This window comes from Lysobacter sp. F6437, assembly GCF_052547215.1.
The window spans coordinates 230,687-288,173 of sequence record NZ_JBQWRB010000001.1 but is presented as its reverse complement, the minus strand read 5'-3'; the positions used below and the strand labels follow the sequence as shown (position 1 = coordinate 288,173).

General features: G+C 66.9%; 50 protein-coding genes, 2 tRNA genes and 1 pseudogene (2 of these 53 cut by a window edge). 13 read left to right on the top strand and 40 right to left on the bottom strand.

The window, feature by feature from the left end; all coding sequences use genetic code 11:
* The 4 genes and pseudogenes from imuA to ACT9F5_RS01225 form a co-directional block, all read left to right on the top strand.
* A pseudogene (gene imuA / locus ACT9F5_RS01240) lies at positions 1–262 on the top strand (translesion DNA synthesis-associated protein ImuA); its annotated part reaches 338 nt to the left of the window's first position; the annotation flags it as partial.
* A 327-nt stretch (positions 263–589) separates the two neighbouring features.
* Positions 590–2,014 (top strand): Y-family DNA polymerase, encoded by a 1,425-nt coding sequence (locus ACT9F5_RS01235; RefSeq protein ID WP_445118133.1) that lies wholly within the window; start codon positions 590–592, stop codon positions 2,012–2,014.
* A 4-nt stretch (positions 2,015–2,018) separates the two neighbouring features.
* On the top strand, positions 2,019–5,285 hold the full coding sequence (locus ACT9F5_RS01230; protein WP_445118132.1) for an error-prone DNA polymerase: 3,267 nt from the start codon (positions 2,019–2,021) through the stop codon (positions 5,283–5,285).
* A 188-nt stretch (positions 5,286–5,473) separates the two neighbouring features.
* Positions 5,474–6,220: a DUF4336 domain-containing protein gene (locus ACT9F5_RS01225; RefSeq protein ID WP_445118131.1), complete on the top strand. Its 747-nt coding sequence runs from the start codon at positions 5,474–5,476 to the stop codon at positions 6,218–6,220.
* 24 nt (positions 6,221–6,244) lie between these two features.
* On the opposite strand, the gene ACT9F5_RS01220 is transcribed toward ACT9F5_RS01225, so the two are convergent.
* The 26 genes from ACT9F5_RS01220 to tpiA all read right to left on the bottom strand — a co-directional run bounded on the left by ACT9F5_RS01220 (position 6,245) and on the right by tpiA (position 33,237).
* The gene (locus ACT9F5_RS01220) at positions 6,245–7,417 is read right to left on the bottom strand and encodes a hypothetical protein (RefSeq protein ID WP_445118130.1); all 1,173 of its coding nucleotides are present in this window, start codon (positions 7,415–7,417) and stop codon (positions 6,245–6,247) included.
* 135 nt (positions 7,418–7,552) lie between these two features.
* The gene (gene pnp / locus ACT9F5_RS01215; protein WP_445118129.1) at positions 7,553–9,661 is read right to left on the bottom strand and encodes a polyribonucleotide nucleotidyltransferase; all 2,109 of its coding nucleotides are present in this window, start codon (positions 9,659–9,661) and stop codon (positions 7,553–7,555) included.
* 149 nt (positions 9,662–9,810) lie between these two features.
* Complete coding sequence (gene rpsO, locus ACT9F5_RS01210) at positions 9,811–10,071, bottom strand: 30S ribosomal protein S15 (protein ID WP_445100214.1); 261 nt, start codon at positions 10,069–10,071, stop codon at positions 9,811–9,813.
* A gap of 189 nt (positions 10,072–10,260) precedes the next feature.
* Complete coding sequence (truB, locus tag ACT9F5_RS01205) at positions 10,261–11,196, bottom strand: tRNA pseudouridine(55) synthase TruB (protein WP_445118128.1); 936 nt, start codon at positions 11,194–11,196, stop codon at positions 10,261–10,263.
* Positions 11,197–11,335: 139 nt separating this feature from the next.
* A complete protein-coding gene (rbfA, locus tag ACT9F5_RS01200) occupies positions 11,336–11,707 on the bottom strand; it encodes a 30S ribosome-binding factor RbfA (RefSeq protein WP_445118127.1) in 372 nt (123 codons plus the stop codon).
* A 6-nt stretch (positions 11,708–11,713) separates the two neighbouring features.
* Positions 11,714–14,308: a translation initiation factor IF-2 gene (gene infB / locus ACT9F5_RS01195; RefSeq protein WP_445118126.1), complete on the bottom strand. Its 2,595-nt coding sequence runs from the start codon at positions 14,306–14,308 to the stop codon at positions 11,714–11,716.
* A 107-nt stretch (positions 14,309–14,415) separates the two neighbouring features.
* The gene (gene nusA, locus ACT9F5_RS01190) at positions 14,416–15,903 is read right to left on the bottom strand and encodes a transcription termination factor NusA (RefSeq protein WP_445118125.1); all 1,488 of its coding nucleotides are present in this window, start codon (positions 15,901–15,903) and stop codon (positions 14,416–14,418) included.
* Between the two features lie 4 nt (positions 15,904–15,907).
* A complete protein-coding gene (gene rimP, locus ACT9F5_RS01185) occupies positions 15,908–16,528 on the bottom strand; it encodes a ribosome maturation factor RimP (RefSeq protein ID WP_445118124.1) in 621 nt (206 codons plus the stop codon).
* Positions 16,529–16,725: 197 nt separating this feature from the next.
* Positions 16,726–16,802, bottom strand: a tRNA-Met gene (locus tag ACT9F5_RS01180).
* A gap of 59 nt (positions 16,803–16,861) precedes the next feature.
* Positions 16,862–18,310, bottom strand: a complete 1,449-nt coding sequence (gene nuoN, locus ACT9F5_RS01175; protein ID WP_445118123.1) for an NADH-quinone oxidoreductase subunit NuoN — start codon at positions 18,308–18,310, stop codon at positions 16,862–16,864.
* Between the two features lie 36 nt (positions 18,311–18,346).
* Positions 18,347–19,846 (bottom strand): NADH-quinone oxidoreductase subunit M, encoded by a 1,500-nt coding sequence (locus ACT9F5_RS01170; protein ID WP_445119462.1) that lies wholly within the window; start codon positions 19,844–19,846, stop codon positions 18,347–18,349.
* A 40-nt stretch (positions 19,847–19,886) separates the two neighbouring features.
* Complete coding sequence (nuoL, locus tag ACT9F5_RS01165) at positions 19,887–21,959, bottom strand: NADH-quinone oxidoreductase subunit L (protein ID WP_445118122.1); 2,073 nt, start codon at positions 21,957–21,959, stop codon at positions 19,887–19,889.
* Between the two features lie 19 nt (positions 21,960–21,978).
* Positions 21,979–22,302, bottom strand: a complete 324-nt coding sequence (nuoK, locus tag ACT9F5_RS01160; RefSeq protein ID WP_445118121.1) for an NADH-quinone oxidoreductase subunit NuoK — start codon at positions 22,300–22,302, stop codon at positions 21,979–21,981.
* Positions 22,299–22,952, bottom strand: a complete 654-nt coding sequence (locus ACT9F5_RS01155) for an NADH-quinone oxidoreductase subunit J (protein WP_445118120.1) — start codon at positions 22,950–22,952, stop codon at positions 22,299–22,301. The genes nuoK and ACT9F5_RS01155 overlap by 4 nt, the downstream gene beginning before the upstream one ends.
* Before the next feature lie 9 nt (positions 22,953–22,961).
* Positions 22,962–23,450, bottom strand: coding sequence for an NADH-quinone oxidoreductase subunit NuoI (gene nuoI, locus ACT9F5_RS01150; RefSeq protein ID WP_445100199.1), 489 nt, complete (start codon positions 23,448–23,450; stop codon positions 22,962–22,964).
* A 7-nt stretch (positions 23,451–23,457) separates the two neighbouring features.
* Positions 23,458–24,507 carry an NADH-quinone oxidoreductase subunit NuoH gene (gene nuoH / locus ACT9F5_RS01145; RefSeq protein WP_445119461.1) on the bottom strand — a complete coding sequence of 350 codons (1,050 nt, stop codon included), beginning with the start codon at positions 24,505–24,507 and terminating at the stop codon, positions 23,458–23,460.
* 2 nt (positions 24,508–24,509) lie between these two features.
* Positions 24,510–26,741 carry an NADH-quinone oxidoreductase subunit NuoG gene (nuoG, locus tag ACT9F5_RS01140; protein WP_445118119.1) on the bottom strand — a complete coding sequence of 744 codons (2,232 nt, stop codon included), beginning with the start codon at positions 26,739–26,741 and terminating at the stop codon, positions 24,510–24,512.
* On the bottom strand, positions 26,738–28,090 hold the full coding sequence (nuoF, locus tag ACT9F5_RS01135; protein WP_445118118.1) for an NADH-quinone oxidoreductase subunit NuoF: 1,353 nt from the start codon (positions 28,088–28,090) through the stop codon (positions 26,738–26,740). The genes nuoG and nuoF overlap by 4 nt, the downstream gene beginning before the upstream one ends.
* Positions 28,090–28,617: an NADH-quinone oxidoreductase subunit NuoE gene (gene nuoE / locus ACT9F5_RS01130; RefSeq protein WP_445118117.1), complete on the bottom strand. Its 528-nt coding sequence runs from the start codon at positions 28,615–28,617 to the stop codon at positions 28,090–28,092. The genes nuoF and nuoE overlap by 1 nt, the downstream gene beginning before the upstream one ends.
* A gap of 38 nt (positions 28,618–28,655) precedes the next feature.
* Positions 28,656–29,954 (bottom strand): NADH-quinone oxidoreductase subunit D, encoded by a 1,299-nt coding sequence (locus tag ACT9F5_RS01125; protein WP_445119460.1) that lies wholly within the window; start codon positions 29,952–29,954, stop codon positions 28,656–28,658.
* Positions 29,955–29,971: 17 nt separating this feature from the next.
* On the bottom strand, positions 29,972–30,715 hold the full coding sequence (locus ACT9F5_RS01120) for an NADH-quinone oxidoreductase subunit C (protein WP_445118116.1): 744 nt from the start codon (positions 30,713–30,715) through the stop codon (positions 29,972–29,974).
* Positions 30,715–31,257 (bottom strand): NADH-quinone oxidoreductase subunit NuoB, encoded by a 543-nt coding sequence (locus ACT9F5_RS01115; protein ID WP_445100363.1) that lies wholly within the window; start codon positions 31,255–31,257, stop codon positions 30,715–30,717. Before ACT9F5_RS01115 ends, ACT9F5_RS01120 begins: the two co-directional genes overlap by 1 nt.
* A gap of 38 nt (positions 31,258–31,295) precedes the next feature.
* The gene (locus ACT9F5_RS01110) at positions 31,296–31,652 is read right to left on the bottom strand and encodes an NADH-quinone oxidoreductase subunit A (protein WP_445118115.1); all 357 of its coding nucleotides are present in this window, start codon (positions 31,650–31,652) and stop codon (positions 31,296–31,298) included.
* Between the two features lie 113 nt (positions 31,653–31,765).
* A tRNA-Leu gene (locus ACT9F5_RS01105) sits at positions 31,766–31,850 on the bottom strand.
* Between the two features lie 151 nt (positions 31,851–32,001).
* The gene (secG, locus tag ACT9F5_RS01100) at positions 32,002–32,439 is read right to left on the bottom strand and encodes a preprotein translocase subunit SecG (protein ID WP_445118114.1); all 438 of its coding nucleotides are present in this window, start codon (positions 32,437–32,439) and stop codon (positions 32,002–32,004) included.
* A 45-nt stretch (positions 32,440–32,484) separates the two neighbouring features.
* On the bottom strand, positions 32,485–33,237 hold the full coding sequence (gene tpiA, locus ACT9F5_RS01095) for a triose-phosphate isomerase (RefSeq protein WP_445118113.1): 753 nt from the start codon (positions 33,235–33,237) through the stop codon (positions 32,485–32,487).
* A gap of 92 nt (positions 33,238–33,329) precedes the next feature.
* Here tpiA and ACT9F5_RS01090 point away from each other — a divergent pair, with 92 nt between their 5' ends.
* On the top strand, positions 33,330–33,854 hold the full coding sequence (locus ACT9F5_RS01090; protein ID WP_445118112.1) for a DNA-deoxyinosine glycosylase: 525 nt from the start codon (positions 33,330–33,332) through the stop codon (positions 33,852–33,854).
* 12 nt (positions 33,855–33,866) lie between these two features.
* Here the strand turns inward: ACT9F5_RS01090 and ACT9F5_RS01085 are convergent, their stop codons facing one another.
* From ACT9F5_RS01085 to prmB, 11 genes are all read right to left on the bottom strand, one after another.
* A complete protein-coding gene (locus ACT9F5_RS01085; RefSeq protein WP_445118111.1) occupies positions 33,867–34,808 on the bottom strand; it encodes a 2-oxoglutarate and iron-dependent oxygenase domain-containing protein in 942 nt (313 codons plus the stop codon).
* Positions 34,809–34,855: 47 nt separating this feature from the next.
* On the bottom strand, positions 34,856–36,199 hold the full coding sequence (gene glmM / locus ACT9F5_RS01080; RefSeq protein WP_445118110.1) for a phosphoglucosamine mutase: 1,344 nt from the start codon (positions 36,197–36,199) through the stop codon (positions 34,856–34,858).
* A complete protein-coding gene (gene accD / locus ACT9F5_RS01075; RefSeq protein WP_445118109.1) occupies positions 36,196–37,104 on the bottom strand; it encodes an acetyl-CoA carboxylase, carboxyltransferase subunit beta in 909 nt (302 codons plus the stop codon). The genes glmM and accD overlap by 4 nt, the downstream gene beginning before the upstream one ends.
* An 89-nt stretch (positions 37,105–37,193) precedes the next feature.
* Positions 37,194–38,006, bottom strand: coding sequence for a tryptophan synthase subunit alpha (gene trpA, locus ACT9F5_RS01070; RefSeq protein ID WP_445118108.1), 813 nt, complete (start codon positions 38,004–38,006; stop codon positions 37,194–37,196).
* Positions 38,003–39,223, bottom strand: a complete 1,221-nt coding sequence (trpB, locus tag ACT9F5_RS01065) for a tryptophan synthase subunit beta (RefSeq protein ID WP_445118107.1) — start codon at positions 39,221–39,223, stop codon at positions 38,003–38,005. The genes trpA and trpB overlap by 4 nt, the downstream gene beginning before the upstream one ends.
* Positions 39,224–39,237: 14 nt before the next feature.
* The gene (locus tag ACT9F5_RS01060) at positions 39,238–39,897 is read right to left on the bottom strand and encodes a phosphoribosylanthranilate isomerase (protein WP_445118106.1); all 660 of its coding nucleotides are present in this window, start codon (positions 39,895–39,897) and stop codon (positions 39,238–39,240) included.
* Positions 39,894–40,754: a tRNA pseudouridine(38-40) synthase TruA gene (truA, locus tag ACT9F5_RS01055; RefSeq protein ID WP_445119459.1), complete on the bottom strand. Its 861-nt coding sequence runs from the start codon at positions 40,752–40,754 to the stop codon at positions 39,894–39,896. The genes ACT9F5_RS01060 and truA overlap by 4 nt, the downstream gene beginning before the upstream one ends.
* A gap of 34 nt (positions 40,755–40,788) precedes the next feature.
* The gene (locus ACT9F5_RS01050; RefSeq protein ID WP_445118105.1) at positions 40,789–42,615 is read right to left on the bottom strand and encodes a FimV/HubP family polar landmark protein; all 1,827 of its coding nucleotides are present in this window, start codon (positions 42,613–42,615) and stop codon (positions 40,789–40,791) included.
* Positions 42,616–42,693: 78 nt separating this feature from the next.
* Positions 42,694–43,719 (bottom strand): aspartate-semialdehyde dehydrogenase, encoded by a 1,026-nt coding sequence (locus ACT9F5_RS01045; protein ID WP_445118104.1) that lies wholly within the window; start codon positions 43,717–43,719, stop codon positions 42,694–42,696.
* A 95-nt stretch (positions 43,720–43,814) separates the two neighbouring features.
* A complete protein-coding gene (gene aroC / locus ACT9F5_RS01040) occupies positions 43,815–44,915 on the bottom strand; it encodes a chorismate synthase (protein WP_445118103.1) in 1,101 nt (366 codons plus the stop codon).
* Between the two features lie 141 nt (positions 44,916–45,056).
* Positions 45,057–46,019: a 50S ribosomal protein L3 N(5)-glutamine methyltransferase gene (gene prmB / locus ACT9F5_RS01035; RefSeq protein ID WP_445118102.1), complete on the bottom strand. Its 963-nt coding sequence runs from the start codon at positions 46,017–46,019 to the stop codon at positions 45,057–45,059.
* A gap of 108 nt (positions 46,020–46,127) precedes the next feature.
* On the opposite strand from prmB, the gene ACT9F5_RS01030 reads away from it, so the two are divergent.
* Positions 46,128–46,775 carry an SCO family protein gene (locus ACT9F5_RS01030; protein WP_445118101.1) on the top strand — a complete coding sequence of 216 codons (648 nt, stop codon included), beginning with the start codon at positions 46,128–46,130 and terminating at the stop codon, positions 46,773–46,775.
* Between the two features lie 10 nt (positions 46,776–46,785).
* Positions 46,786–47,631, top strand: coding sequence for an archaetidylserine decarboxylase (gene asd, locus ACT9F5_RS01025; RefSeq protein WP_445118100.1), 846 nt, complete (start codon positions 46,786–46,788; stop codon positions 47,629–47,631).
* 11 nt (positions 47,632–47,642) lie between these two features.
* Here the strand turns inward: asd and ACT9F5_RS01020 are convergent, their stop codons facing one another.
* Entirely contained in the window at positions 47,643–49,193 is a 1,551-nt protein-coding gene (locus tag ACT9F5_RS01020; RefSeq protein ID WP_445118099.1) for a transglycosylase SLT domain-containing protein, read from the bottom strand.
* Between the two features lie 131 nt (positions 49,194–49,324).
* Between ACT9F5_RS01020 and ACT9F5_RS01015 the strand changes: the two genes are divergently transcribed.
* The 3 genes from ACT9F5_RS01015 to greB are packed head-to-tail and all read left to right on the top strand — an operon-like array spanning position 49,325 to position 51,938.
* Positions 49,325–50,839, top strand: coding sequence for a helicase HerA-like domain-containing protein (locus ACT9F5_RS01015; RefSeq protein ID WP_445118098.1), 1,515 nt, complete (start codon positions 49,325–49,327; stop codon positions 50,837–50,839).
* Between the two features lie 59 nt (positions 50,840–50,898).
* The gene (locus ACT9F5_RS01010) at positions 50,899–51,393 is read left to right on the top strand and encodes a copper resistance protein NlpE N-terminal domain-containing protein (protein ID WP_445118097.1); all 495 of its coding nucleotides are present in this window, start codon (positions 50,899–50,901) and stop codon (positions 51,391–51,393) included.
* A 38-nt stretch (positions 51,394–51,431) separates the two neighbouring features.
* On the top strand, positions 51,432–51,938 hold the full coding sequence (greB, locus tag ACT9F5_RS01005) for a transcription elongation factor GreB (protein ID WP_445118096.1): 507 nt from the start codon (positions 51,432–51,434) through the stop codon (positions 51,936–51,938).
* A gap of 9 nt (positions 51,939–51,947) precedes the next feature.
* Here the strand turns inward: greB and ACT9F5_RS01000 are convergent, their stop codons facing one another.
* On the bottom strand, positions 51,948–52,634 hold the full coding sequence (locus tag ACT9F5_RS01000; protein ID WP_445118095.1) for a hypothetical protein: 687 nt from the start codon (positions 52,632–52,634) through the stop codon (positions 51,948–51,950).
* Positions 52,635–52,772: 138 nt separating this feature from the next.
* Positions 52,773–54,173, bottom strand: a complete 1,401-nt coding sequence (gene rimO, locus ACT9F5_RS00995; RefSeq protein ID WP_445118094.1) for a 30S ribosomal protein S12 methylthiotransferase RimO — start codon at positions 54,171–54,173, stop codon at positions 52,773–52,775.
* A gap of 179 nt (positions 54,174–54,352) precedes the next feature.
* Here rimO and ACT9F5_RS00990 point away from each other — a divergent pair, with 179 nt between their 5' ends.
* The 3 genes from ACT9F5_RS00990 to ACT9F5_RS00980 all read left to right on the top strand — a co-directional run.
* Positions 54,353–54,775, top strand: a complete 423-nt coding sequence (locus ACT9F5_RS00990; protein WP_445118093.1) for an HIT domain-containing protein — start codon at positions 54,353–54,355, stop codon at positions 54,773–54,775.
* 117 nt (positions 54,776–54,892) lie between these two features.
* Positions 54,893–56,923, top strand: a complete 2,031-nt coding sequence (locus ACT9F5_RS00985) for a prolyl oligopeptidase family serine peptidase (protein WP_445118092.1) — start codon at positions 54,893–54,895, stop codon at positions 56,921–56,923.
* Between the two features lie 122 nt (positions 56,924–57,045).
* Positions 57,046–57,487 carry the beginning of a TonB-dependent receptor domain-containing protein gene (locus ACT9F5_RS00980; protein WP_445118091.1) on the top strand. 2,489 nt of this gene lie beyond the right edge of the window, so 442 of the gene's 2,931 nt are visible here — the first part of the coding sequence; its start codon is at positions 57,046–57,048; its stop codon lies off the right edge, out of view.

The following is a 57,487-nucleotide window of genomic DNA, read 5'->3' as shown; positions in this document are numbered from 1 at the left end:
CGCCCTGTGGGCAGCCGAACAATGCCTGCGCTCGGCCGCCTGCTCGGCCGTGCTGTGCTGGCCCCACCAGGCCAACGACCGTGCCCTCCGCCGCCTGCAGGTCGCCGCCGAAACCGGCCAATGCCTCGGCTTCGCAATGCGGCCAATGAAAGCTTCCGCGAACCCCTCGCCGGCCGCCCTGCGAATCGCCATCGACGCCGACCCCACCCAACTGCGCGTACTCAAGTGCCGCGGCGGCAACCCACCGACACGCCCCATCCCGTTTCCCTCCGTCGCAGCCTCATCCCCCCAGTCACCGACAAACACCGCTCTTCGTACCCGGTCGCCAACGACAGTCGGACAGCGGGTGGACGGTGGGGACGGTGCGCAGAAGCCGGCCATGGATGGCCGGCGGCCCGCCTCAGGGCAGGAAGCCCTGATGAAGGGCCGGAGCACTGTCCCCACCGGCCGCCCGCTGCGCGACAAAGCCGCACCTTCCGCCGGCAACTTCCCGCACGACCAGCCAGCCCCAGCCCCCATGCTCCCGGCACCAGCCACGATTCCCTTCCGCCCTCGCCTCCTGTCCACGCAGGCGCAGTGAGCCAGCCCCATGCTCTGGGCCTGCATCCTCCTGCCGCAACTGGCGCTCGACGGCGTCCTGCGACGCCACCCCGACCCCGACGCGCCGCTGGCCCTCGTGACCGGCCCGGCGCAACGCCGCGTGCTGCGCGCAGTCAACCCCTCCGCGAAAACCGCCGGCCTCCGCCCCGGCCAATCCCTCGGTGCCGCCCAGGCCATCTGCAGCCGCTTCGTCGCGATCGAACACGACCCCACCGAAGTCGAACGCTGGCACGACTTCCTCGCAGCCTGGGCCTATTGCTACAGCTCCCTCGTCAACCGCAGCATGCCGTCGGCCCTGCTGCTGGAAGTCGAAGCCAGCTTCAAACTGTTCGGCCCATGGCCACGATTCGAAGCGCAACTGCGCGCCGACCTCACCGAACTCGGCTTCCGCCACCGCATCACCCTCGCCCCCAACCCCTACGCCGCCCGCGCACTGGCGAACACGCATGACGGCCTGGCGATCACCGACGAGATTCCGCTGCACAACGCCCTCGGCCAACTGCCGGTCGAGCGCAGCGGACTCGCGCCCGAAGTCGCCACCAGCCTCAACCGCATGGGCCTGCGCAAGTTGCGACAGGTCTTCGCCCTGCCCCGTGCCGCCCTCGGCAAGCGGATCGGCAAGGACGCGCTCGCCCACCTCGACTGCCTGACCGGCGCCCTCCCAACCCCACTGCGCTACTACCAGCCGCCGGACTCGTTCGCCTCGAAGATCGAACTCAACTACGACGTCGAATCCAGCCAGGCCCTGCTGTTCCCGCTGCGCCGCCTGACCGCCGACCTCGCCGCCTACCTCGCCGGTCGCGACGGCGGCGTGCAGCGTTTCAGCCTGGTGCTGGAGCACGAACGCTGCGCCGACAGCGAACTCGTCATCGGCCTGCTCGCCCCCGAACGCAGCCCCACGATGCTGTTCGAACTGGCCCGCGGCCGGCTCGAACAGATGCGCGTCCCGGCACCGGTGCGCGCGGTACAACTGCTCGCGCGCGAACTGCCGCCGTTTGTCCCGGCCGGTCGCGACCTGTTCGATGTCCGTCCGCAGCAAGCGGTTCCGTGGGAACAACTGCGCGAACGCCTGCGCGCGCGACTCGGCGACGACGCCGTACACGGCTTGGCCATCCGCGCCGACCACCGCCCCGAACGCGCCTGGCAGGACGAACCCCTCCGCGACGTCGTGGTTCCACCCGTTCCGCGCCCCGGCTGGCTGCTGCCCCATCCCGCGCCCTTGCGCGACCATCGCCCTCGCATCCTCGCAGGCCCCGAACGGATCGAAACCGGCTGGTGGGACGGCGACGTGCGCCGCGACTACTACCTCGTCGAAACCAGCCTCGGCCAGCGTGCCTGGGCCTTCCGCACCGCCGGCGATCCCGTCCACGACGGCCGCGCCGACGGCTTCATGCTGCACGGCTGGTTCGGGTGATTCGATGAGCATCATCTCGCTCTTCCCCCGTCCGCCCTGCGACAGCAAGGACTCGGAGACGTCCCCGGACAGGCTCCCCGCCTACGCCGAACTGCACTGCCTGTCGGCCTTCAGCTTCCAGCGCGGCGCCTCGGTCGCGCCGGAGCTGTTCGAACGCGCCAAACATCTCGGCTACACCGCGCTGGCAATCACCGACGAGTGCTCGCTGGCCGGCATCGTGCGTGCGCTGGAAGCCTCCGAACGCTTCGACGTGAAGCTGATCGTCGGCAGCGAGATGCAGGTCGAGGACGGCCCTAAACTCGTGCTGCTGGTCGAAGACGCCATCGGCTACACCGCGCTGTGCAGCCTGATCACCCGCGCTCGCCGTCGCGCGCGCAAGGGCGAGTACCGGCTGCTGCGCGAGGACTTCACCGCCACCGACGGCCTGCTCGCGTTGTGGGTGCCTGGCGAGCAACCCGACGGCACCCACGCCGACTGGGTAACCACGACCTTCCCCGACCGCGCCTGGCTCGCGGTAGAACTGCACCGCGGCCCCGACGACGATGCGCGCGTGGCACAACTGCGCGAGGCCGGTGCCCGTCTCAACCTGCCACTGGCCGCCGCCGGCGACGTCCACATGCACGTGCGCGGCCGCCGCGCGTTGCAGGACACGATGACCGCGATCCGCCACCACGTCACCATCGCCGAGGCCGGCCACCGCCTGTTCCCGAATGGCGAACGCCACCTGCGGAGCCGCCGCGCGCTGGCCGCGATCTACGGATCCGACGGCCAAGTCGACCTGCTGGCCGAAACCATACGGATCGCCAACCGCTGCCGTTTCGACATGCGCGCTGACCTGAAATACCAGTACCCGCACGAGCTGGTCCCGGCCGGCCACGATGCCGGCAGTTGGCTGCGCCAGCTGGTCGAGGAAGGTGCCCGCTGGCGCTGGCCCGACGGCGTGAGCGAAAAAGCCCGCGGGCTGATCGAGAAGGAACTCGCACTCGTCGCCAGGAAACGTTACGAGTCCTACTTCCTGACCGTGCACGACATCGTCCGCTACGCCCGTTCGCAAAGCATTCTTTGCCAGGGCCGCGGCTCGGCCGCCAACTCGGTGATCTGCTACACGCTGGGCGTGACCGAGATCGACCCGGCGCTGATGAACATGCTGTTCGAGCGCTTCCTGTCGGAAGAACGCGACGAACCGCCGGACATCGACATCGACTTCGAGCACGAGCGCCGCGAGGAAGTGCTGCAGTACGTGTTCAACCGCTACGGCCGCGAGCGCGCCGCGCTGACCGCGGTGGCGACGCAATACCGAGGTCGCGGTGCGGTGCGTGATGTCGGTCGCGCCCTCGGCCTGCCGACCGACGTGGTCGGCGAACTGGCATCGACGCTGGAGCGCTGGGGCGGCCACGCACCGATCGCCGAACACCTGCGCGAGCGTGGTTTCGACCCCGGCTCGCCGGTGCTGCGACAGGTCATCGCCCTGACCACCGAATTGATCGGCATGCCCCGCCACCTGTCGCAGCACCCCGGCGGCTTCGTGATCTCCGAGCATCCATTGCACACGTTGGTGCCAGTGGAGAACGCGGCGATGGACGACCGCACCGTGATCCAGTGGGACAAGGACGACCTCGACGAAGTCGGGTTGATGAAGGTCGACTGCCTCGCGCTCGGCATGCTGACCGCGGTGCGCAAGACGCTCGACCTGCTGCGCGACAGCGGCCGGCGTGACATGACCGTCGGCGACATCCCAAAGGAAGACACAGAGACCTACGAGATGATCAGCCGCGCCGACACCATCGGCGTGTTCCAGATCGAGTCGCGCGCACAGATGGCGATGCTGCCGCGGCTGCGGCCGAAGACGTTCTACGACCTGGTGATCCAGGTGGCGATCGTCCGCCCCGGTCCGATCCAGGGCGACATGGTCAATCCCTACCTGTTGCGGCGCACCGGCAAGGAGCCGATCGAGTATCCATCTGAAGAGCTCAAGGACGTGCTCAAGCGCACCCTCGGCGTGCCGCTGTTCCAGGAGCAGGTGATGCAGCTGGCGATCGTCGCCGCCGACTATTCCGGCGGCGAGGCCGACCAGTTGCGTCGCTCGATGGCGGCCTGGAAACGTCGCGGCGGACTGGAACCGCATCGACAGAAGCTGACCGAAGGCATGTTGCGCAATGGCTACAGCCGCGAATACGCCAATCGCATCTTCGAGCAGATCAAGGGCTTCGGCGATTACGGATTCCCCGAGTCGCACGCCGCCAGCTTCGCGCTGGTCGCCTATACCAGCAGTTGGCTCAAGCGCCACGAACCCGCGGCGTTCGCCTGCGCGCTGATCAACTCTTGGCCGATGGGCTTCTACTCGCCCGACCAGTTGCTGCAGGACGCGCGCCGGCACGGCATCCGCACCTTGCCGGTCGACGTGCGTTACAGCGACTGGGATTGCAGCCTCGATGGCGGCGCGCCGATATCGCCCACGCTTCCTGTAGGAGCGGCTTCAGCCGCGATCGGAGAATCGGTCGCTCATACCGGTTCCAGATCGCGGCTGAAGCCGCTCCTACAACAGCCGGGCGCACAACAGCCTGCAATCCGCCTCGGCCTGCGCATGATCCGCGGCTTCCCGCCGGACGCCGCCGAACGGATCGAGGCCGCGCGCAAGCAACGTCCGTTCACCGACGTCGCCGACCTCTGCGCCCGCGCCGCGCTCGACCGCCGCGCGCAATCGCTGCTCGCTGATGCCGGCGCCCTGCGCGCGCTTTCCGGCCACCGCCACCGCGCCCGCTGGGCGATCACCGGAGTCGAACCGCAGCTGCCGCTGTTCGCCGACATCCCGGCAGTACGGGAAAGCGAGCCGATCGTGTTGCCGCTGCCCAGCGCCGACGCGGACATGCGCGCCGACTACGCGATGACCGGGACCACCCTCGGCCGCCACCCGCTGGCGATGATCCGCAAACAACTGTCGGCGCGTCGCTACCGGCGCTCCGGTGAGATCGCGATGATGCCGCACGGCCGCCACGTGCGTGTCGCCGGCCTGGTCACCCTGCGCCAGCGCCCGCAGACCGCCAGCGGCGTGATCTTCATGACCCTGGAGGACGAGGACGGCATGACCAACGTGGTGGTCTGGCGCGACCTCGCCGAGCGCCAGCGGCGCGAGTTGCTGGAATCGCGCCTGCTCGCGGTCGAAGGCCGGCTGGAACACAAGGACGGCGTCCGCCACCTGGTCGCCAAACGACTGCAGAACCTGAGCGGCTTGCTCGGCGACCTCGACACCCGCTCGCGCGATTTCCATTGACCCGCCAACGGATCCACACCCCGTTGGAACCCCCTTCGACAATTTCCGGGCTCTTGTAGGAGCGGCTTCAGCCGCGATCTGGAGTTGGCGCGGGCGACCGATTTCGGATCGCGGCTAAAGCCGCTCCTACAAAAAGCCGTCCACTGCGCTGTGCATAATCAAGCCAGGCATCAAGGAGAAATACCCGGATGACCCGCGAACCTGCAGCCACCTACCCACCGCTCAATACCCTCAAGCCGGTCGCCGACGACGTCTGGATCGTCGACGGCCCGACCATCGAATTCGGCATGCCGTGGCCGAAGATGCCGTTCCCGACCCGGATGACGGTGATACGACTCGGCAACGACCTCTTCATCCATTCACCGACACCACTGACCCGCGACCTGATGACCGAGGTCGAAACGATCGGCACCCCGCGCTGGATCATCGGCCCCAACCGCATCCACTACTGGTGGATCCCGGAATGGCGGGAAGTATTTCCCGACACGCGCGTTTACCTCGCCCCGCGCATCCGTGAACAGGCCGACGGCCGCATCGACTTCTCGACCGCCGAACTCGAACGCGACAGCGGCTATCCGTGGGACGCCGCCATCGCCACCCTGCCGGTTACCGGCAACTTCATGACCGAGGTCGAATTCTTCCACCATGCCAGCCGCACGCTGGTGCTGACCGACTTCATCGAGAATTTCGAGCCCGGCAAGCTCGACGCCTGGTGGATGCGCTGGCTTACGAAGTTTGGCGGCGTGCAGGACCCGGACGGCCAGATGCCACGCGACATGCGGCTGACCTACTCGAAACAGAAACCACAACTCAAGGCCGCGGTCGAGCGGATGATCGCGTGGAATCCCGAGCGCGTGATCCTTGCGCATGGCCGCTGGTACCCCACTGACGGCACCACCGAGCTGCGCCGTGCGTTTCGCTGGCTGCTGGACTGATGGATCGACGACCCGCGTCCGGCCTCAGCCATGCACCGCCAGGAAGTACAGCATCAGCCCGAACAGCGCCAGCATGATCGTGGTTTCCAGCTTGTTGACCGCACCGTCATCGGTGATCGATTTCCACAGGATCAGCAGGGCCGGGAAGCCGAACAGGATCACCGAGACCGTCTCCAGGTCGATCGCGAGGATGCCACCCTCGGGTAAAAGCGGTACCACGCCGATGCCCGACAGCAGCGCCGCGAACAACAGCACCGCCGGCAGGATCACGAACGGCACCTGCACGATCGCGCCGAACACATTCGACAGCGCCAGCTGGGTCTTGCCCTTCAGGTGCGCGCTGGTGACCAGGATGTAGGCCGGCATGCCGGCGAGGAAAGCGACCACGATCGCGCCGATCATCTCCGAGTAGCCCTCGCCGCGCAGGAAGCCGACCAGGTTGTCGGCGAAGTCGCCGACCGCGTGGCCCCCGATCAAAGCGCCAATGCTGCCCAGTCCGCCGTAGAGCGCGATCATGCCCCACGAAGCCGACGCCCTGGTGGTGCCACCCTCGGCCTGCTCCGCACCGGCTTCGGACGAGGTACCGGAGAAGCGCCGCACCAGGCTGCGCAGGTACACCACCATCACCGCCAGCAATGCAGCCGCGATCATCACCAGGTCCCACAGCCCGAGCCCTTCGCCGGCATGGCCGCCAGCGTCGAACGAGGACATCGCGATCATCAGGAATCCCATCGCGATCATCAGGCCGGCGGCGCACGCCAGCATGTCGGTGCCGAGCACGCTGATCGCCTTCGGCAGCGACGCATGCCCACGCTCGTCGCGCGGCATCAACACGCAGAAGATCGAGAACACCAGCGCGTTGATGTGCAGCGTAAGCAGGGTCACGACGAATGCGATGCGCACGTCGGCGGCGACCACGAAGGCGAGCATCGCGATCTCCGGCAGGTTCGACGCGAGCCCGGCGATCACGCCGGCGACGTACTCGTTCCAGCGCAGCTTGCCGGCCAGGCCGACCGCCGCGAGGATCATCACCTCGCAGGAACCGGCGATCGTCAGCAGCCCACCAAGCGCGAGCATCGCATTGACCAGCAACGGCCAGTGCAGCACGAAATGTTCCATCGCCACCGCCGCGGCCACGATGCCGATGCCCGCCGGCAATCCCCACTTCCACCACGTCCCGCCGCTGCCGCCCGCCATCGCCGACTCCATCCGTGCCTGTTGACGGCCACGCTAACGCAAACCGGCATGAGGGATGAACAAGCTGGCGGATTCCGGGCAAAGAAAAAGCGGGCCGAAGCCCGCTTCTTCCGTATCCGGCAATGACGCCCGCGCTTACGCGGTCGGCGCGCCCTCGCCTTCCTCGATGGCCTTCATCGACAGGCGGATGCGGCCCTGCTTGTCGACTTCCAACACCTTGACCTTGACCACGTCGCCTTCCTTGAGCACGTCGCTGACCTTCTCGACGCGATCGTTGGAGATCTGCGAGACGTGCACCAGGCCGTCCTTTCCGGGCGAGATGGTGACGAACGCGCCGAAGTCCATGATCTTGGCGACCTTGCCCTCGTAGATGCGGCCCGGCTCGACGTCGGAGGTGATCTGCTCGATGCGGTCCTTGGCGGCCTGGCCGGCGATCGCGTTGACGGAGGCGATGGTGATGGTGCCGTCGTCCTGGATGTCGATCTGGGTGCCGGTCTCCTTGGTGATCGCCTGGATCACCGAACCGCCCTTGCCGATCACTTCGCGGATCTTGTCGGGGTGGATCTTGATCGTGATCAGGCGCGGCGCGAACTCGGACAGCTCGCCACGCGGCGCGGTCAGGGCGCTGCCCATCTCGCCGAGGATGTGCAGGCGACCCTGCTTGGCCTGGGCCAGCGCGACCTTCATGATCTCTTCGGTGATGCCCTGGATCTTGATGTCCATCTGCAGGGCGGAGATGCCCTCGCTGGTGCCGGCCACCTTGAAGTCCATGTCGCCGAGGTGGTCCTCGTCACCGAGGATGTCGGACAGCACGACGAAGTCGTTGCCTTCCTTGACCAGGCCCATCGCGATGCCCGCGACCGGTGCCTTGATCGGCACGCCCGCGTCCATCAGGGCGAGCGACGAACCACAGACCGACGCCATCGACGACGAGCCGTTCGACTCGGTGATCTCCGAGACCACGCGGATGGTGTACGGGAACGCTTCCATCGTCGGCATGACGGCGAGCACGCCGCGCTTGGCAAGGCGACCGTGGCCGATCTCGCGACGCTTCGGGCCCATCATGCGGCCGGCTTCGCCCACCGAGTAGGGAGGGAAGTTGTAGTGGAACAGGAAGTGTTCCTTGTACTCGCCGGAGACGGCATCGATGATCTGGCCGTCGCGCGCGGTGCCGAGGGTGACCGCGACGATCGCCTGGGTCTCGCCACGGGTGAACAGCGACGAGCCGTGGACGCGCGGCAGGATGCCGACCTTCGACGCGATCGGACGCACGGTGTCGAGCGCGCGGCCGTCAATGCGGACCTTGGTGCCCAGCACGGCGCCACGCATGGTCTCGTACTCGAGCTCGCTGAACTGCTTGGAGACCTCGGACGGGTTCCATCCGTTGCTCTCGATCTGTGGCGCCAGCGAGGCCAGCACGTCCTTCTTCAACGCCGAGATGGCGTCCTTGCGCTGCAGCTTGTCGCGCACCGAGAAGGCTGCGGTCAGGCGGTCGCCAATGGCGGCCTTGATCGCGCCCACCATGTTCTGGTCGGCGGCCGGCGCGGACCACTCCCACTTCGGCTTGCCGGCTTCGGCAACCAGCTCGTTGATCGCGTTGATCGCGACCTGCATTTCCTTGTGGCCGAACATCACCGCGCCGAGCATCACGTCTTCCGACAGCACGTCGGCTTCGGACTCGACCATCAGCACGGCGGCCTGGGTGCCGGCGACGACCAGTTCCAGCTTGGAATCTTCCAGCTCGGTCTTGCTCGGGTTGAGCAGGTACTGGCCGTCCTTGTAGCCGACCTTGGCGGCGCCGATCGGGCCGTCGAACGGGGCACCCGACAGCGCCAGCGAGGCGGACGCGCCCAGCAGCGCCGGGATGTCGCCGTCGATCTCCGGGTTCATCGACATCACGGTGGCGATGATCTGGACTTCGTTGCGGAAGCCGTCCGGGAACAGCGGGCGGATCGGGCGATCGATCAGGCGCGAGATCAGGGTCTCTTTCTCGGTCTGGCGGCCTTCACGCTTGAAGAAGCCACCCGGGATGCGGCCGCCGGCGTAGAACTTCTCCTGGTAGTCGACGGTCAGGGGGAAGAAGTCCTGGCCTTCGCGCGCGGTCTTGTTGGCGACGGCGCTGACCAGCAGCACGGTGTCCTCGATGCGGACGATGACGGCGCCGCCGGCCTGGCGGGCGATCTCACCGGTTTCCAGGGTGACCTGGTGCTTGCCGTACTGGAAGGTCTTGGTAATTTTTGCCACGTTGGTTTCCTATCGGTGCTGTGCGATCCGGGCCCAGCCCTTGCCCTGCCCGGTCGGTCGCCGGCTCGCGACCTTGTTTCATGGAACGCACGGTCTTTCGACCGCAAAAACGAACCGCGGCGCATGAGAGCGCCGCGGTGGGAGTCTGTTTAGCGACGCAGGCCGAGCTTCGTGATCAGGGCCTTGTAACGGGTCGCGTCTTTACGGTGCAGGTAGTCCAGCAGGCTGCGACGACGGTTGACCATCATCAGCAGGCCGCGACGGCTGTGGTGATCCTGCTTGTGCTCCTTGAAGTGACCCTGGAGCTGCTCGATGCGTGCGGTGAGCAGGGCGACCTGGACTTCCGGCGAACCGGTGTCGTTGTCGCCGCGCTTGTTTTCTTCAATGACCTTGCTGGTATCGATCGACATTTCTTGTTGCCTCTGTGATGCGCGACCTGCAGAAATTCACCGACGCTGGAAATACCGACGCCGGCGCACCGCATGGTCCGCCGCTTGCTGGAAAGTAAAAAACTGCGTGTTGGCTTGAAAAAGCCCGAGAATTGTAGCCCTCCGGCCGAACCGGGACAAGGCGCTTCAACGCGGACAGCGGTACGACCATCATGGGGCGTGCGGCGTGGCCCAGATGAACAGCCGGCGGGGGTGCAGCCGCCCATCCGCGTCGATTCGCCCCAGGCCCAGCACGCGCCCGGAAGCATCGTGGATGGCCAAGGTGTCGGCCTCCGAAGCGGCGGCCAGTTGGACTGGCTGGCCGTGGCCGAGGGTTTCGGCGTCGGCGGGGGCCAAGGTAACGGCGGGGAAGCCGGCCAGTCCGGCCTGGATCGGCAGCAGGCAGGCGTCCAGCGCGGCGTCGCCCTGTTCAGCCAGCGCCTCCAACTGGTCCAGCGTGTACATCACCGGTTCCGTGAACGGCTCGACCCAGACCCGGCGCAGCACTTCGACGTGGGCGCCGCAGCCAAGCGCTTCGCCGAGGTCGCGGACCAGGCTGCGGACATAGGTTCCGGAGCCGCATTCGACATGGAGTTGCAGGCGCGGGCCGTCGCGATCGAGCAATTCCAGGGCATGGACGACGACCTCCCGTTCCGGTGCATCGATCGCCTCGCCGCGGCGGGCCTTGGCGTACAGCGGCTCCCCGCCCTGCTTGAGCGCGGAGTAGATCGGCGCGCGCTGGATGATCGGGCCGCGCAGGGGCGCCAGCGCGGCCTCGATCGCGGCACCGTCGAGCAACGGAATCGGCCGCTGCTGCAGCGGCTGGCCGTCGGCGTCGTCGGTGTCGGTGGTCAGGCCCAGCACCGCGGTTGTGCGGTAGGCCTTGCGCGCGCCGAGCAGCAGGCCGGCGATCTTGGTCGCCTCGCCGAAGCACAGCGGCAGCAGGCCGGTCGCGAGCGGATCGAGCGCGCCGGTATGGCCGCCCTTCTCCGCGCGGAACAGGTGGCGCACGCGTTGCAGCGCCTGGCTGGAGCTGAGGCCGGCCGGCTTGTCGAGCAGCAGCAGGCCGTGGAGGGGGCGGAACTTGGTGCGGGAGCGTTTGGTCATCGCGTGGGGATGGCTCGCGATTGTCGAGGCTCTTGTAGGAGCGGCTTTAGCCGCGATCTGGAGTCGACGCGGGCGAACGGTTCCACGATCGCGGCTAAAGCCGCTCCTACACAAGCAGGAATGAAACGCGAACTCCCACTCAAGCCGATTCGTCGTCCGGCGCCGCCGGCGGCTTCTCGCGCAGCAAATGCTCGATGCGCTCGCCGCGGTCGACCGAGTCGTCGTAGTGGAAATGCAGCTCCGGCACGTGGCGCAGCTTCATCGCCTTGCCCAACTCATAGCGCAGTGGCTTGGTCAGTTCCTTCAGCCCCTTCATCGCCTCGGCCGAACGTTCCGGCTGCAACGCCGTCACGAACACCTTGGCATGCGCCAGGTCGCGGGTGACCTCGACGTCGGAGACGCTGATCGACGGCAGGCCGTGCTCGCGGACGGCCTGGTGGACCAGCGTGCCCAGCTCCCGACGGAGCTGGGCGGAGACGCGGTCACTGCGATAGAACGACTTCTGCGCCATGGCCGGTTACAGCGTCCGCTGCACTTCGATGCGCTCGAAGCACTCGATCTGGTCGCCCGGCTTGACGTCGTTGTACTGCTTCACGCCGATACCGCACTCGGTGTTGACCCGGACTTCGTCAACGTTCTCCTTGAAGCGGCGCAGCGATTCCAGCTCGCCCTCGAAGATGACGGTGTTGTCGCGCAGCACGCGGATCGGCTTGTGCCGCTTGACCACGCCCTCCACCACCATGCAGCCGGCGACCGCGCCGAACTTGGAGCTGCGGAACACGTCGCGCACTTCCGCGGTACCGATGATCTCTTCGCGGATCTCGACCCCGAGGATGCCCGAGGCCACCTGCTTCACCTGGTCGATCACGTCATAGATGATCGAGAAGTAACGCAAGTCGACGCCGTTGGTCTCGATCAGCTTGCGCGCCGAGGCGTCGGCACGGACGTTGAAGCCGATGATCGTGGCCTTGGAAGTCGACGCCAGTTGCGCGTCGGACTCGGTGATGCCGCCGACGCCGGAGCCGATGACGTTGATCCGGATCGCCTCGGTCGACAGCGCGGTCAGCGCCTCGCGCAACGCCTGCACCGAACCCTGCACGTCGGCCTTGATGATCAGCGGCAGGCTGAGCTGGCCTTCACCCTGGCCGAGCTGCGCCATGATGTCTTCCATCCGGTTGCCACCCTGGGCGGCAACCAGGCGCGACTCGCGGCGCTTGGCGTCACGTTGCTGGGCGACGTCCTTGGCCAGGCGCTCGTCCTCGACCACGACGAAATCGTCGCCGGCATCGGGCACGCCCGACAGGCCGAGCACCTGCACCGGGATCGACGGGCCCGCCGACTCGACCTGCGAACCGGTCTCGTCGAACAGCGCACGCACGCGGCCGTACTGCACGCCGCACACGAGGTAGTCGCCCTTCTTCAGTTCGCCCTGCTGGACCAGCACGGTCGCGACCGGGCCGCGGCCCTTGTCGAGTGCGGATTCGATCACCACGCCGGCGGCGCGGCCCTCGGCGACCGCCTGCAGTTCGAGCACCTCGGCCTGCAGCGAGATCGCATCGAGCAGCCCGTCGACGTTCTGGCCGGTCTTGGCCGACAGCTCGACGAACTGGATGTCGCCACCGAACTCCTCGGCGACCACTTCCTGCTCCAGCAACTCGTTCTTGACCTTCTGCGGGTCGGCGCCGGTCTTGTCGATCTTGTTGACCGCGATGATCAGCGGCACGTTGGCCGCACGCGCATGCTGGATCGCCTCGACCGTCTGCGGCTTGACGCCGTCGTCGGCCGCGACCACCAGCACCACGATATCCGTGAGCTTGGCACCGCGCGCACGCATCGACGAGAACGCCGCGTGGCCCGGGGTGTCGAGGAAGCTGATGACGCCCTTGTCGGTTTCGACGTGGTACGCGCCGATGTGCTGGGTGATGCCGCCGGCTTCGCCGGTCGCCACCTTGGTGCGGCGGATGTAGTCCAGCAGCGAGGTCTTGCCGTGGTCGACGTGGCCCATGATGGTCACCACCGGCGGACGCGCGACCTTGTCGCCCTCGCCGCTCTCGACGTGGGCGAGCAGCTCGTTCTCGACGTCCGACGCATCGGCGCGGACCACGTTGTGGCCGAGCTCCTCGGTCACCAGCGCGGCGGTGTCGTGGTCGATGCTCTGGGTGATGGTGGCCATCACGCCCATCTTGAACAGCGCCTTGACCACCTCGCCGCCCTTCAGCGCCATCTTCTGGGCGAGGTCGGCGACGGTGATTGTCTCGCCAATCGCGACATCGCGCACGATCGGCGCGGTCGGACGGGTGAAACCGGTGCCCGAACGGGCCTGGTCGGAATGGCGGCGCGGCTTGGCGCGGCCGCGGGCACTGGTGCTGCGACGCGCGCGGTCGGACGCACTCAGGTGCATCTGGCCGGCGAAACGCTTGGTGCGGTCGTCGTCCTCGACGCCGGCGGTCATCACGTGCGAGCCACGGGCCGGCTTGTGCTTCGGCGAGGTGCGGTCGTCGGTGCGCGGCGCGGCCGGCTTCGGATGGCCGTGGCCGTGGGTGGCCGCGGCCTTGGCGGGGATCTCTTCGTCCACCGCCAACGCACTGGCATCGGCGGCTGCGGCCTGGGCGGCGGCCTCCTCCTCCTTGCGGCGCGCGGCCTCCTCGGCTTCCTGCTTGGCCTGCTCGGCTTCCTCGGCACGGCGCTTGTCGGCGTCGGCAAGTGCCTTCTGCTCGGCGAGGTTGCGCTGCTTGGATTCCTCCAGCTTGCGCAGTATCTCGGCGCGCTCGTCGGTCGGCTCCGGCTGGTCGGCATCGGAACGGTTCAGGGTCACCTTCTTGCGCACCACCACGTCTACCGTGGAACGCGCGGTCTTGCCGCCGCCCACCGTCAGCTCTTGCTTGCGGCTGCGGCTCAGGGTGATCTTCTTCGGCGCGGCGCCCTCGGCCGGCTTGTCGGCCTTGCCGTGGGTGCGACGCAGGAAGCCGAGCAGCTTGACCTTCTCGGTGCTGGTTACGGCCTGGTCGGGGCCGCTGAAGGACATGCCGGCCTCGGCCAGCTGCTCCAGCAACTTCTCGACCGGCGTGTTCACCAGTTCGGCCAGCTTGCGGATGGTGGTTTGCTGCGACATTCGATTTCCGTGTCCTGTGGCGCGGGAAACGTGTCCCGTGCGTGATCGATCGATTCTAGCGCCGTGACATCATGGGCGCAGTTCCATCGGAAGGTTCATGGGGTGGCTCATTCGAACCAGTGCTTGCGCGCTTCCATGATGAGCGCGGCGGCACGGGATTCGTCGACGTTTTCCAGGTCGGCCAGTTCGTCGGTCGCGAGGTCCGCCAGGTCTTCCCGGGTGACCACCCCACGCGCCGCCAGGGCGTAGGCCAGTTCGTCGTCCATGCCCTCCAGCGAAAGCAGGTCCTCGGCGGGCTGGTGCTCGTCGAGCTCCTCCTCCGCGGCCAACGCCTCGTTAAGCAGCGCGTCGCGGGCGCGGGCACGGAGTTCTTCCACGATGTCCTCGTCGAAGCCCTCGACCGCCAGCAACTCGCCGACCGGCACGTAGGCGATTTCCTCGACGGTGCTGAAGCCTTCCGCCACCAGGATCGCGGCGATTTCCTCGTCGACCTCGAGCTTGGCCTGGAACAGCTCGCGTGCGGCGGTCTGTTCGGCTTCGGACTTGGCGGTGACCTGGTCCTGGGTCATGACGTTGAGCTGCCAGCCCGACAGGCGACTGGCGAGGCGCACGTTCTGGCCGCCCTTGCCGATCGCCTGCGCAAGGCGATCCTCGGCGACCGCCAGGTCCATCGAGTGCTTTTCCTCGTCGACGATGATCGACTGCACTTCGGCCGGCGCCATCGCGTTGATCACGAACTGCGCCGGGTTGTCCGACCACAGCACGATGTCGACGCGCTCGCCGTTGAGCTCGTTGGTCACGGCCTGCACGCGCGAACCGCGCATGCCGATGCAGGCGCCGATCGGATCGGTGCGGTTGTCATGCGCGAGCACAGCGATCTTGGCGCGATCGCCGGGGTCACGCGCGCAGCCCATGATCGAGACCAGGCCCTGGCCGACTTCCGGCACCTCGAGCTTGAACAGTTCCATCATGAATTCCGGCGCGGCGCGGCTGATGAACAGCTGCGGGCCGCGCGGCTCGGTACGCACGTCGAACAGGTAACCGCGCACGCGGTCGCCGGCGCGCAGCACGTCGCGCGGGATGCCCTTGTCCTTGGGGATGATCGCCTCGGCGTTGCCTCCCAGGTCGACGTAGATGTTGCCGCGCTCGACCCGCTTGACGATGCCGGTGACCAGCTCGCCAACGCGGTCCTTCCACTGGTCGACGACCTGGGCGCGCTCGGCCTCGCGCACGCGCTGCACGATCACCTGCTTGGCGGCCTGCGCGGCGATGCGGCCGAAGCCGGGGTTCTCGATCTGCTCCTCGATGTAGTCGCCGACCTCGACGCCCTCGACCTCGTCGACCGCGTCCATCAGGCGGATCTGGCGGTCGGGCGACTCCATCACCACGTCGTCGGCGACCACTTCCATCCGGCGGAAGGTCTCGTAGCTGCCGTCTTTCTGGTCGATGGTGACGCGCACCAGCACGTCCTCGTCGTGGTAACGCTTCTTGGCGGCGGACGCCAGCGCGGCCTCGATCGCCTCGAAGATCACCGATTCCGGCACGCCCTTCTCATTGGCGACCGCGTCCACGACCAGCAACAGTTCCTTGCTCATCTCTTTACTCCGCCGGGGTCGGCTTGTCGGCCGCCGGCTTGTTGGTTGATTTGTCGGTTTGTTTCTTGCCCTGCCCGGACTTGCCCGGTTTCTCCGGTGCCAGTCCCAAGGCAGCCCAGTCGGGAACCAGGCGAGCCTTGTCGATATTGTCGAAGGCGACCCTGAACTCGGCGCCGTCGACCAAGAAGGTGATGTCCTCGCCGTCGATGGTGGCGATGGTCCCGGTCAGGCGGCGACGCCCCTCCTGCGGCAGCTTCAAAGTGACTTTCGCAGTTTCACCGGCGAAGCGTTTGAAGTGCGCCAGCGTGAACAGCGGCCGATCAATCCCGGGTGATGAGACCTCGAGGGTGTAGTTGCCACTGATCGGGTCCTCGACATCCAGCTGTGCCGAGACCTCGCGACTGACGGCCTCGCAATCCTCGATACTGACTGAAACCGGCAGGCTGTCGCCCGCGAGCTCGCTGTCGCCGACACCGTCGACCTGTTCACCCTCGGGCTTGTCAATGTACAGCCGTACCAGCGCGCCACCGGGTGCGGGCAGGTACTCGATACCCAGCAATTCGACGCCCAACGACTCAACGGTCGGGGCGAGCAATCGGGCAATTTCGACCGCTTTGTCCGTCATGCGCTGGTACTCCGAAAACAAGAAAGGACCGGGGCGCCAGGAATCGGGAAGCGCCACCAACGAAAAGGGGCCCGAGGGCCCCTTGTCCGTACCGCTGGATTTCGGTGTGACACGAGAGCAGATCGCATCACCAAGCCCGAGCCGCTGGCTAAAAAAATAAGCCCCTGTTCAAAAGGGCCTATCCATCTAGCCGAAGCTGGTAGCGGGGGCAGGATTTGAACCTGCGACCTTCGGGTTATGAGCCCGACGAGCTGCCAGACTGCTCCACCCCGCATCAGGCCGATCATAGTACCGGCGAACTTTGTTTTTGGCAACCCTGAACAGGGTTTTATTTCAGATTCCGAATGCCTGCTGGCACCACGCCATGATCGGGTTCCACGCCAAGCCAAGCGCAAGCAACGCGATTGCGTTGACACCGAGCACGATTCGCATCGGGCGATGGGCAGTGGGTGTCGGCAGCACCCCTTCCGGCTCGTCGAAATACATCACCTTGACCACTCGCAGGTAGTAGAAGGCACCGATCACCGCGAACACGATGCCGACGATCGCGAGCCACAGCATGTCGCCCTCGATCGCCGCGCGCAGCACCGACAGCTTGGCCCAGAAGCCGAGGAACGGCGGCACGCCGGCCAGCGAGAACATGACCAGCAGGATCAGCCCGGCCATCCACGGATCGCGCGCGTTGAGCCCCTTGTAGTCGTCGATCCGGTCGGCCTCGAAACCGCGGCTGGACATCGCCACGATCGCGCCGAACGCCGCGGTCGCCATCAGCGCGTACACCAGCGCATAGAACGTGGCGGCCGCGAAACCTTCCGCACCGCCGCCGGCGAAGCCCATCAACAGGAAGCCGATGTGCGACACCGTCGAATACGCCAGCATGCGCTTGAAGTTGCTCTGCATGATCGCGCTGAGGTTGCCGATCGCCAGCGAGAGCACGGCCAGGACGGCGAGCATGGTCTGCCAGTGGGGCTCCAGCGGGCCGACCGCGACCTCGAGCAGCCGGTAGGTCATGCCGACCACCGCAAGCTTCGGTGCGGAGCCGATGAACAGCGTGATCGGGGTCGGTGCACCGTGGTAGACATCCGGCAGCCACATGTGGAACGGCGCGGCGCCGAACTTGAAGCCGATGCCGGCGACCATGAACGCCACGCCGGTGACCAGCATCGTCATCGACGACGTGGATTGCGCGGCGATCGCGATCTGCTGCAGGTCGAGCGTGCCGGTGGCGCCGTAGACCAGCGACAGGCCGTACAGCAACAGGCCCGACGCCAGTGCGCCAAGCACGAAGTACTTGATGCCCGCCTCGGATGCCAGCGGGTTCTCGCGGTCGATCGCGACCAGCGCGTACGAACACAGCGCCAGCATTTCCAGGCCGACGTAGATCATCACCAGGCTGCCGGCGGACACCAGCAGCATCATGCCGAGCACCGCGAACAGCATCAGGATCGACATCTCGCCCTTGTACAGGCCGCGATCGCGCATGTACGGCCACAGGAACACCATCGCCAGTGCCGAGATCGCCGCCAGGCTGGCGCTCAGGACATCGGAGATGCCATCGCGCACGAACATGCCGCTGAGCACCGTGCCCTGCCCGCCGACACCGAAGGCGATCATCGCGGCCACCACCAGCAGCAGTGCGATCGACAGCAAGTGGGTGGCGACGCGCTGGCGCTCGGACAGGAACAGGTCGAGCATGAGCAGCGCAAAGGCGCCGCCGACCAGCACCAGCTCTGGCAGCAACGGCATCAATTCGGCGGCGGAACGTAGGGGAACGGCGGTCATCTTCGGCTCTTGATCCGGTGGGTGCCCGTCAGGCGCTTAAAGCTTGGAACCTGCGATCTGCATCGCGAGGTTGGCGATCGATGGTTCCATCAGGTCGGTCAGCGGCTTCGGCCAGACACCGATCAGCAGCGTACCGGCAGCGAACACGCCGAGCACGAAGGTCTCGCGTGCACCGATGTCCTTCATCGTGGCGACGTTGTCATTGCCGACCTCGCCCCACAGCACGCGCTTGACCAGCCACAGGGTGTAGCCGGCACCGATGATCAGGGTCAGCGCGGCGGCGAACGCGATCAATGGATGTTTCTGGAACGAGGCCATGATCACCATGAACTCGCCGACGAAGCCCGACGTGCCCGGCAGGCCCGAGTTGGCCATCGCGAACAGCACATAGAGCACCGCGAACCACGGCATCACGTTGGCGACGCCGCCGTAATCCTTGATCCGCCGCGTATGCAGCCGGTCGTAAAGCACGCCGACGCAGGTAAACATCGCCGCCGAGATGAACCCGTGGCTGACCATCTGCACCATCGCGCCCTGCAGGCCCAGGCGCGCGGCGTCGAGGTTGCCGTAGTCGCGAACGAGACCGAACGCGATGAAGGTGCCCAGGGTCACGAAGCCCATGTGCGAGATCGACGAATAGGCGATCAGCTTCTTCATGTCGTCCTGCGCCAGCGCGACCAGGCCGACGTAGACGATTGCGATCAGGCTCAGTGCAATCAGCAGCCAGGCCCACTCCGCGCCCGCATCCGGCACGATCGGCAGGGTGAAGCGCAGGAATCCGTAGCCGCCGATCTTCAGCATGATCGCTGCCAGGATCACCGAACCGGCGGTCGGCGCCTCCACGTGCGCGTCCGGCAGCCAGGTGTGCACCGGGAACATCGGCACCTTGACCGCGAACGCAATCAGGAAGCCGAACATGATCCACATCTGCTCGGTCGCAGACAGCTGCAACTGGTACAGGTCGGCCAGCTGCCAGCTGCCACCCTTCAGGTACAGGTAGATCAGCCCGATCAGCATGAACAGCGAGCCGAGGAACGTGTAGAGGAAGAACTTGACCGATGCGTAGACCCGGCGCGGGCCACCCCACACGCCGATGATGATGAACATCGGGATCAGCATGCACTCGAAGAACACGTAGAACAGCATCGAGTCGAGCGCGGCGAACACGCCGATCATCAGGCCTTCGAGGATCAGGAACGCGGCGTAGTACTGGTTGACCCGCTTCTCGACGTTCCACGCACCGATCAGCACCAGCACGGAGGTCAATGCAGTCAGGCCGATCAGCGGCACCGAGATGCCGTCCGCACCCAGGTGGTAGCGGATGTCGAACGCCGGGATCCACGCATGGTCCTCGACGAACTGCATCGCCGGGGTGGCCATGTCGAAACCGGTGAACAGCGGCACGCACACCAGCAGCGTCAGCGTGGCGACGGCGGTGGCGAACCAGCGCGCGGCATTGGCGCGCCCGTCGCCGAACGCGAGGGTCAGGAAGCCACCGATGATCGGCAGCCACACGAGCAGGCTCAACAAGGGCAGCGCACTTTGCAAGGGCTCAGGGTTCACGTCGCAGTCCTTGTCAATTCAGGTAACGGATGAGTACGGCCAGCATCACGATCAGGCCGACGATCATCGCGAAGGCGTAATGGAACAGGTAACCGGACTGGGCGCGGCGGCTGACCGAGGCCACCAGTTCGACCAGGCGGGCGCTGCCGTTGACGGCGACACCGTCGATCACGTGGGTGTCGATCGCACGCGAGGCCTTGCCGAGGCCTAGGCTGCCGCCGGCGAAACCGCCGATCCAGAGGGCGTCGAAGCCGTACTTGTTCTCCAGCACCCGCACCGGCCAGGTAAACGCCTTGCGGGCACGGGTAGCCAGTTCGGGCTTCCACAGGTACATGACCACGGCAAGCACGAACCCGGCGAACGCCAGCCAGAACGCCGGCGACTGCAGGCCGTGCAGCGCGAACGCGACCGGGCCGTGCCAGACCTCGTGCTTCAGCGTGGCCATGACGTCATGGGCGGCATCGACCTCGATCGCGCCGAGGAAGAACGGCAGCTGTTCGGCGTGGCCGCTCCAGTCGGTGCCGAACAGCATCGGACCCGCGGTGAAGAAGCCGACCAGCACCGACGGGATCGCCAGCAGGATCAGCGGCACGGTCACCACCCACGGTGACTCGTGGGGTTCATGCACGCCGTGGTGGCCGTGGGCGTCCGCGGCATGGTCGTCGTGGCCATGCGCATGCTCGACCTCACGGAAACGCTCCTTGCCGTGGAAGGTCATGAACAGCAGGCGGAAGCTGTAGAACGCGGTCACGAACGCACCCAGCAATACGGCCCAGTACGCGTACTGGCCGATCCAGCCAGCGCGCTCGCTGGCATGGTGGGCCGCCTCGATGATCGTGTCCTTGGAATAAAAGCCGCTGAAGAACGGCGTGGCGACCAGCGCCAGCGTGCCCAGCAGCATCGTCCAGTAGGTAATGGGCATGTACTTCTTCAGCCCGCCCATCCTGCGCATGTCCTGCTCATGGTGCATCGCGATGATCACAGAGCCGGCACCCAGGAACAGCAGTGCCTTGAAGAACGCGTGCGTCATCAGGTGGTAGACGCCGGCGCTGTAGGCCGACACGCCCAGCGCGACCGTCATGTAGCCCAGCTGCGACAGCGTCGAATACGCGACCACGCGCTTGATGTCGTTCTGCACGATGCCGATCAGGCCGGTCCAGAACGCGGTGGTGGCACCGATGAACAGCACGAAGTTGAGCGCGGTCTGGCTCAGCTCGAACAACGGCGACATCCGCGCGACCATGAAGATGCCGGCGGTCACCATCGTCGCCGCGTGGATCAGCGCCGAGATCGGGGTCGGGCCTTCCATCGAGTCCGGCAGCCACACGTGCAGTGGTACCTGCGCCGACTTGCCCATCGCACCGATGAACAGGCAGATGCAGATCACCGTCGCGACCGACCATTCATGGCCATCGATGATCGCCATGTTCAGCCCGGCTATGCTCGGCGCATTGGCGAACACGGTGCCGTAATCGAGCGAGCCGAACATCAGCAGCACGCCGGCAATGCCGAGCAGGAAGCCGAAGTCGCCCACGCGATTGACCAGGAACGCCTTGAGGTTGGCGAACACCGCGGTCGGCTTCTTGAACCAGAAACCGATCAGCAGGTACGACACCAGGCCCACCGCTTCCCAGCCGAAGAACAGCTGCAGGAAGTTGTTGCTCATCACCAGCATGAGCATCGAGAAGGTGAACAGCGAGATGTAGCTGAAGAACCGCTGGTAGCCCGGGTCCTCGTGCATGTAGCCGATGGTGTAGAGGTGGACCAGCAGCGACACGAAGGTGACCACCACCATCATCATCGCGGTCAGGTTGTCGACCATGAAGCCGACATGGGCCTCGATGCCGCCGACCTGGAACCAGGTATAGATGTTCTCGTTGAACGGTGCCGCGCCCTGCCCGACCAGCTGCCACAGCACCCAGGCGGACATCACGAAGCTCGCGGCGACGCCCAGGATGGTGACGACGTGCGCACCGGCACGGCCGATCCTGCGGCCGAACAGGCCCGCGATGATGGCACCCAGCAGCGGTGCCAGCACGACGGCCAGCAGCAGGGACTTTGAAATAACGACGCTGCTATCAAGCATGTCCACACCCTGCATCGGATCAGCCCTTCATCGAATCGATTTCGGCGACGTTGATCGTGCGCCGGTTGCGGAACAGCGTGACGAGGATCGCCAGGCCGATGGCAGCCTCGGCCGCGGCCACGGTCAGGATGAAGAACACGAACACCTGGCCGGCCGGGTCGCCGAACTGGCGCGAGAACGTCACGAAGTTGATGTTTACCGCCAGCAGCATCAACTCCAGGCACATCAGCAACACGATCACGTTCTTGCGGTTGATGAAGATGCCGGCGACGCTGATGCAGAACAGCGTCGCGCCGAGCGCGAGGAAGTGGCCGGGGGTCAGGCCGGATGCGAACAGGTTCATGGCTTCACCTCGTCGGCGGCACCGGAGGCATCCGATGGCTGCGCGGGCGCGGGTCGCACCGCGTCCATCTTGACCAGGCGCACACGGTCGCCGGCACGGGCGCGGGCCTGTTCACCCGGGTTCTGGTGCTTGGCACCCTCGCGGCGACGCAGGGTCAGGGTCACCGCCGCGATCACCGCGACGGTCAGGATCACCGCGGCGGTCTCGAACGGCAGCAGGAACCGGGTGAACAGCGCATGCGCCAGCCACTCGGTATTGGGGATGTCCGCCGCCTCCGCCGCATTGGGCGCCAGCGGTACCGTCAGCTGCGTCTTGACGCCGATCAGCACCAGCATCTCGGCCAGCATCACCGCCGCGACCACCAGCCCGACCGGCAGGTAACGCACGAAGCCCTCGCGCAATGGCGCGACGTCGATGTCCAGCATCATCACCACGAACAGGAACAGCACCATCACCGCGCCGACGTAGACGAGGATCAGGGTCACGCCGAGGAACTCGGCCCCGATGATGATCCACAGGCAGGCGACCGAGAAGAACGTCAGCACCAGCGACAACACCGCGTGGACGGGGTTCTTGACGCTGATCACGGCCAGCGCGGACGCGATTGCCGTGAGGGCGAAGACGATGAAGGCAATGAAAGCGAGGTCCATGGCGGGCACTCAGCGGAAAGGTGCGTCGGCAGCGCGGCGTTCTGCGATCTCGGCCTCGAGCCGGTCGCCGATCGCCAGCAGTTGCGGCTTGGTGACGATGTTCTGTCCGCGCTGGTCGAAGTGGTATTCGTGAATGTGGGTCTCGACGATCGAGTCCACCGGGCACGACTCCTCGCAGAAGCCGCAATAAATGCACTTGAACAGGTCGATGTCGTAGCGCGTGGTACGGCGGCTGCCGTCCTCGCGCTTCTCCGAGTCGATGGTGATCGCCAGCGCCGGGCACACCGCCTCGCACAGCTTGCAGGCGATGCAGCGCTCCTCGCCATTGGGATAGCGACGCAACGCATGGATACCGCGGAAGCGCGGCGACTGCGGCGTCTTCTCCATGGGGTACATCAGCGTGTACTTGGGCCGGAACAGGTACTTGAGCGTGAGCCACATGCCCTGCCCGAGTTCGACCAGCAAAAGGCTTCTGAAATAGGAAACGATGCGGTTCATGTCAGTCTCATTGCCCCGGCAGGAACACGTCGTGATAGGCCATCAGCGCGACCACCACGATCCACGCGATCGTGATCGGGATGAACACCTTCCAGCCCAGCCGCATGATCTGGTCATAGCGGTAGCGCGGGAACGTGGCGCGGAACCAGATGTAGCAGCTGGCGAAGAAGAACACCTTGGCCAGCAGCCACCACCAGCCATCGACCGACAGCAGCGGGATGCCCAGGCCCTGCAACGGGCTCAGCCAGCCGCCGAGGAAGAAGATCGAGACCAGGAAGCTGACCAGGATCATGTTGGCGTACTCGGCCAGGAAGAACAGCGCGAACAGCGCGCCCGAGTATTCCACCATGTGGCCGGCGACGATCTCCGACTCGCCCTCGACCACGTCGAACGGCGCGCGGTTGGTCTCGGCCACGCCGGACACGAAATAGATCACGAACAGCGGCAGCAGCGGCAGCCAGAACCACTCCAGCAGGCCGGCGTTGCCCGACTGCGCCATCACGATTTCCGACAGGTTGAGGCTGCCGGCGGCGACCATCACGCCAACCAGCGCGAAGCCCATCGCGATCTCGTACGACACCATCTGCGCGGCGGCACGCATCGCACCGAGGAAGGCATACTTCGAGTTCGAGGCCCAGCCGGCGAGGATGATGCCGTACACGCCGAGCGAGGTCATCGCCAGCAGGTACAGCAAGCCGGCGTTGGCGTTCGACAGCACGACCTGCGCATCGAACGGGATCACCGCCCAGGCCGCGAACGACGGCACCAGCACCAGCAATGGCGCCAGCTTGTACAGGAACGGCGAGGCGCTCGTCGGCTGCAGCACTTCCTTGAACAGCAGCTTGAACACGTCGGCGAACGTTTGCAGGATGCCCATGCCGACGTACATCGGCCCGTGGCGCGCATGCATCCAGCCGATCAGCTTGCGCTCCCACAGCACGTAGAACGCCACCGCGAGGATCACCGGCACTGCGATCAGCAGGATCTTCAGCACGATCCAGGCGCCTTCACCAAGCATGCCGAAGGACGTGAAGAACTGGTGGATCATGTCGACCATGCTCAAGCCCTCCCCGCCTGCACCCGGCCGGAACCCAGTGCCGCGGTGGCGCCGTGGCCACCTTCGACCCAGACCGCACCCGGTGCGATCTTGTCACTGATCGAGACCGGCAGCGTTGCAACACCGGCGCCGGTGTCGAACTTGCCGGTACCGCCCTCGACCAGGCCGAGCGCGTCGGCATCGGCTGGATTGAGGACCGCACGCGGCGGCCGGTTCAACGGATGCGACTGCAGTGCAGCCGCGCGACGGACGACCGCATCGCTACGGTAAATCGCGGTGCTGGCGGCGACTTCGAGGCCGTCCGCGGTGATCCGGGGCGGCTGGCCCACCATCGGCGCAACCTCGCGCTTGACCAGGCTCGTACGCAGGCCGGCGAGGTCGGTAAATCCGAAGCCCTCGGCTTGCAGGTCGCCACCGAGTGCACGCAGCACCTTCCAGCCGGCACGCGCCTGACCGGGCGCCCGGGCGCCCGCGACGGTGGACTGTTCGCGGCCGTCGAGGTTGGTCAGGGTGGCTTCGACTTCGGGCAGCAAACCGATGGGAAGGATCACGTCGGCGACCGCTCGGGTCGACTGGCAGGCGAAATGGCTGAAGGCGACGACCTGGGCGCTGCCGAACGCCTTCATCGCGGTCGCGGTGTCTGCGAAATCCAGGCCGGGCTCGATGCCGTAGAGGACGTAGGCAGTGCGCGGCTGCGCCAGCATCGAACTGGCGTCGCGACCGGTCGGCAGCACGCCGTGGTCGGCCAGGCCAACCGCGTTGGCGCCTTGCGGAATGCGACACAGGGAGGCACCGGTGGCCGCGGCGAAGTCGGACGCGGCGGCACGGATTGCCGATGCGTGCACGCTGTTCTCGGCAAGCCCGCCGACGATCACGACCGCGTGCGAACCGGCCTTGGCCGCCTCGCGCAAATCGGCATTGCCGAGCGCAGCGGCCAATTGCGACGGCGCGACGATCTGCTTGCCCGCCAGGTCGAAGGTCTGGTCGAAGTCGACGGGGTTGACCACGTGCACCTTGGCGCCGTTCTGCCAGGCCTTGCGCACGCGCGCATTCACCAGTGGCAGTTCGTGACGCAGGTTCGCGCCGACGATCACGACCACGTCGGACTTGTCGATGTCCGCCACGCGCATCGCGAAGGTCTCGGCGACGGCAGCGTCTGACAGGTCGTGCTGGGAGATACGGTGATCGAGATTCCCGGTACCCAGCGCATCGGCGAGCCGGGCCAGCAAGGCGCCCTCCTCGTTAGAGGTCGCCGGGTGCACCAGCATGCCGAGCTGGTCGGCACCGTTGTCGCGCAGGATCTGCGCGGCCTTCGCCAGCGCCTCGTCCCACGACGCCTCGCGCCAGTCATCACCGTCGCGCAGCATCGGCACGGTCGCACGATCTTCGGCGTACAGGCCCTGGTGCGAATAGCGGTCGCGATCCGACAGCCAGCATTCGTTGACCGCGTCGTTGTCGCGCGGGACGCTGCGCAGTACTTCGCCGCGGCGCACGTGGTGGAACAGGTTGCTGCCCAGCGCGTCGTGGTAACCCAGCGACTCGCGCGCGACCAGCTCCCAGGCACGCGCCTTGAACTGGAACGGCTTGTTGGTCAGCGCGCCGACCGGGCACACGTCGATCACGTTACCCGACAGCTCGGTGGTCAGCGGCTTGCCGTCGTAGGTGCCGATCTGCAGGTTCTCGCCGCGGTACATGCCGCCCAACTCGTAGGTGCCGGCGACTTCCGCGGTGAAGCGGATGCAGCGGGTGCACTGGATGCAGCGGGTCATCTCGGTGGCGACCAGTGGACCGATGTCCTCGTCGGGCACCACGCGCTTGCGCTCGGCGAAGCGGCTGACCGAGCGGCCGTAGCCCATCGACAGGTCCTGCAGCTCGCACTCGCCGCCCTGGTCGCAGATCGGGCAGTCGAGCGGATGATTGATCAGCAGGAACTCCATCACGTTGCGCTGAGCGCCCAGCGCCTTGTCGCTGCGGGTGGTGACCTTCATGCCATCCATCACCGGCGTGGCGCAGGCCGGTGCCGGCTTGCCCATCTTTTCGACCTCGACCAGGCACATGCGGCAGTTGGCCGCGATGGACAGCTTGTCGTGGTAGCAGAAACGCGGGATCGGGATGCCGGCCTTGTCGGCGGCGTGGATGATCATCGAGCCCTTGGGCGCGGTCATCGGCACGCCATCGATCTCGATCGAGACGTGGTCCGGTGGCACGTTCGGGTTGGACGGCTGCGCACTCATGCCGCTTGCTCCACCTTGCCCGCGGCCTGGTCATCGACCAGGAACCGCTTGTTGACGATCGCGTACTCGAACTCGTCCCAGAAGTGGCGCAGGAAACCCTGCACCGGCCACGCCGCAGCCTCGCCGAACGCGCAGATGGTGTGGCCTTCGATCTGGCCGGCGGCGGCCTTGAGCATGTTCAGGTCCTCCACCGTCGCCTGCTTGTCGACGATCCGCGTCAGCATGCGGTACATCCAGCCGGTGCCCTCGCGGCACGGCGTGCACTGGCCGCAGCTTTCCTTGAAGTAGAAGCGCGCGATGCGCTGGCAGGCGCGGACCATGCAGGTGGTCTCGTCCATCACGATGACCGCGCCGGAACCGAGGCCGGAACCGGCCTTCTGCAAGGCGTCGTAGTCCATCGTCAGCGACATCATGGTGTCGCCCGGCAGCACCGGCATCGACGAGCCGCCGGGGATCACGCCCTTGATCTTCGCGCCGTTGCGCATGCCGCCAGCCAGGTCGAGCAGGTCGGCGAAAGAAGTGCCCAGGCGGATCTCGTAGTTGCCGGGCCTTGCGACGTGGCCCGACACCGAGAAAACCTTGGCGCCGCCGTTGTTGGGCTTGCCGAGGTTGAGGAACCATTCGGCGCCATTGCGGATGATCGCCGGCACCGATGCGTAGGTCTCGGTGTTGTTGATCGTGGTCGGCTTGCCGTACAGGCCGAAGTTGGCCGGGAACGGCGGCTTGAACCGCGGCTGGCCCTTCTTGCCCTCCAGCGACTCCATCAGCGCGGTTTCCTCGCCGCAGATGTAGGCGCCCGCGCCGAGGACGTTGTACATGTCGACGTCGATGCCGGAACCCTGGATGTCCTTGCCAAGCCAGCCGTGCTCGTAGGCTTCGGCCAGCGCCGACTCCAGGTGCTCGAACGGCTCGTGGTGGAACTCGCCGCGCAGGTAGTTGTAGGCCACGGTCGAGCCGGTGGCGTAGCAGGCGATCGCCATGCCCTCGATCACCGCGTGCGGGTTGTAGCGCAGAATGTCGCGGTCCTTGGCGGTGCCTGGCTCGGACTCGTCCGAGTTGCACAGGATGTACTTGGTACCCTCACCCTTCGGCATGAAGCTCCACTTCAGGCCGGTCGGGAAGCCCGCGCCGCCGCGGCCGCGCAGGCCGGACTGCTTGACCATCTCGATGACGTCGGCCGGCGCGATCTTCTCGGCGAGGATCCTGCGCAATGCGCTGTAGCCGCCGGTCTTGAGGTAGTTGTCGTAAGACCACGGCTTGTCGAAGTGCAGGGTCGTGTAGACGACGCTGTGCTCCTGCGGTGCCGGGCCGACCGGGCCGTAGCCCTCGGAGTAGTGGTGGTGCGCCATTACTTGAGCCCCTCGAGCAGTTCGTCGACCTTCGCGGTGTCGAGCTTCTCGTGGTAGTGACCGTTGATGACGACCACCGGCGCGCCGCAGCACGCGGCCAGGCACTCCTCCTCGCGCTTGAGGAACACCCGGCCATCGGCGGTCGACTCGCCCAGCTTGCAGCCGAGCTTCTTCTCGGCGTGGGCAACCAGGTCTTCGCCACCGTTGAGCCAGCAGCTGATGTTGGTGCAGAAGGCGACGTTGTTGCGGCCGACCTGCTCGGTCTCGAACATCGAGTAGAAGCTGGCGACCTCGTAGGCCCAGACCGGCGGGATCGACAGGTACTTGGCGACGGCGGCGATCAGCTCGTCGCTCAGCCAGCCGTCGTTCTGCTCCTGCGCCGCATGCAGGCCCTGCAGCACCGCCGAGCGCTTGCGGTCCGGCGGGAACTTGGCCAGCCAATGGTCGATGTGGGCACGGGTCTGGTCGGACAACGCCACCATCGGGTCGACGTGCTGGCAGGCCTCGAAATTTCCGGTCGCTTTCATTGCTCAGTAGATCCTCAGTCGATCGCCGCCGTTCACGGCTAGCGATCGATCTCGCCGAACACGATGTCGTAGGTGCCGATCATCGCCACCACGTCGGCCAGCATGTGGCCCTTGACCACGGTGTCCATCGAGGACAGGTGGGCGAAACCGGGCGCGCGTAGCTTGACCCGGAACGGCTTGTTGGCGCCGTCCGACACGAGGTAGCAGCCGAACTCGCCCTTGGGCGCCTCGACCGCGCAGTAGGTCTCGCCGACCGGCACGCAGTAGCCTTCGGTGAACAGCTTGAAGTGGTGGATCAGCGCTTCCATGTCGTCCTTCATCTCCTCGCGGGAGGGAGGCGCGACCTTGTAGTTGTCCAGCATCACCGGGCCGGGGTTGGCCTTGAGCCACTTCACGCACTGTTTGATGATGCGGGTCGACTGGCGCATTTCCGCGACGCGGACCAGGTAGCGGTCGTAGCAGTCGCCGTTGACGCCCACCGGGATGTCGAAATCGACTTCGGAGTACCTGGCGTACGGCTGTTTCTTGCGCAGGTCCCACTCGACGCCGGATCCGCGCAGCATCGGCCCGGTCAAACCCCAGGCGAGCGCCAACTCGGGACTGATCACGCCGACGCCGACGGTGCGCTGCTTCCAGATGCGATTGTCGGTCAGCAGCGTCTCGTACTCGTCGACGCGGTTCGGGAAGTCGTCGCAGAACGCGTCGAGGTAATCGAGCAGCGAACCCTCGCGCCAGTTGTTGAAGCGCTTGAGGTCCTTGCCCTTGCGCCACGGCGACTCCTTGTACTTCGACATCCGCTCCGGCAGGTCGCGATAGACGCCGCCCGGGCGGTAATAGGTCGCATGCATGCGCGCGCCGGAGACCGCCTCGTAGCAGTCCATCAGCTCCTCGCGCTCGCGGAACGCGTACAGGAACACCGCCATCGCGCCGAGGTCGAGCCCGCTGGAGCCGATCCACATCAGGTGGTTCAGGATGCGGGTGATCTCGTCGAACATCGTACGGATGTACTGCGCGCGTTCCGGCGCCTCGATCCCCAGCAGGGTCTCGATCGAGCGCACGTAGGCATGCTCGTTGCACATCATCGACACGTAGTCGAGCCGGTCCATGTAGCCGATCGACTGGTTGAACGGCTTGGACTCGGCCAGCTTCTCGGTGCCGCGATGCAGCAGGCCGATGTGCGGATCGGCGCGCTGCACGACCTCGCCGTCCATCTCCAGGATCAGTCGCAACACGCCGTGCGCGGCCGGGTGCTGCGGGCCGAAGTTCACGGTGTAGTTGCGGATCTCCATGCTGTTGAGGCCGGAGGTATTGACGAGCGGCATGCCAGTGGCCGGCATGGGGTGGGCTGGCGTGTTCATGGCTTGGCCTCGCGCGCCTGGCGGGCTTCGCCGGCCGCGGTCTGGTAACGCGAGTCGTCACGGATCACGCGCGGCACCAGCACGCGCGGTTCGATCGACACCGGCTCGTAGATCACGCGCTGCTTCTCGGCGTCGTAGCGCACCTCGACATTGCCGATCAGCGGGAAGTCCTTGCGGAACGGGTGGCCGACGAAACCGTAGTCGGTGAGGATCCGGCGCAGGTCCGGATGCCCCTCGAACACGATGCCGTACAGGTCGAACGCTTCACGCTCGAACCAGTTGGCGCCGGGCCAGACCGAGGTCAGCGAACTGACCACCGGAAGTGCGTCGTCGGCCGCGAAGGTACGCAGTCGCACCCGCAGGTTGTTCTGGCACGACAGCAGGTGGGCGACCGCGGCAAAGCGGCGCTCCGGGGCATCGGCGACGACGTTGGGCGACTCGCCCCAGGCGAAACGACCCATGCCCTTGCCCTCGACGCCGCGCGAGAAACCTTCCGAGGACACCTCGGTATCCCACTCGTCGGAACCGTAGCTCAGATAGTCCACGCCGCTGACGTCGACCAGTTGCTCGAAGCCGAACTCGTCGCGCAGGGCTTTCGCCACGGCCAGCCAGCCGGCAGCATCCACGTCCAGGCTGACTTCGCCACGCGGTTCGGCGACAACGACCAGCCCCTCGGGGAACCGCTCACGCAGGCGCTCGGCGAACACGGCGGCAGTCACGCCTTCCAGTGCCCCGGCCATCAGCGCACGCCCTGCTTGCCGTCACCGAAATTGGTGCCGCGGCGGATCTTTTTCTGCAGTTGCAGGATGCCGTAGACCAGCGCCTCGGCGGTCGGCGGACAGCCCGGCACGTAGACGTCCACGGGCACGATGCGATCAACGCCACGGGTGACTGCGTAGGAATAGTGGTAGTAACCGCCGCCGTTGGCGCAGCTGCCCATCGAAATCACCCACTTCGGGTCGGGCATCTGGTCGTAGACCTTGCGCAACGCCGGGGCCATCTTGTTGACCAGCGTGCCGGCGACGATCATCACGTCGGACTGGCGCGGCGAGGGGCGGAACACCACGCCGTAACGATCCAGGTCCAGTCGTGAAGCGCCCGCGTGCATCATCTCGACCGCACAGCAGGCCAGGCCGAACGTCATCGGCCACATCGAACCGGTGCGCGCCCAGTTCCACAGGGTATCGAGGTTGGTGGTGACGAAACCCTGCTGCAGCAGTGGGTTGTCGCCCTCCGGCCGCAGGATGTCGTCCAGGCGCCCTTCCGGCACCGGATTGTGCATCAGGCCCGACACGCGGTCGCCCAGGGTGCGCGGCTCGATCACTCCCATTCCAGCGCTCCCTTCTTCCACACGTAGATGAAGCCGAGCAGCAACATGCTCGCAAAGATGCCCATCTCGACCAGACCGACGATCCCGAGATCACGGAACACGGTCGCCCAGGGCACGATGAAGATGATTTCCAGGTCGAAGATGATGAACTGGATGGCGATGAGGTAGTAGCGCACGTCGAACTGCATGCGCGCGTCCTCGAAGGGCGCGAATCCGCATTCGTACGGAGACAGTTTCTCCGCGCCGGGGCGCTTGGGGCCGAGCAGGTTGCCCACCACCAGCAGGGCGACGCCGATACCGCTGGCGACGATAAGGAACAGCAGGGTCGGCAGGTATTCGGCCAGCACTTGTGTTCTCTCACTTCTTCTAGGCTAGAGCCGCGTTGCCGCGGCCTTGGCTTGTGGCACCGCTGGTGCCTCGAATCGGCACCGGGATGCCGTTGCTTTCCGCTTTGCTGGAGTGGTGCCCAAGAGGGGACTCGAACCCCTACGACCTAAGCCGCTACCACCTCAAGGTAGTGCGTCTACCAATTCCGCCACCTGGGCACATGATTCCAGCGAACCGCTGACATCCATTTCGACATCCCTTTCCTGTCCGCGGCCCCCACCATGACTGGCTGGAACCACATTCCGGTCATCGTGACCAGACCCCCGAGCCTCCATGCCGGGCGTCAACACCACCATTGTATCGTCTGTATTACTCGCCGGCAGGTTCGGACGGTGCCGAACCGGGCGTTTCCGCCGCAGGCACCGCCGGGACACTGGCATCCGCCGCCGGGACCTGTGATTGACTGGCCGCCGGAACCACGGCCGCGGGAACCTGGGTAGAACCTTCAGGCACTGCGGGCGCCACCGGGACCTGCGCCATCACGCCCAGGTCGGCCGTCGCCTCGGGGGCCGCGCTCCGCTCGGTCGCGTGCCAGGCCATGTACAGGCTGATCGAGAAGAACACGATCGCCAGCCACTTGGTGGCCTTGGTAAGGAAGCTGGATGCGCCGCGCGCACCGAACACGGTCGCCGAGGCGCCGCCACCGAAACCCGCGCCCGCCTGCGCACCAGCGCCACGCTGCATCAGGATCAGCGCGACCATCGCGATCGCGACCAGCAGATAGATGACGGTGAGGAACAGCAGCATCGGAAAACTCTTCGTTGGTTCGGTGACGGGCAGGCCCGGGACCGGTCAGGGCGCCGCCGCGGCTGCGATGGCGTTGAAATCGTCGGCGACCAGCGAGGCCCCGCCAACCAGGCCGCCATCCACGTCCGCCTGCGAAAACAGCGCGGCCGCATTGTCGGCCTTCACGCTACCGCCGTAAAGCAGCGGCAGCGAGCCAGCGATTCTAGCATCGTGCGCGGCGATTTCGCTACGGATGAATGCGTGCACCGCCTGTGCCTGCTCCGGCGTGGCGGTCTTGCCGGTGCCGATCGCCCAGATCGGCTCGTAAGCGACGATGGCACCGTCCAGCGCCGCGGCACCGTCCTTCAGCAGGGGCGCCAGTTGCTCCTGCAGGCGCCACTCGGTCTGGCCGTCCTCGCGCTCGCTGAGGGTCTCGCCGATGCAGAGGATCGGCACCAGGCCCGCGGCCTTGGCGGCACGGAACTTGGCGGCGACCACGTCGCTGGTCTCGCCGTGGTACTGGCGACGCTCGGAATGGCCGACCAGGCCGTAACGCGCACCGATGTCGAGCAGCATCGCAGCCGACACCTCGCCGGTATAGGCGCCCTTCTCGTTGGCACTGACGTCCTGCGCGCCGAACTGCAGTCCGCGGGCGCTGTATTTCCCGATCAACTCACCCAGGTAAGGCAGTGGCGGCAGGATGATGCGGTCCACGTTGGCGGGCGCATCGACTGCCGTGACGGCGTCCAGCAATTCGCCTGCGAAACGGCGATCGCCGTGCAGCTTCCAGTTTCCGGCGACGACCTTGCGACGAGCCATGGACCACTCCGTGATGCGGGAGCGGTGATTGTACCGAAGCAGGCAACCGGAAACAGGCCGGGACGGGCGTCCTGCGCGGTACGATCGGAACGATGCAACCGGTAGTCCACAGTTTCGAGCCGCTCAGCGGCAACGGCGTCCGCGTGCTGGTACTCGGCAGCATGCCCGGGTTGAAGTCATTGCAGGCGCAGCAGTACTACGCGCATCCGCAGAACCGTTTCTGGCCCTTCATGGGCGAACTGGTCGGCGCCGATCCCGCACTGCCCTACCCCGAGTGCTGCAATCGCGTGGTGGCCGCCGGAATCGCGTTGTGGGACGTGCTGGCCAGTTGCGAACGGCCCGGCAGCCTCGACAGCGCGATTCGCGACGACACCGCGGAGATCAATGATTTCCCACGATTCCTTGCGGCGCATCCAGCCATCGGAATGGTGCTGTTCAACGGGGCCAAGGCCGAGGGCACGTTCATCCGCCGCGTGTTGCCGCATCTTGCAGGGCCGCCGATGCAGTACCGGCGATTGCCGTCCACCAGTCCGGCCAACGCGTCGCAACGCCACGACGACAAGCTCGCGGCCTGGCGTGAAGGCCTGCGCTCGGGCGGAATAGTGACCCGGTCGTGACCGCCGGTCCGGCTACTTCAGCTTGATCTCGCGCAACCGCTCGTCCAGGTAGGCTTGGGCGGTGATCGGCTCGGGATACCGGCTGGGGTTGTCGGGCGTGATCGTCGACGGCAGCACGTCGATCAGGAAGTCCGGGTTGGGGTGCAGGAAGAACGGCGTCGAGTACCGCGGCTGCCGTGCGGCCTCACCCTGCGGGTTCACCACCCGATGGGTGGTCGACGGATACACGTGGTTGGTCAGCCGCTGCAGCATGTCGCCGATGTTGACCACGATCGTGTCGGCCTCGGCGGTGAACGGCACCCATTCGCCCCGGTGCGACCTGACCTCCAGCCCCGCGGCGCTCGCCCCGACCAGCAGCGTGATCAGGTTGATGTCCTCGTGTGCGCCGGCACGCTCGTTGGGGATTTCGGGACTGGTAATTGGCGGGTAATGGATTGGCCGCAGGATCGAGTTGCCGCAATTGGTCTTGTCGGCGAAATAGTCTTCGGCCAGGCCGATATGCAGGGCCAGCGCGCTCAGTATCCGCGCGCCGAGCCGGTCGAGCGATTCGTACAGGCCGTAGCCGATCTCGCGGAACTCGGGAATTTCCTCCGGCCAAAGGTTAGGCGGCATCACCGGCGCGTACTTCGAATCACGCGGAACCTCGCGACCGACGTGCCAGAATTCCTTGAGATCGAAGTGCTGCGCGCCCTTGGCGGTTTCCACGCCATACGGCGTGTAGCCGCGCGCGCCGCCGCTGCCAGCGACGTGGTACTTGCGCTTGACCGCTTCGGGAAGCGCGAAGAAACGCTCGAACACGTCGTAGGCCGCGGCGATCCGCTCCTGCGGGATGCCATGGCCACGGATGCCGGCGAATCCCCACTCGCGGTACGCGGCGCCGATCTCGGCGACGAAGGCATCGCGGTCGCTGTCGAAGCGGCGGATGTCGAGGGTGGGAATGCGGGCCTGGCTCATGCGGATGTCACTGATTCGATGTCGATGTGGAAAGTTGTCGCGGCCACTCACTCGGCCGCGGCGCGCACGGCATCAGCGAGGCGATCCAGCGTTGCCTGGACCAGCGCCGCGTCATCCGCTTCGACCGTGACCCGCACCACCGGCTCGGTTCCCGAGGGGCGCAGGAACGCACGACCGCGCCCCTTCACCGCGAGTTGCGCGTCCGCCAGCGCCGCCTGTACCGATTCGGCTTCGGCCGGGCGTGCACCGTTGGCGAAACGTACATTGATGGTGCGTTGCGGCACCCGGACCAGTCCGGCCAGCGCCTCGCCCAGCCCGACCCCACGCCGATGCAACACTTCCAGCACCTGCAGCGCACTGACGATGCCGTCACCGGTGCTGGCGCGATCCAGGCACAGCAGGTGGCCGGACGCTTCGCCGCCGAGCACGCCGCCGTTCGCGATCAACTGCCGATGGACGTGGCGGTCGCCGACCTTGGAACGCAGGAAGCCGATCCCGGCCTGCCCGAACGCCTGTTCCAGGCCGAAGTTGGTCATCAACGTGCCGACCACGGGGCCCTGCAGGCGGCCGCTGTCGCGCCAGTCTCGCGCGAGGATGTACAGCAGGTCGTCACCGTCGCAGACGCGGCCCTGGTCGTCGACGAACATCACCCGGTCGCCGTCACCGTCGAAGGCGATGCCCAGGTCGGCGCCCGTCTCGCGCACACGGGCAGCCAGCGTGTCCGGGTGGGTCGAGCCGACGCCGTCGTTGATATTGAGGCCGTTGGGGTCGGCGCCGATCGCGTCGACCTGGGCGCCCAGTTCGCGCAGCACGATCGGCCCGACCTGGTAGGTCGCGCCGTTCGCACAGTCCATCACGATGCGCAGGCCGCCGAGATCGAAGCCCTTCGGCACCGAGTTCTTGCAGGCCTCGACGTAGCGTCCGATCGCGTCGCGGGTGCGCACGGCCTTGCCGAGTTCTTCCGACGAAACCGTGCGGAACGGCGACTCCAGCGCGGCCTCGATCGCCTGCTCGGTATCGTCGTCGAGCTTCTCGCCCGCGGCCGAAAAGAACTTGATGCCGTTGTCGTAATGCGGGTTGTGCGATGCCGAAATGACAATGCCGCCATCGGCGCGCAGGGAATGGGTCAGGTGCGCGACCGCCGGGGTCGGCATCGGCCCCATCAGTTGCACGTCGACGCCGGCCGCGACCAGCCCGGCCTCCAGCGCGGCCTCGAACATGTAGTTGGAGATCCGGGTGTCCTTGCCGATGATCACCAGCGGCTTGCGCCATGCATTGCGCTTCAGCGCGTGGCCGTAGGCGTTGCCAAGGCGCAGCACGAAGTCGGCCGAGATCGGGCCTTCACCCACCCGGCCACGGATACCGTCGGTACCAAAGTACTTGCGGCTCATGCGCCGGCCTTTTCGAGCGTGACCTCGATTTCATCGTCCGGCTGTGGCTGCTTCATCATCAGCGCCAGCAACTGGGCGAGCCGGTCGCGCATTTCGCGACGGTCGCAGATCTGGTCGATCGCGCCGTGCTCGAGCAGGAACTCGCTGCGCTGGAAACCTTCCGGCAGGGTCTCGCGCACGGTCTGCTCGATCACGCGCGGGCCGGCGAAGCCGATCAGCGCCTCGGGCTCGGCGATGTTGATGTCGCCCAGCATCGCCAGCGAGGCCGAGACACCGCCGGTGGTCGGATGGGTCAGCACCGCGATGTACGGCAACCCGGCCGCGCGCAGCCGGCCCAGCGCAGCCGAGGTCTTGGCCATCTGCATCAGCGAGAACAGGCTCTCCTGCATGCGCGCGCCGCCGGTGGCAGTGAAGCACACCAGCGGGCAGCCGGCCTCGAGTGCGGCTTCGGCGGCCAGCGCGAAACGCTCCCCCACCACCGAGCCCATCGAGCCACCCATGTAGGCGAAATCGAACGAGCACGCGACCAGCGGACGCTGCTTGAGCGTGCCCTGCATCGCCACCAGCGCGTCGCGCTCGCCGGTGGACTTCTGCGCGGCCTTGATCCGGTCCGAGTATTTCTTCTGGTCCTTGAACTTGAGCACGTCAACCGGGCCGAGGCTGGCGCCGATCTCGGTGGTGGTGCCTGCGTCGAACAAGGCCTTGAGTCGCGCGCGGGCACGAATCGGCATGTGATGGCTGCACTTCGGGCAGACCTCGAGATTTTCCTCGAGCTCGGGGCGGTACAGCACCGCGCCGCAGCGGTCGCATTTTTCCCACAACCCTTCGGGAACGCTGCGCCGCTTGGCGGTGCTGCCGGTTTCGGTGCGGATGCCGGACGGCATGAGTTTCTTGAGCCAGGACATGCTTTGAGGTCTTCCCGTTCAGGCTGTTGCAATACGGTCGACGCGCAAGAAACGCCGCCGGCCAAGCGGGTCAGTTTAACGCAGCGTCCCTACTCCGGCCGCAGCCCGTCCAGCGCTGAACGCAACGGGGCCAGGAACGCGCGGGCTCGCTCCGCGGCTTCATCGGGACTCGCCGCACCATCGAGCGCGGCGACCAGCGCGCTGCCGACCACCACGCCATCGGCCTGCCGTGCCATCGCGGCGGCGCTGGCGGCGTCCTTGATGCCGAACCCGGCCACCACCGGCACCGGGCTCTGTGCACGGATCTCGTGCATGCGGTCGCCGGCGACACCGGTATCGAGGCGGTCGGCGCCGGTCACGCCTGCGTAGCTGACGTAATAGAGGTAGCCACTGGCGCTCGCGCACAACCGCGCCATGCGCGCGTCGGAGGTGGTCGGTGCGGCCAGCAGGATCAGGGCAAGGCCATGCGCGGAAAACGCGTGGCGGAATCCATCGGCCTCCTCCGGGGGCAGGTCCACCAGCAACACGCCGTCGACGCCGGCACCGACCGCCTCGCGGGCAAAGCGCTCGGCGCCGCGGATTTCGACTGGGTTGAGGTAGCCCATCAGGACCACGGGAGTGTCGTCATCGCGCTGGCGGAACTCGCGGACACCCTCGAACACGTAGGACAGCCCGGCACCGCGTTCCAGTGCGCGTTCGGAGCTGCGCTGGATGGTCGGGCCGTCGGCCATCGGGTCGGAGAACGGCACGCCAAGCTCGATCAGGTCCGCACCGGCGTCGACCAGGGCATGCATGACCGGAACCAGCGCCTCCAGCGAAGGGTCGCCTGCCGTCATGAACGGGACAAGCGCCTTGCGCCCGGTGGATTTCAATGCTGCGAAGCGTCGATCGATACGGTTCATGCGATGGACAGCCCGTCGCGGGCGGCGATGGTGTGCACGTCCTTGTCGCCGCGGCCCGACAGGTTGCACAGGACCAGTTGGTCCTTGGGCATCGCGCGCGCCAGCTTGATCGCCTGTGCGATCGCGTGGCTCGATTCCAGCGCCGGCAGGATGCCTTCGGTCCGCGCCAGCTGGTGGAATGCGGCCAGCGCTTCGTCGTCGGTGACGCCAACATAGTCGGCCCGACCGACATCCTTGAGGAAGGCGTGCTCGGGACCGACACCGGGGTAGTCAAGGCCGGCGGAAACCGAATGGGTCTCGATGATCTGGCCGTCGTCGTCGCACAGCACGTAGGTACGGTTGCCATGCAACACTCCGGGGCGGCCGGCCGCCAGCGAAGCGGCGTGGTGGCCGCTGTCGATGCCCTCGCCCGCCGCTTCGGCACCGACGATGCGCACGCCCGGATCGTTGAGGAAGGCGTGGAAGATGCCGATCGCGTTGCTGCCGCCGCCAACGCAGGCGGTGACCGCATCGGGCAGGCGGCCGTACTCGGCCAGCATCTGCGCCCTCGCCTCGCGCCCGACCACGGCGTTGAAGTCGCGCACCATGCGCGGGTACGGGTCCGGGCCGGCGACGGTGCCGATGATGTAGAAGGTGTCCGCCACGTTCGTCACCCAGTCGCGCATCGCCTCGTTGAGCGCGTCCTTGAGCGTCGCCGAGCCGCTGGTCACCGGCACCACCGTCGCGCCGAGCAGTTTCATCCGGTAGACGTTGATCTTCTGCCGTTCGATGTCGGTCGCGCCCATGTAGACCACGCACTCCAACCCGAGCCGCGCGGCGACCGTGGCCGAGGCCACGCCGTGCTGGCCGGCGCCGGTCTCGGCGATGATCCGCGGCTTGCCCATGCGTGCAGCGAGCAGGCCCTGGCCGATGGTGTTGTTGATCTTGTGCGCGCCGGTGTGGTTCAGGTCCTCGCGCTTGAGCAGGATCTGCGCGCCGCCGACCTCGTCGCTGAGGCGCTGCGCGTGGTAGATCGGGCTGGGCCGGCCGACGTAATGGGCCAGGTCACGATCGAACTCGGCGATGAAATCCGGGGCGATCCGCGCCGCGTCATAGGCGTCCGCCAGTTCCTGCAGCGGTCCGATCAGGGTCTCGGCGACGAAGCGGCCACCGAAGCGGCCGAAATGGCCGTCGGCATCGGGCCAGGCGTGGAAATCGATAGGGGGTTGGTCAGTCATGTCCAGCTACGGTTTCAGTCGAGGACGTGGCAATCGGCGCGACGCACTTCTTCGACGAAGTGGCGCATCCGGTCGCCGTCCTTGATGCCAGGGGTGCTCTCGATGCCGCTGGACACGTCAACGCCCCACGGCAGCGTCGCCATGATCGCATCGAACACGTTGTCGGCCGACAAGCCTCCCGCCAGCATGAACGGCTTCTGCACGCCGGCCGGGATTTTGCCCCAGTCGAACGGCTTTCCACTGCCGCCGGAGCCGCCCGGCGGGTGGCTGTCGAACAGGAAACCGCTCGCCGCCGGATAGCGGACGTGCAACGCCGCCGGGTGCTGCGACGCGAGTTCGCTGCCCATCGGGATCGCCTTCAGGTAAGGCACCCCGAAGCCGCGGCAGAACGCGTCGTCTTCGTTACCGTGGAACTGCAACAGGCTGGGCCGCACCTGCCGCACCACCTCGCGCACCTCGTCGACCGGGTTGTCGCGGAACAACGCCACCGCGTCGACCAGCGGGGCCAGGGCGTGGCGCATGGCCCGCGCCTCCTCGGGTTCGACCCGGCGGGTGCTGCCGGCGGCGAACACGAAACCGATCGCGTCGGCGCCCAGCTCGCAGGCCAGCCGGACGTCGCCGGGCCGCGTGAATCCACAGAACTTGATTCGGGTACGGAACAGGATCCGGTTCAAGACATCGCCTCGTGCAACTCCACTTCGACAGGAAGACCCCATTGTGCGGGGTAGCGGGGGCCGAGGAACACCAGCCCGGCGGAAGGCGCGGTCGGGCCTGCGACGGCACGGTCGCGGCCCGCCAGCAGTTCGGCGATCCAGCCCGCGGGCCGGTCGCCCCGGCCGATCGGCAGCAGGCTGCCGACGATATTGCGGACCATGTGGTGCAGGAACGCATTGGCCTGGACCTCGATCGCGACCACCTCGCCGGTCCGCACGACGCTGATCTCGTGCAGCTGGCGGCGCGCGTGTGGCGCCTGGCAGTGGACGGTGCGGAATGCGGAAAAGTCGTGGTCGCCGACCAGTGCCTGCGCCGCGCGGTGCATTGCGTCGGCGTCCAGCGGACGGCGCTCCCAGGCCAGGTACTGGCGATGCAGGGCGGGCCGGACCTGGCGATTGAGGATCGAGTAGCGATAGCGACGCGCACGCGCGGAAAACCGGGCATTGAAGTCGTCCGCGACCGGGACGCACCAGAGCACGCATACCGATGGCGGCAACTGGCTGGAGGTGCCCAGCACCCAGGCGCGCGGGTCGCGCCCGGCCGGGCCGTCGAAATGCACGACCTGTGCCGATGCGTGGACGCCGGCGTCGGTGCGGCCGGCGCAGACCACGTCGACCGGGCTCCCGGCGACGAAAGAAAGTGCCTTTTCCAGCGCGGCCTGGACCGTGGGTTCGTTGCGCCGCTCAGGTTCGCCACGCCGGTTCAGGCGTTGCCAGCCGGAGAATTCGCTGCCGTCGTATTCGACCCCGAGCGCGAAGCGTCGCAGGCCCTCGCTACGAACCTTCTCGCCTGCGTTCGTTGGGGAAGATGCCTGCATGGCCTGCGGTGACACGGGTACTGCCGGCACGACGTCAGTCGAGTTCGCGCAACATCTGCGTCGCCTGCTGGCGGAGGGCATGGTCGCCATTGATCGCGATCTCGCCAAGCAACTGGCGGGCGCTGTCACGGTCGCCAAGGTCGAGGTAGGCGCGGGCGAGTTCCAGACGCTCGCGACCCGGTGCCTCGGCATCAGCCATCGAGGGTTCCACTGGCGCTGGCGCGGGTACGTTCAACTTCGGTGAACCCGCGTGCCAGGTAGGCGTCGGGGCGGACGGGGTGGGCGCAGCCGCAGCCGGGATGACCGGCGCCGCAGGCGAGGACGCGGGGGCCTCCCTGGCGGGCGCGGGATCGGGCATTACCGGCTCGCGTCGCGGCGTGGCGACGGGCTTCGCGGCCGGGAAACCCGCGGCCAGCGGTGAGGGGTTGCCCGGTGACACGGGCGCACGGAATCCGCCAGTGTCGACCTCCGCGCGGCGGCGCATCCACCAGCCGCCCAGCAGGCCCAGCAGCAGCAACCCGGCGCCACCCAGCAACCATGGGAGCCCCGGCACACCCGTGTCCTGCTCGGCCGACTGGGCCTTGGCAAGACGCTGCTGAACCGCGGTCAGCTCGTTGTCCTTCATCTGCAGCAGTTTCTGCTGGTCGGCCTGGAGCTTTTCGAGGTCGGCGACGCGGCTCTTGAGGTCGGCCAGCTCGGCATTCCGTGCGGCCAGGGTTTCCTGGGTCTGTTGCATTTCCTGTCGCACCATGTCGCCCTCGGCTCCGGCGCTGATGCCGGACTGGGTTCCCGCCTGCGACGCGCCGCTGGCGCCCGGGGGAACGATTTCAAGCCGGGCGCCGCCGGCCGCGGTGGCCGACTCGTCCGGGGGATTGTCGCCGGCGGTGGAGCCGGCGTCCGCGGTCGCACCGGCGGGTTCAGCGGCCAGCGCGGGCTGTGGCACCGGCGCGCGGGCGGTGCGCCAGGCGCGGGTCTGTTCACGCACGCGCGCCATCGCCTGGGCAACGTCGACGCCACGCACCTCGGCCGCGTCCGGTACGCGCAACACCGCGCCCTGCTTGAGCAGGTTGACGTTGCCATCGATGAACGCATCGGGGTTGGCATCCAGCAGCGCGATCATCGACTGGTCGAGGCTGGCGCCGAAATCCAGGCGCTCGGCGATCTCCGACAGGGTCTCGCCCGCCCGGACCGCACCGTACTCGCCGGGACGGGCCGCCGGGGCCGGTGGCGGCGCCGAAACCACGGGCCTCGGCGCAGCGGCGGGTTCGGGCGTCGGTTCGATTGCCGTGTCCGGGCTCGACTCCGTGCCGGCCTGTTGCGGGTCGACGGGCTCGGGCTGCGACTCGAGCGTGTCGTCAACAACGGCTTCGGGCGCATCCGCGACCGCCGCGGGCTCGCTTGCGATCATGTTGGATGGCGCAGCGACCGGCGCCTCGATCGGCGGCTGCAGCGGCGCCGATACCGTCCGTGGGGCATCGATCAGGGCCGAGTATTCGCGGACCAGCTTGCCCTGCCCCCAGTCGACCTCGACCAGGAAGGTCAGCAGCGGTTGCTCGATCGGCTGGACGCTGGTGACCCGGATCACCGGGTTGCCGCGGTCGTCCAGCGCTGACACGAACTGCAGGTTGGCGACCACCGAATCCGGCGGACGCAGGCCGATGCGGGCAAAGGTTTCCGGCGATGCCAGGCCGGCGCGCAGGCGCTCCAGCTCGGCGGGATCGCTGGAGATGATCGGAATTTCGGCCAACAGCGGCTCACCGAGCTTCGACTTCAGCTCGATCTGGCCCAGTCCCAGCGCCGCGGCGGTGCCACTGGCCAATGCCAGCCCCACCGCCAATGCCGTACGCGCGAATCGCTTCACAACCACTCCCGACTGCTGTCCCCTGGCCGCGACTCTAGCGAGCGACGCCGGCCGCGGCAATGCAAAACCGTGCCGTTGTCAGGCTTTGGGGTGCTCGGCCAGCACCAGCTCCGCCAACTGCACGGCATTCAATGCCGCGCCCTTGCGTATGTTGTCGGAGACCACCCACAGCGACAGGCCGCGCGGATGCGAGATGTCCTCGCGGATCCGGCCGACGTACACCGGGTCGTTGCCCGACGCGTGGGTGACCGGGGTCGGATAGCCGCCACCGACCGGCTCATCGACCACCTCGATACCGGGCGCCGCTTCCAGCAGCTTGCGAGCATCGACGGCGGACAGCTTGTCGCGGGTCTCGATGTGCACCGCCTCGGAATGGCCGTAGAACACCGGCACCCGGACCACCGTCGCGTTCACCCCGATGCCGTCGTCGCCGAGGATCTTGCGGGTCTCCCACACCAGCTTCATTTCCTCGCTGGTGTAGCCGTTGTCGCAGAAGTCGCCGCCGTGCGGGATCACGTTGAACGCGATCTGCACCGGGTAGACCTCCGCCTTGGCCTGCTGGAAGTTGAGCAGGCTTGCGGTCTGCCGGCCGAGTTCCTCCAGCGCGCGCTTGCCGGTGCCGGAGACCGACTGGTACGTCGCAATGTTGATCCGTTCGATGCCGACCGCACGATGGATCGGCGCCAGCGCGACCATCAACTGCATGGTGGAGCAGTTCGGGTTGGCGATGATCCCGCGCGGGCGGTCGCGCGCGGCGTCCGGATTGACCTCCGCCACTACCAGCGGCACGTCGTCGTCCTGGCGGAACACCGAGGAATTGTCGATCACCACCGCGCCGGCCGCGGCGAACTTCGGCGCGTATTCCTTCGAGACCGAGCCACCGGCGGAGAACAGTGCGATCTCGACCCCGGTCGGGTCGAAAGTGGCGAGGTCCTGCACCGTGATCGATTTCGCGCCGTACTCGATCTTTTCGCCGGCCGAACGCTCGCTGGCGAGCAGGTGCAGCTTGCCGATCGGGAACTGGCGCTCGGCGAGGATCTTCAGCATGGCCTCGCCTACGGCACCGGTGGCGCCGACGATGGCTATGTTTACGGTCTTGCTCATTCGATTCGTCTCTGTTGTTTTCTGTAGGAGCGGCTTCAGCCGCGATCTGAAACCGGTGCGGGCGACCGACTCCACGATCGCGGCTGAAGCCGCTCCTACAGGGGTTTGCCGGGTACGCGCGGGGTGACGTCGCCGACGTCGCCGCACTGGGCGCGGTGGCGTAGGGCCTGGTCGATCAGCACCAGCGCGACCATCGCCTCGCAGATCGGGGTCGCGCGGATGCCGACGCAGGGATCGTGGCGGCCGGTGGTCACCACCTCGACGGTGTCGCCGTGGATGTCGAGGCTGTCGATCGGCAACCGCAGGCTGGAAGTCGGCTTGAATGCGACCGAGCACCGCAGCGCCTGGCCTGAACTGATGCCGCCAAGGATGCCACCGGCATGGTTGGACTCGAAGCCCTCGGCGGTGATCCGGTCGCGGTGTTCGCTGCCCCGCTGGGCAACGGACGCGAAGCCATCGCCGATCTCGACCCCCTTGACCGCGTTGATGCTCATCAGCGCGCCGGCGAGTTCGCCGTCAAGCTTGCCGTAGACCGGCTCGCCCCAGCCCGGTGGCAGGCCGTCGGCGACCACATCGACACGCGCACCCACCGAGTCGCCCGATTTGCGCAGCGCGTCCATGTAGCTTTCCAGCGCCGGCACCTGGGCCGCGTGCGGCCAGAAGAACGGGTTGTCCTCGACCACTGAAAGGTCATGGCCGTCGGGGACGACCTCACCGATCTGCGACAGGAAGCCCTGCACCCGGACGCCGTGTTTCTCGGCCAGCCATTTCTTCGCAATCACGCCAGCGGCGACTCGCATCGTGGTCTCGCGCGCGGATGAGCGACCGCCGCCGCGCGGGTCGCGGATGCCATACTTCTGCCAGTAGGTGTAGTCGGCGTGGCCGGGGCGGAACTGTCCGGCGATCTTCGCGTAATCCTTGCTGCGGGCGTCGGTATTGCGGACCAACAGCGCGATCGGGGTACCGGTGGTGGTGCCCTCGTAGACGCCGGACAGGATCTCGACCTCGTCGGCCTCGTGGCGCGCGGAGGTGTGGCGGGACTTGCCGGTCGCGCGCCGCGCGAGGTCCTGGGCAAAATCGTCCGGCCCGAGCGCCAGCCCCGGCGGACAACCGTCTACCACGCAGCCGATCGCCGGCCCGTGGCTTTCGCCGAAGGTTGTGACCGCAAACAGTTTTCCGAAGGTGTTGCTGGCCACGCGTTCTCTCCGTTCGAGTCGTACCGTCGCGTCGTCGCTTTTCGTAGGAGCGGCTTCAGCCGCGATCGGATGGTCGATCGCCTGCACCGACTCCAGATCGCGGCTGAAGCCGCTCCTACGAAGCCTTGGCAGGCACGGCAATCAGCCGCGGGCGTCGGCCAGCGCCTTGATCCTCGCATGATGCTCGACCAGGTCGGCGCGATCGACCACGAAGATGCCCATCTGCCCGACCTTGAACTCGACCCAGGCCAGCGGCAGTTCCGGCAGCAACTCGACCAGCGCGCGCTCGGCCTCGCCGATCTCGCAGACCAGCAGGCCATTCTCGCTGAGGTGGTCGGGCGCATCGCGCAGGATTTTCAGCGCGAGGTCGAGGCCGTCGTCGCCGGCACGCAGGCCGAGTTCCGGCTCGTGCGCGTACTCCGGCGGCAGCGCGTCGGTCTCGTCATGGGTGACGTACGGCGGGTTGGTCGCGATCAGGTCGAACACCTCGCCCTGCAGGCCGGCGAACAGGTCGGACTGCCGCAACTCGACGTTGTCGGCGTGCAGGCGCGCCTTGTTCTCGGCGGCCAGCGCCAAGGCGTCGTCGTTGATGTCGGCGCCGATGACCTCCCAGTGCGGCTGGTAATGGCCCATCGCGATCGCAATGCAGCCCGAGCCGGTGCACAGGTCGAGCGCGCGACGGACCTCGCGGCCGCCGAGCCACGGCTCGAAACCGGACTCGATCAGCTCGGCGATCGGCGAGCGCGGCACCAGCGCGCGCGGGTCCGACTTGAAGCTCAGCCCGGCGAACCATGCCTCGCCGGTCAGGTAGGCGGCCGGGATGCGCTCGTTGATGCGACGTTCGAACAGCGCCAGCACCTTCGCCTTCTCATCGCCCGTGACCCGCGCGGCGCCGTAGGCCGGACCAAGGTCATGCGGCATCCGCAATGCATGCAGCACCAGTTGGGTCGCCTCGTCGATCGCGTTGTCGTAACTGTGGCCGAACGTCAGCCCGGCTTCGGCGAAGCGGCTGCCGCCCAGGCGGATCAGGTCGATGATCGAGACCTGCTCGAAGGTCACGGACGCAAGGCTGGTGCGCTCGGCGGTCGGGGTGGCCTGGCTCATGGGGGCATGTTCGACGGAGGGCCGGCAATTATAGCGGCCGGCGCCGGCTATCATGGCCCGATGACGGCGCCGCTCGCGGTGCCCCGCCCGTCTTTCTCCGGATCCGCCATGTTCAACCGCAGCACCATCATCGTCATCATCGTCGCGCTGGCCGCCGGGCTGGGCCTGTGGGCCGTGCGGGACCATTACGGCAAGGCGCCGACCACGCAATGGCCGGAGACGCAGGCGGTGCGGCTGTTCGACCCGCCGCGCGAACTGCCCGCATTCGGGCTGCGCCAGTCCGATGGAACCCAGTTGGTGCCGGGTGAATTGAACGGGCACTGGACGCTGGTGTTCCTCGGTTTCACCCATTGCCCGGATGTCTGCCCGACCACGCTGGCGCAGCTGTCGCAGGCGCAGAAGCAGTGGACCTCGATCCCCGAATCCGTAAGGCCGCGGGTGCTGTTCGTGTCGGTCGACCCCGAGCGCGACAGCCCGGACCGCATCGGCGAGTACGCCCACGCGTTCCACGAGGACACATTGGCGGCGACCGCCAACATCCCCGCGCTGGAGAACTTCGCCCGCTCGTTGAGCATGGTGTTCGTCAAGGTGCCGCCGCCGGAGGGCGTGCCGGCCGACCAGTATTCGGTGGACCACAGTGCCTCGATGGCGGTGCTGGATCCGCAGGGACGGATGTCGGGCCTGATCCAGCCACCGTTCGACCCCAACGCCATCGCCGCCGACATGGCCGCGTTGACCCGGGCCACCGCACCCTGACCACCGACGCATGAGCCTGACCACCCACCTGACCCACGTGTTACCGCACCGGCTGATGTCGTCGCTGGCGCGCCGCCTGGCCTACTCGGACCATCCGCGCCTGCGCCGCTGGCTGATCGACACCGTGGTCAGCCGGTTCGGGGTCGACCTCGACGAGGCCGCGCAGCCGGACGCGACTGCCTATCCGACCTTCAATGCGTTCTTCACCCGCGCGCTCAAGCCCGGCGTGCGCGTGGCCGATCCGGACCCGCGGGCGCTGGTGATGCCCGCCGACGGCCGGATCAGCCAGTGCGGGCCGATCGAGCACGGACGGATCTTCCAGGCCAAGGGCCAGTCGTTCACCACTACCGAACTGCTCGCCGACGCCACGGCCGCCAAACCGTTCGAGGACGGCCTGTTCGCGACCGTCTACCTGTCACCGCGCGACTACCACCGCGTGCACATGCCTTGGTCGGGCAAGCTGCTCGAGACCGTGCACGTGCCTGGCCGACTGTTCAGCGTCGGTCCGGCGGCGGTGCAACACGTGCCACGGCTCTTCGCCCGCAACGAGCGACTGGTCTGCCACTTCGAGACCGATTTCGGGCCGATGACGGTGGTCATGGTCGGTGCGCTGCTGGTGTCGGGAGTGGAAACGACGTGGAGCGGCGAGGAGATCCCCGCCTACGGCGACAAGGTCACCACCCGCGACTGGCGTGGCGAGGACATCGACATCGAGCGGTTCGAGGAGATGGCGCGGTTCAACTACGGCTCGACCGTGATCGTGCTGCTGCCGGCCGGCGTGGCCGAACTGGACGCCGGTCTGGTGGCCGAGTCGCCGGTGAAGCTGGGGCAGCGGCTGGCTACGCTGACCGGGTAAAGGGTGCGCGCCTACTGCCGGCAGCCGACCAGCTCCACTTGCTGCCCGGGCTTGATCATGTAGCGCGGCGCCTTGATCCCATTGGCGCGGGCAAGCTCACCGGTGTCGCACTGGAACTTGCGGGCAATCGAGGTCAGGGTTTCGCCGCGCTGCACGCGATACTGGCGCGGTGCGCTCGCTGCCGGCACCGGGGCGCCGACCGCTGCGGGTGCCGCCGCGACAACACCGGCACTGCGCACGATCGCGGCGGTCGGGTCACTGGCCACCAGGGTACGGGCCAGCTCGGCGCGCGGTCCTTCGACGCAATGACGCTGGTACAGCCCGACGATCCTACGTGTCGCGTCGAGCGTGGTTCCGGCAGGCAAACGGTCGTCGGCGCGGTATCGCGGGTTGAGGTTGCGCAGCGCGCGCATGTAGCCGATGTCCGTGCCGCGGTTGCCCAGGCAGATCGTCAGCTGGTAGATCGACGCCGGCTGCTGCAATTGCAGCTTCGCGGCCTTCGGGTCCACGTCCGGCAGGCTCAGGCCGTATTCCCTGGGGTGCAGGAACAGCCACGCCGCCGCGATCACCATCGGCACGTAGTCGCGGGTTTCGGGCGGGAACTGTGGATAGACATCCTCGCTCCAGAAACTCTTGCCCGGGTTCTGCTGATGGATCCGTCGCGCCCTGCCCTCGCCACCGTTGTATGCGGCCAGCGCCAGCTCGATGCTGCGGTTGAGCTCGCGCATGCGCTCGTTGAGGTAGGCGACGCTGGCCTCGGATGCGGCGTACGGGTCGTAGCGGGTGTCGAAGCCGGTGCCGTCGTCGCCGAGGCCGAAACGCTGCCCGGTCGCGTACATGAACTGCATCGGCCCGGCGGCGCCCGCGCGCGAGGTGGAATGCACGCGGCCGTTGGATTCCTTGGCCATGATCCCGAACAGCAGCGCCTCCGGCAGCCCGGCGCGCTCGTACTGCGGCCACATCTGCGGGCGCAGGTACTGGTAATTCTCGTAACTGGTAATGAAGTCGTCGCGCATGTCGGTCAGCCAGCGACGGATACCCTCCTGCACGGCCGGGTTGTACTGGACCATGCGGTCGAATGCATGGCGGTCATCGGCCAGCAGCGCCGCCGCGCGCGCGGCCTGCGGAACCTCGTGCGGCATCGCGTGCTCCAGCGGCACCGCGTGGTCCGGGCCCATTTCGTCGTCGGGCAGGTCGCCATCGCCGGCTTCGGCGTCCGCGTTGAGCTTGAGCAGGCGCTCGTAGGTCGTGAGCATCGAGGGCACCGAACAACCGCGCTGCTCGACGCAGGCGGCCATCACGTCCTCCATGTCCTCCAGCGCGGCATTGGCCTGTGCGGCGCCATCGGGGTCGGCATGGCCGATCGCCACCATCGCTTCGCGATACCTGGCTTCGGCGACCTGCATACGTTGGCCGAGCGCTTCTACCGCGGCCTGGTCGCGCCGCGAAACAGCGCCGGCATCGAACGGGGCCAGTACCAGCAGCGCCGCCGCGGTGAGGGTTGGAAGCGCAGTCAAGAGACGGAAGGGAAAACGCAGGGACACACGGGCAAGGACGGGCATGGACTGCAAGTGGTTCGAAGTGACTCGCAGGGTAGTCCGGCAAGTTGGCCCCGGCAATCGACCGCGGCACAGTGGCGCGACGCCCGACGTTTAGGCCATAGAATCGGCCTCATCCCATCAAGGAAACGGCCATGGCGCCCACACCCAATCCCATCCTCGTCGGCAAGGCAGTCACCACTCCGACCAGTGGGCAGGTGTTCCTGCAACCCCGCCTCGGCAACCGCCACGGGCTGATCGCGGGCGCGACCGGCACCGGCAAGACGGTGACGCTGATGACGCTGGCCGAGGGCTTTTCGCGGATCGGGGTGCCGGTGTTCATGGCCGACGTGAAGGGCGACGTCGCGGGGCTTTCGATGCCAGGCACGGTCAATGAAAAACTGCAGGCCCGGATCGACCAGATCGGCGTCGATGGCTACACCAGTGAAGGCAGCCCGACGGTGTTCTGGGACCTGTTCGGCAAGCTCGGCCACCCGGTCCGTGCGACCGTCAGCGAGATCGGCCCGACCCTGCTGTCGCGCATACTGGAACTCAACGACACCCAGTCCGGGGTGCTCGACATCGCGTTCAAGCTGGCCGACGACCGTGGCCTGCTGCTGCTCGAACTCGACGACCTGCGCGCCCTGCTCACGCTGGTGGCCGAGGAGCGCAAGACCATCTCGACCGAATACGGCCTGGTCAGCACGCCATCGATCGGCGCGATCCAGCGCGCGCTTCTGCGCCTTGAATCCGACGGCGGCGAGATGTTCTTCGGCGAGCCGGCGCTGGAGCTGTCCGACCTGATGCGCACCACCACCGACGGCCGCGGCGTGGTCAACATCCTCGCCGCCGACAGCCTGGTGCTGAAGCCGCGGTTGTACTCGTCGTTCCTGCTGTGGCTGCTGTCGGAGCTTTTCGAGCAGTTGCCCGAGGTCGGTGATCTCGACAAACCGAAGCTGGTGTTCGTATTCGACGAGGCCCACCTGCTGTTCGAGGACGCCCCGAAGGCATTGCAGCAGCGGGTCGAGCAGGTCGTCCGGATCATCCGCTCCAAGGGCGTCGGCGTGTACTTCTGCTCGCAGTTCCCCGACGACGTGCCCGACGACATCCTCGGCCAGCTCGGCAACCGCGTGCAGCACGCGCTGCGCGCTTTCACTCCGCGCGACCAGAAGGCGGTGCGCACCGCGGCGCAGACCTTCGTCGCCAACCCGGCACTCGACGTGGCCGAAGCGATCGGCCAGCTCGGCACCGGCGAGGCGCTGGTGTCGACCCTGCAGGACAAGGGCATCCCGATGCCGGTCGAACGCACCCTGGTCGCGCCGCCGCGCTGCCGCATGGGCGCGATCACCGAAGCCGAGCGTGCGCAGGTGCGTGCCGGCAGCCCGGTCGGCGCCAAGTACGACAATCGCCTCGATCGCGAGTCGGCCGAGGAGATGCTGGCGAAGAAAGCCGAGGCCGCGACCGCGCAGGCCGATGCCCCGCCGGCCAAGCCCGCCGAGGATGACGAAGCCGGTTTCGGCGACGCCATCCGCAATGCGGTGTTCGGCACCAAGCGCCGCCAGGGCATGGTCGAGACCATGGCCAAGCAGACCGCGCGCACGGTCGGCAGCCAGATCGGCCGGCAGATCCTGCGCGGCCTGCTTGGCGGTATCTTCGGCGGTCGCCGCTGACCGCGGCTTCGGCCCACCTGCTTGCTTCCCCCACCCGTTCCATAGACAGGAGTCAAAGCATGAACAAGTCACTACTCGCCCTCGTCTGCCTCACCGTGTTCACCGTTGCCGCGTGCAAGCCCGAACCGGCGGAAACCACTGCCGAGACGCCGACTGCCGCCGAAGCCGCTCCCGCCCCGATCGACGTCATGCCCGCCGGCGAGGACCTGTCTTCGGACAACCCCGGTTTCGACATGAAGGGTTTCGCCGGCACCTTCAGCGGCACCCTGCCCTGCGCCGACTGTCCCGGCATCGACACCACGCTGGTGCTCAACCCGGACGGCACCTATGACATCGACGAGGCCTATCAGGACTCTGATGGGGTCGTTGCCAAAATGGACGGCACCTGGACCGTCGAGGCCGACGACAGGCAGATCCGCCTCGACCCCAACAGCAAGTCCGAGCAGGACCGCCTGTATGCGATCACCTCCAACGAGGAGATCACCATGCTCGACCTCGAGGGCAAGCCGGCCGCAAGCGGGCTGGACTACAGCCTGGACCGCCAGGCGGACTGAGGCGGGCACGACCGGCCCCGCGATCGCATGGCATCCCGATGAGCCGCTGGCGCCCCCCCGCGGAAAAGAGCACCGCACTGATCACCCGCGATGGCCATGAGCGGCTCAAGGCCGAGCTCGATGACCTCTGGCGCGTGCGGCGGCCGGAAGTGGTCAAGGCCCTCGCTGCTGCCGCGGCCGAGGGCGACCGTTCGGAGAATGCCGAGTACACCTACCGCAAGAAGCAACTCGGCGAGATCGACCGGCGCGTACGCTATCTGAGCAAGCGGGTACCCGCGCTCCGGGTGGTCGACTCCGCGCCGTCCGACCCTTTGGCGGTCTACTTCGGCGCAACGGTCGAGCTGGAGGACAGCGACAGTGGCGAGCCCCGGCGCTACCGCATCGTCGGCCCCGACGAGACCGACGCCAAGCTAGGCTGGATCAGCATCGATTCGCCACTGGCGCGGGCGATGCTGAAGAAGCGGCGGGACGATGAATTCGAGGCCCAACTTCCTGGCGGCGCCCGGCGGTTCGTGATCGTGGACGTGCAATATCCGGTGGGGTGACGCGCCCGCTCAGGGCACCGGGCGCGGGATGCCGCGCGCATGGATGGTCACCATCCCGCCCATCGCCTCGATGTCCAGCAGCGCAACCGGGTCCGGCGCCTGCTCCATGGACACCGGCGCCGACGGGCGTACCGAGCGTTGCGGCGGGCCGTAGACGAACACATTGCCCCCGGTGTCCAAAGTGACCGACTCGCCGCGCTCGACCAGGTACTCACCGGTTTCGAGGTCCCACTGCACGCGGGTACTGGTCGAATCGACCAACGCTCCGTAGCGCTCACCATTCAACGCGACCAGCCGCATGCCGCCGGTCGCGGGATCGTGGCGGTAATGCCAGGTGGTGGCGGTGACGGCGTCCTCCCCGGCGACCTGGCTGACCACCAGCTCGCCCTCCTCGATTGCCAGCGACGAAGCCGAGGTAAGCGATGGCACCAGCGCCGCCTCGCCAAGCAGCCGGGCGCCGAACGCCGCGCCATATTCATCTCCATCCAGGATGCCGAGCACGCGCTCGTTGCGGTCGGCCGCGATGTAGACCAGGTCGAGCCGTCCGTCGCCGTTGAGGTCGACATCCAGCCGCGCCTCCAGTTCCAGCGTGCCCAGCCAGGCCCGCAGGTCGTCGTCGGAGATGCGACCGGGGCCCTGCTGGGCCGAGGCCACCAGCGGAGCGCACGCCGCGAGCAGCACCATCAACCGCCTCATGCCGCCTCCTCCGTCCGGGACGCGGGCACGCGACCCACTCCGGCCCGCGCGTTGCCGCACATACCGGGACAGACGCGGTCCGAGCGGGTATCAGGCCATCGCATTCCGGGCCGGAAGTTTCCGCGGCCCGGGCGGCGGTCAATCCTCGAAGGCGACCTCGCCGAACAAGTCGTGCTCGTCGCTGCCCATGATCTCGACGTCGCAGAAATCGCCCGGCTTCAGACCGGCAAAATAGCCGTTCTGGACCTGAACGAGGCCGTCGATCTCCGGGGCGTCGGCCATCGAGCGCGCGATGGCGAGCTCACCGTCGATCGCATCGACGATACATCGCTGCACGGTGCCGACCTTGGCTTCGAGCTTGGTGGCGGAGATTTCCGCCTGGCGCTCCATGAAACGCGCCAGCCGCTCCTGCTTGACCTCTTCCGGCACCGGGTCCGGCAGCTCGTTCGCCTTGGCCCCTTCGACCGGCGAATAGGCGAACGCGCCGACGCGGTCCAGTTGCGCCTCGTCGAGGAAGTCGAGCAACTCCTCGAACTCGGCCTCGGTCTCGCCGGGGAAGCCGACAATGAAGGTCGAACGGATGGTGATGTCGGGCGCCACCGAGCGCCAGCGCTGGATGCGCTCCAGGGTCTTGTCGACCGCCCCCGGCCGCTTCATCAGCTTCAGCACGCGCGGGCTGGCGTGCTGGAACGGGATGTCGAGGTACGGCAGGATCTTGCCGTCGGCCATCAGCGGGATGATGTCGTCGACGTGCGGGTACGGGTAGACGTAGTGCAGCCGCGTCCACAAACCGAGTTCACCCAGCCCTTCGCACAGCGCCTTCATGCGGGTCTGGTAGGTCTTGCCGCGCCACTCGCGCTCGGCGTAGCGCACGTCGACACCGTAGGCCGAGGTGTCCTGCGAGATCACCAGCAACTCCTTCACCCCACCCATCGCCAGCTTCTCGGCCTCGCGCAGCACCTGGTCGACCGGGCGCGACACCAGGTCGCCACGCATCGACGGAATGATGCAGAAGCTGCAGCGGTGGTTGCAGCCTTCGGAAATCTTCAGGTAGGCGTAGTGCTTCGGCGTCAGCTTGATGCCCGTATCGGGAACCAGACTGATGAACGGATCGTGCTTCGGCGGCAGCGCTTCATGCACCGCGCCGAGCACGCTGTCGTAATCCTGCGGCCCGCTGATCGACAACACGCCCGGATGCGCCTCGCGGATCACCTCCGCACGCTTGCCCAGGCAGCCGGTGACGATGACCTTGCCGTTCTCGCTCATCGCCTCGCCGATCGCATCCAGCGATTCGGCCACCGCCGAGTCGATGAAACCGCAGGTGTTGACCACCACCACGTCGGCGTCGTCGTAGCTGGGTACCAGGTCGTAGCCCTCGACCCGCAACTGGGTGAGGATGCGTTCGGAATCGACCAGCGCCTTCGGACAGCCAAGGCTTACGAAGCCGACCCTGGGGTTGCCGGACGACTTGTCGCCCTGGGGCGCCTTTGCGCTGGTGGACGGCTTGGCGTTCTTGGACGGAAGGGGATGCAGTGACATGGAATGGCCAAGTAAGCGATGGTTGCGCGGAACACGCGAACGGCCTGCACGCGTGGTGCAGGCCGCAGGATGTGGGCGGGGCGCGAATTATATCGCGGGCGCTAGAATCAACCCGGAAACCGCCCCGCCAAACTGAACGGCGTCGGCACCGCGGCCCACGCCCCGACGGAGAGTCCGAGATGAACCCCGCTGCCCAAGGCTGGCACCTGCACCCGCAACTGGCGGACGACACCCATCCCGTGGCGCACCTGGACCTGTGCGAACTGCGGCTGATGGACGACGCCAACCATCCCTGGCTGGTCCTGGTTCCGCGGGTCGAGGACGCGGTGGAATGGACCGATCTCGACGAGGCCTCGCAGGCACGGCTCAACGCGGAAATCAACCTGTCCTGTCGCGCCCTGCAGCAGGTGTTCCGCCCGCACAAACTCAACGTCGCCGCACTCGGCAACCTGGTGTCGCAATTGCACATCCACGTCATCGCGCGCTTCGAGAACGACATCGCCTGGCCGCGTCCGGTTTGGGGTACGGCCACTGCGAAACCGTACTCCCCGGAGTTTCTGATCGAGCGGATCGAACGCCTGCAAGCAGCGATCCCGGGTTGACCGTCCCGGCGGGTCCAAGCCAGCCCCGCCCCCGCCTTTCTGGTAATTTCCAGAGACTACGGTCATCAAGCGACCGGGACGTAGTTGCCAGAATTCGGGGAAAACCAGGGGATACACATGAATACATCCACCATCCGGCGGGCGCTGCACGCCTGCTGCTTCACGTTGCTCGCCAGCGCCACCGCACAGGCCGCCGAGCCCATTCCGATCGAGGATTTCGCACGGGTGCCGGCGATCCAGTCGGTATCGATGAGTTCCGACGGCAAGAACCTTGTCGCGATCGTCGCATCACCGGGCAGCGACTACCAGGAAACCGCGCTGGCGACCTGGAAGCTCGACGACCTTGGGGCAGGCTCCACGATCACCCCATCGGGCGACCGCATGAAGTTCGTTGGCGCAAGCGCGCTCAAGGCGGACAAGGTATTCGTGTTGGCGCGCCAGGAGTGGACCGGTCAACTGGGTGGCTGCGGCGAAGGCAAGACCACCGGTGCGACCAAGACGTTTGTCTACAAGGCCTACCTGACCGACACGGCCCAGGGCGACTTCAATGATGCATTCGCCGACAACACCCGGACCCTCGGCATCAGCCAGCAGACCCAGCGTTGCCTCGAAATCGCGGGCACCGCGTCATTGGTACATGCGTTGCCGCTGGATCCCGAGCGGGTCATCGTCTCCCAGCTCAACGAATTGACGCTGTCGGCCAACTACTACCTGTACAACCTGCGTACCGACAAGAAGGAGCTGCTTTTCAAGGCTGGCGGACGTAGCAGCCCGGGCCTCTTCGACCCCCGTACGGGCGAGCTGCTGACACGCACCCAGATCGAATCGGCGGGCCCGAATGACTATGAGCAGCAAATACTGATTCGTAACCAGGAAACCGGCGAATTCGAAGAACACGAGACGCTCACGAAAAAGATTACCGAGCGCTACACCATCGATATCGTCGGAAAGGACGACGCCAGCGGCAAGTTCTATGTACTGACCGACTTGTTCTCGGATCGCGTCGAAGCCCGGATGTACGACCCGCGCACGCGGAAGTTCGACGATGAGCCACTCGCGGCCCATCCCGAGTTCTCCATCAGCCGGCTGATCCTTGGCACCCAGCCGAGCAACTTCAATCGCGTACTCGGCTTCGTGGTGGACGGCCCGCAACCCAAGGCCGTCTATGTCGACCCGTCGATGAAGGCGATCCAGGATGCGCTTGAACAGGCCTATCCCGGCCAGTCCATCGGCATTTCCGGCTACAACGATGACCTCTCGCGCGTGCTGTTCAGCGCCAGCAGCGCGCAGCACCCGCCCTCGTACCACATCCTGGTCGACAAGAAGCAGGACATTGCACTCGGCAGCGCACGCCCCTGGATCGATCCTTCGCGCATTGGCCAGCAGAAGTGGGTCAGCTATACCGCCCGTGATGGTCGCAAGATCCCGGCGCTGCTGGACTTGCCCGTTGGCTGGAAGCAGGGCGACCCCGCATTGCCCGCAATCGTCCAGCCTCATGGCGGGCCGTGGTCACGTGACCATGGCGGCTGGGACAGGTCGGGCTGGGTGCCGTTCCTGACGTCACGCGGATACGCGGTGCTGCGCCCGCAGTATCGCGGCTCGACCGGGCTTGGGCGGGACCTCTGGATCGCGGGTGACAGCCAGTGGGGCCTGGCGATGCAGGACGACAACGACGATGGCGCCAAATGGCTCGTATCACAGGGAGTCGCCGACCCGGAACGGATCGCGATCTTCGGCTACTCCTACGGTGGCTTCGCGGCGTCGGCGGCCGTTGTGCGCGACGACTCCCCGTACCAGTGCGCAATCGCCGGCGCGCCGGTCACCGACCTCGGGCGCCTCGGGACATCGTGGAGCGACAACCGCCTGCAACGCATCCTCCAGGCCGATACCGTCAAGGGGATGGATCCGATGTTGAACACGGACAACGCGCAATTGCCGGTCCTGCTGTACGTCGGCGATCGCGATGTGCGTACCCCGTCGTTCCATGCCCGTGGCTTCTACGACGCCGTGCGCGAGAAGGTCCCGGCAAGGTTCGAGCTGATTCCGGACATGCCACACAGCATGCCCTGGTATCCGCGCCACCATCAGAAGACGTTGTCGGTGATCGAGAAATACCTGTCCGAGGAGTGTGGCCCGGGAGGCCTGTAGCACGGAACGCAGGCGACCGACCGGGGGAGTCGGCGCCAGGGTTTGCCTTTTGTGACGAAACGCTTCTATATTCTTAACTGCAACCTAACGAGGGGATAAAAATGGTGCGCAGATCGCTTGACATGAAACGCTTGCCGCTCGCAGCGGCGGTACTCGCATGCCTTTACGCCTCCAGCGCACTGGCGCAGGACACGGGGACTCCGGCCGCTGAGCCGCAGCAGGAGCAAACGCAGGAAGAGGTGCAAGATACCGACACCCCGGTGGAACTGGACAAGATCACGGTCACCGGCTCCCTGCTGCGCCGCGTCGAGTACGAAACCACCTCGCCGGTCCAGGTCATCACCGCCGACACCAGCGTGGCCCTGGGCCAGGTCAGTTCCGCAGACTGGCTGCAGAAATCCAGCGTGGCCTCCGGCTCGACCCAGATCAACAACCAGTTCGGCGGCTTCGTCGTCGAAGGTGGCACCGGCGTGCAGACCCTGTCGTTGCGCGGCCTTGGTGCAAACCGCACGCTGGTCCTGCTTGATGGCCAGCGACCGGGTCCCGCGGGCACGCGTGGCCAGG

Bases quoted from the DNA above. Each gene is read 5' to 3' on its own strand.
- ACT9F5_RS01235 (WP_445118133.1), top strand. From the start codon at position 590: ATGCTCTGGGCCTGCATCCTCCTGCCGCAACTGGCGCTCGACGGCGTC.
- ACT9F5_RS01230 (WP_445118132.1), top strand. From the start codon at position 2,019: ATGAGCATCATCTCGCTCTTCCCCCGTCCGCCCTGCGACAGCAAGGAC.
- ACT9F5_RS01225 (WP_445118131.1), top strand. From the start codon at position 5,474: ATGACCCGCGAACCTGCAGCCACCTACCCACCGCTCAATACCCTCAAG.
- ACT9F5_RS01220 (WP_445118130.1), bottom strand. From the start codon at position 7,417: ATGGCGGGCGGCAGCGGCGGGACGTGGTGGAAGTGGGGATTGCCGGCG.
- rpsO (WP_445100214.1), bottom strand. From the start codon at position 10,071: ATGTCGATCGATACCAGCAAGGTCATTGAAGAAAACAAGCGCGGCGAC.
- truB (WP_445118128.1), bottom strand. From the start codon at position 11,196: ATGACCAAACGCTCCCGCACCAAGTTCCGCCCCCTCCACGGCCTGCTG.
- rbfA (WP_445118127.1), bottom strand. From the start codon at position 11,707: ATGGCGCAGAAGTCGTTCTATCGCAGTGACCGCGTCTCCGCCCAGCTC.
- infB (WP_445118126.1), bottom strand. From the start codon at position 14,308: ATGTCGCAGCAAACCACCATCCGCAAGCTGGCCGAACTGGTGAACACG.
- nusA (WP_445118125.1), bottom strand. From the start codon at position 15,903: ATGAGCAAGGAACTGTTGCTGGTCGTGGACGCGGTCGCCAATGAGAAG.
- rimP (WP_445118124.1), bottom strand. From the start codon at position 16,528: ATGACGGACAAAGCGGTCGAAATTGCCCGATTGCTCGCCCCGACCGTT.
- nuoN (WP_445118123.1), bottom strand. From the start codon at position 18,310: ATGACCGCCGTTCCCCTACGTTCCGCCGCCGAATTGATGCCGTTGCTG.
- nuoL (WP_445118122.1), bottom strand. From the start codon at position 21,959: ATGCTTGATAGCAGCGTCGTTATTTCAAAGTCCCTGCTGCTGGCCGTC.
- nuoK (WP_445118121.1), bottom strand. From the start codon at position 22,302: ATGAACCTGTTCGCATCCGGCCTGACCCCCGGCCACTTCCTCGCGCTC.
- ACT9F5_RS01155 (WP_445118120.1), bottom strand. From the start codon at position 22,952: ATGGACCTCGCTTTCATTGCCTTCATCGTCTTCGCCCTCACGGCAATC.
- nuoI (WP_445100199.1), bottom strand. From the start codon at position 23,450: ATGAACCGCATCGTTTCCTATTTCAGAAGCCTTTTGCTGGTCGAACTC.
- nuoH (WP_445119461.1), bottom strand. From the start codon at position 24,507: ATGGTCGACATGATCCACCAGTTCTTCACGTCCTTCGGCATGCTTGGT.
- nuoG (WP_445118119.1), bottom strand. From the start codon at position 26,741: ATGAGTGCGCAGCCGTCCAACCCGAACGTGCCACCGGACCACGTCTCG.
- nuoF (WP_445118118.1), bottom strand. From the start codon at position 28,090: ATGGCGCACCACCACTACTCCGAGGGCTACGGCCCGGTCGGCCCGGCA.
- nuoE (WP_445118117.1), bottom strand. From the start codon at position 28,617: ATGAAAGCGACCGGAAATTTCGAGGCCTGCCAGCACGTCGACCCGATG.
- ACT9F5_RS01125 (WP_445119460.1), bottom strand. From the start codon at position 29,954: ATGCCGGCCACTGGCATGCCGCTCGTCAATACCTCCGGCCTCAACAGC.
- ACT9F5_RS01120 (WP_445118116.1), bottom strand. From the start codon at position 30,715: ATGGCCGGGGCACTGGAAGGCGTGACTGCCGCCGTGTTCGCCGAGCGC.
- ACT9F5_RS01115 (WP_445100363.1), bottom strand. From the start codon at position 31,257: ATGCACAATCCGGTGCCGGAAGGGCGCCTGGACGACATCCTGCGGCCG.
- secG (WP_445118114.1), bottom strand. From the start codon at position 32,439: ATGCTGCTGTTCCTCACCGTCATCTATCTGCTGGTCGCGATCGCGATG.
- tpiA (WP_445118113.1), bottom strand. From the start codon at position 33,237: ATGGCTCGTCGCAAGGTCGTCGCCGGAAACTGGAAGCTGCACGGCGAT.
- ACT9F5_RS01090 (WP_445118112.1), top strand. From the start codon at position 33,330: ATGCAACCGGTAGTCCACAGTTTCGAGCCGCTCAGCGGCAACGGCGTC.
- ACT9F5_RS01085 (WP_445118111.1), bottom strand. From the start codon at position 34,808: ATGAGCCAGGCCCGCATTCCCACCCTCGACATCCGCCGCTTCGACAGC.
- glmM (WP_445118110.1), bottom strand. From the start codon at position 36,199: ATGAGCCGCAAGTACTTTGGTACCGACGGTATCCGTGGCCGGGTGGGT.
- accD (WP_445118109.1), bottom strand. From the start codon at position 37,104: ATGTCCTGGCTCAAGAAACTCATGCCGTCCGGCATCCGCACCGAAACC.
- trpA (WP_445118108.1), bottom strand. From the start codon at position 38,006: ATGAACCGTATCGATCGACGCTTCGCAGCATTGAAATCCACCGGGCGC.
- trpB (WP_445118107.1), bottom strand. From the start codon at position 39,223: ATGACTGACCAACCCCCTATCGATTTCCACGCCTGGCCCGATGCCGAC.
- truA (WP_445119459.1), bottom strand. From the start codon at position 40,754: ATGCAGGCATCTTCCCCAACGAACGCAGGCGAGAAGGTTCGTAGCGAG.
- ACT9F5_RS01045 (WP_445118104.1), bottom strand. From the start codon at position 43,719: ATGAGCAAGACCGTAAACATAGCCATCGTCGGCGCCACCGGTGCCGTA.
- prmB (WP_445118102.1), bottom strand. From the start codon at position 46,019: ATGAGCCAGGCCACCCCGACCGCCGAGCGCACCAGCCTTGCGTCCGTG.
- ACT9F5_RS01030 (WP_445118101.1), top strand. From the start codon at position 46,128: ATGTTCAACCGCAGCACCATCATCGTCATCATCGTCGCGCTGGCCGCC.
- asd (WP_445118100.1), top strand. From the start codon at position 46,786: ATGAGCCTGACCACCCACCTGACCCACGTGTTACCGCACCGGCTGATG.
- ACT9F5_RS01020 (WP_445118099.1), bottom strand. From the start codon at position 49,193: ATGCCCGTCCTTGCCCGTGTGTCCCTGCGTTTTCCCTTCCGTCTCTTG.
- ACT9F5_RS01015 (WP_445118098.1), top strand. From the start codon at position 49,325: ATGGCGCCCACACCCAATCCCATCCTCGTCGGCAAGGCAGTCACCACT.
- ACT9F5_RS01010 (WP_445118097.1), top strand. From the start codon at position 50,899: ATGAACAAGTCACTACTCGCCCTCGTCTGCCTCACCGTGTTCACCGTT.
- greB (WP_445118096.1), top strand. From the start codon at position 51,432: ATGAGCCGCTGGCGCCCCCCCGCGGAAAAGAGCACCGCACTGATCACC.
- ACT9F5_RS01000 (WP_445118095.1), bottom strand. From the start codon at position 52,634: ATGAGGCGGTTGATGGTGCTGCTCGCGGCGTGCGCTCCGCTGGTGGCC.
- rimO (WP_445118094.1), bottom strand. From the start codon at position 54,173: ATGTCACTGCATCCCCTTCCGTCCAAGAACGCCAAGCCGTCCACCAGC.
- ACT9F5_RS00990 (WP_445118093.1), top strand. From the start codon at position 54,353: ATGAACCCCGCTGCCCAAGGCTGGCACCTGCACCCGCAACTGGCGGAC.
- ACT9F5_RS00985 (WP_445118092.1), top strand. From the start codon at position 54,893: ATGAATACATCCACCATCCGGCGGGCGCTGCACGCCTGCTGCTTCACG.